Here is a 56,471-nt window from a genome sequence, read left to right on the forward strand (position 1 = left end):
GCTACTCCATTTCTTCAAACGACATAAAAAGCCGTAATTTAAACGATACGAAGATTTAAACAATAGAAACCTATGCCCTTTGTAAAGGGCGGGCAATAGTTAAACCGGCTTATTTCTTTTTATGCCTGTTTTTTCTTAAACGTTTTTTACGTTTATGGGTGGCCATTTTATGTCTTTTTCTTTTTTTACCGCTTGGCATAATGATAAATTTTTAAATACTATTAATTTTTTAACTCTTTGATATATTGATCAACCTGTGCTGTAAACGTTGGGTCGGGCATCAAAGCCTTACTTTTTTCGTAAGCGTCGATAGCTTCCTGTTTCTGGCCAAGCTGCTTGTAGCACTCGGCTAAGTAAAAGTAAGGCTCAAACTCGGGTTTAACGGCAATCATACCCTTAAACCTGTCGACACCTTTTTGAAACTGCCCCGATTTGATGGCAAACAAACCTAAGTTGAGGTTTGCGTTGCGGTTCTTCGGGTCTTTAGCTACCACTTCGAGCAACAGGCTGATGCCCTGCATAGGGCTCGGCGCGCCGCCGTTTACATAGGCAACACCTAACCCGGTTTTGGCATCAAGCCCTTCGGGGTTAAGCTTTAAAGCGTTTTGAAAAGCGCTTACCGCGTTCGTCACTAAAGCGGGTTGTGCAACGGTATCCTGCGATGAGCGGAAACCGTCGTTGAACCGGTCGCCTGCAGTCAGCCAGTCCTGGTAGGTGTTTTGCTTTTCGGCAATTGCCCGATAGTAAAACGCTGCCGGGGCAGGCTGGTTCACATCGTCCCATTTCTGGGCCAGTTGTTTTTGCAGTTTCAATTTGTCTGCATCGGTACCGGCTTTTTTCAAACTGCCTTCGAGGGCGGTTATTTCTGCAGCCAGGTTGTTACCGATGATGGTTTTGGCTGCGGCCGATACGTAATCGGCATTTACGCTGGTACTAACTGGCCTGCTCCCGGTAACGCCCGCATTGGCGCGCGTTTCCTTGGGCTTTATCAACCCTTTAGGTTGAAGCGAAAACAAATAGCCCATTATAGCAACAACTATAACAATTACGGCTATTTGTTTTTGCTTTGTTGCCATAATTACTTGGCAGCTTTTGTTTTATTGCCGGTGCGAACTTTTTCAACAAAAGTTTTAGCCGGTTTAAAGCTTGGTACAAAATGTTCCGGGATGATGATGGCAGTATTTTTTGAGATGTTACGAGCGGTCTTTTTTGCTCTCTTTTTAACTACAAAACTACCGAAACCTCTAACGTATACGTTTTCGCCACCTACCATCGAAGTTTTTACAACTTTAAAAAACGCTTCAACAGTTTCCTGTACGTCAACTTTCTCGATGCCTGTCTTTGATGAGATTTCAGCTATTATTTCTGCCTTGGTCATATCTGTTTTTCTTTATAAAATTATGTAAACACTTAACTGTTTTGGGGTTGCAAAAGTATTGGTTTAAAATGAAATTGAAAAATAAAAGATGATAAATTTTGCTTTTACATACGAAGTGGTTTGTAAACTATCCTGAAGTAAACCACGTACATTTGCATTTGATGAATTTTAACCAAAGTTTAGCGCAGTGGTACAGGCATAACCGGCGCGACCTGCCCTGGCGCAATACTACCGATCCGTACGTTATCTGGCTGTCTGAGATTATCTTACAACAAACACGTGTTGAACAGGGTAAACCCTACTTTTACCGCTTCGCCGAGGCCTATCCTACTGTAACCCACTTTGCCGCCGCTACCGAAGATGAGGTGCTTAAACTATGGCAGGGGCTGGGTTATTACTCGCGTGGCCGCAACATGCTTACTACGGCCCGGCTGGTACAGCAAAAGTTCGGCGGCGTGTTCCCGGGTAATTATGACGACCTGATTGCGCTTAAAGGTATAGGCGAATATACTGCCGCAGCCATCTCTTCTTTTTCGACCAACCAGGCCAAAGCGGTGGTCGACGGGAATGTGAGCCGGGTGATAGCCCGTTACTTCGGCATTGCCGAACCCATCAACAGCACCAAGGGCAAAAAGCTCTTTCAGCAAATGGCCAACGAACTGCTCGACCCTGCCGAACCCGGCCTGCACAACCAGGCTATGATGGAGTTTGGCGCCATGCTGTGCAGGCCCCGCAACCCGCTTTGCGATGCTTGCCCGGTCAGAACAGGCTGCTATGCGTTGCAGCATAACCAGGTAAACCAGTTGCCGGTAAAGCTAAAGACGGTAAAGATCAGGAAACGTTATTTTAATTATTGGTTAATTATCGATAACGGTGAAGTACTACTCAACAAGCGCGGTGAGACGGACATCTGGGCGAGCATGTACGACCTGCCCCTTACCGAAACGGCTGAAGACAAAAGTGTTGAAGAACTACTGGCATCGCCCGAAACCCTGGCCACATTAGGCTTTACACCCCAGATAAAGGCTGTTTACCCTACCCAAAAACATATTTTAACACACCAGCACATTTATTACAGGTTTATTTATATCCAAAATAATTTAAAAATTAAATTAAAACCATCATGGTTTTTCTTGAAAGTGGAAAATTTAAATAACTTAGCGCTACCAAAAATAATTTTTCTATTTTTAACTAAATTTTTTGAATTATAAAATAATACAATTGCCCTAATTTAAGTATGTCTGGAATTAACAAAGTGATACTGGTAGGCCATCTGGGTAAAAACCCCGATATCCGGTATCTTGAAGGTGGCGTCTCGGTAGTGAGTTTTCCCCTGGCAACATCCGAAACGTTTAGCAAGGATGGCCGAAAAGTTGAACAAACCGAGTGGCACAACATCGTAATGTGGCGCGGCCTTGCGGATGTGGCTGCCAAATTTTTGCAGAAAGGCAAACTGGTTTACATCGAAGGCAAATTAAGGACGCGGTCGTTCGAGGATAAGGATGGCAACAAAAAGTATACTACCGAGGTCGTAGCCGAAAACTTTACCATGCTTGGCCGCAAAACCGATTTTGAGGAGAACACCCCGCCAGACACAGGTGAGGGTTTCAATCCGGGCGAGGCAGTGTAACTGCCGGAAACAAGGGAGGTTGTACTTAACCGTACAACTTCCATCTATGGTAATGGTTTTAGTATTTAATGTGATTGCGGCCATCGTGATCGTGGTGGTGATCGTCTTCTGCAACTTTACGATGGCGCTCCCGGTATTCGATCGGGCAGCTTGTAAACAGCGCTGACGAAACATCGGCAGGGCTGTCAGCCTATATTCTCTCTTTCATTATTTTGTTTTTGGTTTATGGCAACTACCGCTTACCTACCATAAAGCAAATCCGGCTTTTGTGAGGAACTTGTTACAGGTAATGAAACAAACCATTGGTACCTATGGTTGTTCAATAAGTATACAACTCATACAAACCATGAAAAAACTAATGTTAAGTGCCGCTATGTTATTAGCCGTACTGTCTTTCGGCCCCGCAAAGGCACAATTGAGGATCAGTCTTAACCTTAATATAGGCTCACAGCCCGATTGGGGCCCGGTAGGGTACGACCATGCCGAATACTATTATATGCCCGATATCGGTGTTTATTATGATGTACCGCATGCACAATATGTTTATCCGAACGGCAACACCTGGGTTCGCACTACCGTTTTGCCTCCCCGTTATCACAATTTCGACCTGTACAGCGGCTATAAGGTAGTTATCAACGAACCTGCACCATACCTGCGCGATAATGTTTACCGTACGCGCTATGCACAATACAGGGGCCATCGCGGGCAGCCTGTTATCCGCGATAGCCACGATCCTAAATACAGAAGGGACAATGACCGCGACGACCGTCATGATAACGGCCGCAGGCACGACGACCATCACGATAACGGACGTGGCCACGACGACCACCACGATAACGGTCATCACTAAAAAAACGTTACGGGATATTGAGGCCCTCCCATAACAGGGAGGGCTTTTTTGTGCACTATATATCCGGTCATTGCGTCAAATTTTAAACATAACCGTTGTTTTATTAACCGAATTATTATTTTAGGATGCAGAACCATTTACGGTTCGCGTTTGTATAACCAGTACGTACTTTTTCCATTATTATATTTGTCTCCGATGAAAAATCGCGCTAAGCTCATCTTACTTTATTTGCTATTCTTTTCTCCCGGGCTTTTTGCACAGAATGCCAACCGCGATCATTTTTTTAAGGATAGTATCGATACCTACATCAGCCGGGCATTGACCAACTGGCGCATACCAGGCGCCGCCGTTTGCGTGGTAAAGGATAATAAGATTGTGCTGATGAAAGGCTACGGCGTAAAGGAGCTTGGCCTGAACAACAAGATTGACCAGAACACCTTGTTTATGATAGGCAGCAATACCAAAGCTTTTACCGCTACTGCCCTGTGCATTTTAGAGAGCGAACATAAGCTTTCGCTGGATGATAAGGTAACCAAATATATGCCCGCTTTTAAACTCGAGAGCAATGCCGCTACCGAACTGGTTACCGTGCGCGACCTGCTTTGCCACCGCCTCGGTTTCGGCACTTTTCAGGGCGATTTTACTTACTGGACCAGCAACCTTACCCGCGAACAGGTGATCGAAAAGATGGCGCATGTAAAAGCGCTGTACTCCTTCCGCAGCAAATGGGGTTATACCAACGCCGCATTTTTAACCGCCGGGCAGATCATCACCGCTGCTACCGACCGCTCCTGGGAGTCGACCGTAAAGGACCGTATTTTTGCCCCGCTGGGCATGGGCAGCACGCTGGCGTTGAGCAAAGATCTGCCCGGGGCATATAACAAAGCCGCACCACATACCATTGTCGACGGACGTTTGATCGCCATACCCTTTTGCCAGATAGATAACTTGGCCCCAGCCGGCAGCATCAGCTCGAATGTGAACGACATGAGCAAATGGGTAATGGCGCTGCTCAACAACGGCAAGGTTGGCCCGCGGCAGTTCATCCCCGAATCGGCCGTGCTCGAACCGCGCCAGGCGCAGGATATCGTTTTCGACAACGGTGCCGGCAACAGCGAGTTTTATGGATTAGGATGGTTCCTGAAAGACTATAACGGCCACCGCGAGGTTTTTCATACCGGCGGCGTTAACGGCTACGTATCATCGGTAACGCTCGTGCCCGATCAGAACTTAGGCATCGTCATCCTCACCAATACCGATCAGAACAACGTGATCGAAGCTCTGCGCGATGAGATCGTCGACGTATACATGAAAAAACCTTTCCGCGATTACAGCGATAAATACCTTACCCAATATAAAACCCGCGCGCTTAAAGAGCAGCAGGCCGATAAAAAACTGGCCGACTCGGCCGCTTTACACCTGCAGCCTGCCCTGCCCGTTTCGGCATATACCGGCAAGTACACCAGCGATCTGTATGGTAATATGACGATAGACCAGGGCGGCGAGAACGGCGAACTGCAGATCCGTTTTGAGCACCACCCAAAAATGTACGCCCTGATGCGCCCCATCGGCGGCAACCGCTTTTACGTCACCTTCAGCGACCCGGAGTTCGGCCGTGCCGTGTTCCCATTCACCGTGGCGAACGGCAAAGTAATAAGCGCCCGGGTAAAAGTGGCCGACTTTATTGAGTATACGCCATACGAGTTTAAGAAAGTGCAGTGAGTTTTGATTTCGCAACCCGGGTTTGGGGTTGATAGTCGCTAACTACTGATCTTCTGAATCGCTCAATATTTTTATTAGACCGTCGGGCAGATGAAAAGTACCATCGCTGTCTTTAGGGAAAACCTCGAAATGATCGTTATATGCCCAATAATAATTTGTTGTGATGCTGCCCGTATCTTCGTTGAAGAACGTCAACACCGATGGATCGATATCTTTGATCAGCTCTAAAACATCAGGGGTTTCTATCGGGTGAACGTAAGCTGTCCCCTTTGTTGGGATCGCAATCATGCTGCCATAAAAACCAATACAAAAATCAGCCCTGTTTTTTAAATCAAGTGTCAGCGTAGGAATAATCGCCGCTTAGAAACAAAAAAACATCAAACTTATCTCTAAATTCATATTGTTCTATAGTTATCTCATCACTGGGCGTATTTGAGATGGCAATCTCGAAAAGAGTCTCGGTGCTTTCATTCCACTCAGCAACGTCTGTATGCTTAATATAGGTGAATTTATTATCAAAATCAAAAATCAAAAAGCTTTTAGTGAAAGGAAAATCGACACGATAAATAAAGTCATCTACATTAAGTTCGAGGTTACCAAGGTAGTCCTCGTGTTTTATTATGGCTCTTAAATATTGTGAGGCATATTCAAAATCCTTAAAAAAGTAATCGTAAGCGGGTTTATTTACCTTAAGCTTGTCAAAATGTTCAGTGACGAGTTGTTTCCAAAAAGTTTTATCATTTGATGACAGGGTTCTAACCAAATTGTCCAGATAGTAGCGTTGCTCTTCAGCGTTTATATCAACTACGATTTCACCATCACCTGTCCTCAAAACACGGAAGCCTTTTTCGGAGTGGTATTTAAGTATAATATTTATTATAAGGTTATATTCCTCTTGGGTGATAAAGTCCTGATAGCTGGTCGGTAAATCGTAATTCTTACGCTTTCTCAGAAAATCGAACAGGCCCATTTAGTTTAAGTTTTTGCCATCAATATATGCATTTTTATTCAATGCCGGTGAGTGCCAACTGGTATAGATCGGCTAACACAGCCTCGCTATCGCCCTCCCTTAAACCAGGTCGTCGCCTTCTCAGGGTCAATTTAAATGCTTTAGGCAAAACTTCGCCGCCAAACCGCGAATGTTGCCTGCCGAACCTGCACCCTGCGTAATTGCGTATAAAATGATATATTTATTGCCTGCCAGATCAATATGCTCACAAAACTAACCCGTAACCCGTTTTTAACCTTTTTGCCGTTCCTGCTTTATTATGTATATATTATCTTGCATAACAGGCAGCACGGCATGCATGGCGACGAGCTGCGCTACATAAACTTCGCCGATCACCTGATCCATGGCTTTTACTCACCCCCGTGGCCTTTTGTTAACCTGTGGAACGGCCCGGGTTACCCGCTCATATTAACACCATTTGCCTGGTGGCATATTTCGCCTTTGTACCAGGCGCTGATGAACGCGCCTTTCCTGTACCTGGCGGTGGTGTTTTTATACCGCTCGCTGTGCCTGGTTTGCAAACCTGCAATTGCGCTCACACTGTGCGTGTTACTGGCCATTTACCCTAATGCACTGGCTATGCTGGCCCTCGTCTATACCGAAACTTTTACCACGCTGCTGGTATCCATGTTTATTTATACCACGCTGATGTATTACGTTGCCGGCAAGAAAAATTACGACCTCATTGCCGGCTTGATATTCGGTTACCTGGTGCTTACCAAAATTATTTTTGGTTATGTCATCATCATTTGCACCATAGTGCTCGCCTTTGCTTTTGTTTGGAAAAAACGGGCGGTGTATGCCAAAAGCATTAAAATATTCGGGATTGCTTTTGTAATTACCCTGCCTTATTTGTTTTATACCTGGCACATAACCGGCAGGTTGTTTTACTGGGGCAATTCGGGCGGGATGAGTTTGTACTGGATGAGCACGCCCTACGACGATGAATACGGCGACTGGAAAGTGCCCGACCTCTCGAACACTCAATACCCGCGATCATATAAATCGGCCGAAGCCGATTCGCTTTTAAAAGTGCACCACGCAAAAGATATGGCTTTTATTAAAAAGCAGACCAACTACATCGCGCAGGACGACCGGTATAAAGAGCTCGCCATTCAAAACATCAAACAGCACCCGGTAAAGTTTATCAAAAACTGTATCAATAACATCTCGCGGATGCTGTTCAACTTTCCATATTCCTATTCTTTCCAGGATGCGGGCATAGGGCGCAGTATCGTTATCGGCTCTTCCATTGTATGGGCGGGCATCATCGCCATCATCATCAGCCTGCTCAACTGGCGCAGCATTGCTTTTGGCATTAAGTTTTTATTGTTTGCCACGGCAATTTACCTGTTGCTGAGCACCGTGCTGAGCGCCTACCCGCGGCAGCTGGATGTAGTGGTGCCGGTGCTGTTTGTGTGGTTTGGCTACCTGGCGCAGCGGCTTAACCGGGTAAATATAAAATTTAAGGGCAGCAGCGGGCTAAGCGAAAACCAACCGGCCTAACCATATTTGCCGATATCTGTATCTTTGCACCCGACAATGAAAAAGAACATCTTAATTGTGGACGACCTGCACCCGGCGTTTATGGAGCTGGCCGAAGCACAGGGGTTCGCCTGCAACTATCATCCCGATTATACGTTAGCCGATACACTGGCTGTGATCAATAACTACCAGGGCCTGGCCGTGCGGTCGAAATTCCAGGTCGATAAAGCCTTTTTGGATACGGCGGTAAACCTGCGCTTTATCTGCCGAGCCGGCGCCGGGATGGATAATATCGACGAAGCTTACGCCCTGCAAAAGGGCATACAGCTCATCAACGCGCCCGAGGGCAATATGGATGCCGTAGGCGAACACGCCGTGGGTATGCTGTTAAGTTTGATGAATAACCTGGACCGTGCCGACAGGCAGGTGCGCAGCGGCGTTTGGGATCGCGAGGGCAACCGGGGCTACGAACTGAAAGGCCGCACCGTTGGCATTATCGGTTATGGCTTTATGGGGCAAAGCTTTGCGCGCAAGCTGGCCGGTTTTGGCGTTACGGTTATTGCCTACGATAAATATAAAACAGGTTTTAGCGACAAGTACGCCAGCGAAGTAGCCATGGAAGAGATGGTGAAGCGCTGCGATATTTTAAGCCTGCATGTGCCTTTAACCAACGAAACCAACGGCCTGGTCGACGATGAATACCTGTTCCACTTCCGCAAGCCGATATTTCTGATCAATACTTCGCGTGGTAAGGTGGTAAAAACACAGGCGGTTTTAAATGCGATAAAACAGGGCAAAATATTGGGCGCTTGTTTGGATGTGCTGGAGGTGGAAAAATTCCCTGCATTGGGAGAACAGGCCTGGTTTGAGGAGTTAAAACAAAACGGCAAAGTAATGCTAAGCCCCCATGTGGCCGGCTGGACCTTTGAATCGTACCGTAAAATAAGCGAGGTGATGGCCGGGAAATTAAAAGATTTGGAAATGTAAACTTAAATCCTTTATCTTCGTTTTACATTGAACAAGACTATGTAGGCCTTGAGGCCCGTATAGTCTTGTTTGTTTTTAATAACCAGTTGATGTCCTTCTCAAAAACGGGAGGGCAATTTTTTTTAAAAGCTTTAAAGAATAAATTTTATAATAATCAGTGCGTTATGGCAGAGGTTGCATATTACACCAAAGAAGGATTACAAAAACTAAAAGACGAACTTCAATATTTAAAAACTGAGGGGCGCGCGCAGATAGCAAAAGCTATTGCCGAGGCCCGCGACAAGGGCGATTTATCTGAAAACGCCGAATACGATGCCGCAAAAGATGCGCAAGGCCACCACGAAGCAAAAATAGCCAAGTTGGAAGAGGCCTTATCAGGCGCGCGTTTGCTGGATGATTCGAAACTGGATACATCGAAGGTTTTGGCTCTTTCGTTTGTGAAGATCAAAAACTTAAAGAACGGCGCTACCATGAGCTACCAATTGGTATCCGAAAGCGAAGCTGACATGAAAGCCGGTAAGATATCGGTAACATCGCCTATCGCTAAAGGCCTCCTGGGCAAAAAAGTAGGCGAAAAAACCGAGATCACCGTTCCGGCCGGGAAAATTGAATTTGAGATATTAGAGATCAGCAGATAGTTACTAACCAAATTGTCATTTCGAGCGATAGGGAGAAACCCTTTAACAGGTGCTTACCGGCATGTCGAAGAAGATCCCTCACTATCGTTCGAGATGACATCTAAAAATAAGTTGTCATCCAATGGCGTCAATCTTCTCAAAAATAGTGGCGGGTGAAATACCGGCCTATAAGGTTGCCGAAACCACCGGGTTTCTGGCTTTTCTGGATATTAACCCGTTGGCCGAGGGCCATGTGCTGGTGATACCGAAAAAGGAAGTTGATGAGCTTTTTGACCTGGATGATGAAACCTATACCGGTTTACAGATATTCGCCAAGATAGTCGCCACCGGCATGAAAAAAGTATTGCCCTGCAAGCGTATCGGCGTTACCGTGATCGGCCTCGAAGTGCCGCATGCGCATATACACCTTATCCCTATTAACGGGGTAAACGATATGAACTTTACCAAACCCAAGCTAAAATTTACCCCGGAAGAGTTTTCGGCTACGGCCGAAAAAATAAAAGCTGCGCTGCGTACCACCGAAGGCTGAAAGCGGTCAGTGCCGGTTGATGGCTGGCCTGTAGGGGTGGTTCCTCAGGTCGACGGTCAGCGAATCGGTATCAATTACCGTAGGCGCCTGCCCGGCTTTTTTACTGTCGTTCATTTTAACCCTAACGTTACCGTTTGCCGATATCAGGCTATCGGTTAAACTATAGGTAATATTCCTGGCCTTAATATCGTATTTGTCTGTCACCAGCTCGCCATCGTAAAGGTGTAAATCTTTACTGTTAGGGTCCATCCTTACACTTTCGAATTTTAATCGTGCGGTTTTAAACTCGTTGTATAAATTATCTTTCGTTTCGTTCATCCCGTCATTCATATACGACATGGCAAGTTTGCTGATATGGCCCTTTGGCGATTTTGCCACTGTGTCGTTAACACCTGTTTTTACGCCTTTGCCTTTAATGGCTGTATCGCTTATTGCTCTAATGACAGCGGATTTTAGGTTGTTCATAAAACCAGCTTTAGCATGAGCTGGCAAAGTGCCTGGATTCAGGCTTGCTTTTTCGCTTATTTTTGTCCGGATAGCATTTTGATAAGCAATTATCGCATCAACAAACCGTCCGGCAATGGTATGCTGGTTTTGTGGATCGGCAATGTACTTTAAGTCGTTTGTATTGGTAAGGTAACCCAGTTCAAGCAAAACAGCCGGGGCCTTATTGTCGCGCAATACGGTTATACCCTGCCGGTAAACCTGGCTGCTCATGGTAATGCCATTTAACTTCTGCATTTCGCGAATCAAAGCCGCGGCCAGTTTTTGTGTTTCGGGTTTTGTATTTAGCCTGTCGGTGATTACCTCCATACCGGTTGCAGGCGTTGCCGGCTTTCCGCTTACGCTGTTTACATGTATCGATACAAAAGCATCGCCCTGCAGGCTTGCCCGAGCGGCTAAAGGCACATCAGTGTTGTCGGTACGGGTTAGCAGGGTTTTAATGCCGCGCTGTTCGGCGATGGTTTTAATTTGTTTCACCATAGCGAGGGCTATATCGCTCTCTAAAACCTTACCTACCCGGGCACCACTGTTGCCGCCGTGCCCGGCATCTAACACTAACACAAAATCTTTACCCTCGTAGGTGTCATCCGCGAAAGCGTAAACATGCTCCACTGCTAAAAAGTAAACCAGCATTGCCATTAATGGTACGGCCAACAGGTACCCCAATTTTTTAGCTGCCGCGGATTGTTTGCCGAAAAGCATTTGTATGCGTGTTTTTAAACCATAAGCGCTAAACTGGTTGCTGATGCCCACCCGTGCCGGGTTTGATAGCTTGAGCAGCAAACTTGCATAGCTTTTCGAATTATATTGCAATGCCAGGTGCCTGTCGACCTCAAACTCGTGCGATTGGTGCAACGCTTTAGAAAACAGGTACACAAACGGGTTAAACCATAATATCGCTTTTAGTAGTTCGGTAAATAAATTATCGGCCGAATGCATTAGCCGGGCGTGTACCAGTTCGTGCGTAATTACCTGCTTCAGCTCGCTGCTGTCAAGGCCGTTGCTGTCCAAAAATATATAGTTAAAAAAGGAGGAGTTGTTTGGCGAATGCCCGCTTACCAGGCTATACCCGTTTTCGCGCTTGCCGTATTTTATGCCTTTGTAAAGTATCTTACCCAATGCGATCAAAAGTTTTAATAACAACAAACCCGCAATTGTACAATAGGCTGTGTTGGCTATCAAAAACCAGTCGGCAGGTTGTTGCTGACGGGTGACGGCAACCGGGGCGATGCTGCCTTGTGCCGTGTTAGCTTCGGTAGTATTTACCACCGCCGGCTTAACCCGGGCAGGTGCGGGTAAAGTGGTTTTGATATCGATGTGCGCCAATGGTATCAACAGGCTGATCGCTAAGGCCGATAACAAATACCACCTGTTTAAAGTGAAAAAAGTAAGCTTTCGGAATAACAGGTGATACACAACGTAAAAAGCCGCTGTGCAGCCGGTTACTTTGATCAGGTAGGTGAAAAGTTCCATAATTATTGCTTGTTGATCAGGTTTTTAATGCTGTTGATATCGGCCTCGCTCAGGTTTTCTTCTTTTACCATAAACGAGAGCAGGCTTTGCGCCGAGCCGTCGAAATACTCGTTGAAGAATTTACCGAACGAGTGCCTGCGATAATCGGCTTTGTTGATGAGCGGAAAGTATTCGTAGGTTTTGCCATAGGCTTTATATCCTACATAACCTTTCTTTTCGAGCAGGCGCACTACCGACGAAATGGTATTGTATGGCGGCTTAGGTTCATCAGGCAGCTTATCGATAATATCTTTAACAAATGCCGATTGCAGATCCCACAATATCTGCATAATGCGTTCTTCGGTTTTGGTTAATTCTTCCATAATCCAAACTTAAAACTTATTTTTCAGTTTTAAAACTGCTTTTACAGTTATTTAACTTATTTTTCAGTTTTAAATTATAACCAGCTCATTATCAATTAGTTTATTTTTAATTGATTGCCCTTTATTTGATTACAGGCTATTAACAAAAAACTATCTTCGTCCAGAGAGGTATCGGGCAATTGTCAGGCTATCTTCATTATCACCGGTCGGCAGTAACATTATTCATTCAAATTCCATCATAAACAAACTTTTTAGCGTTACTTAGCTTATTAAGTTTAAGCAGGTTACCCTTTTACAGGATAAGTTAATTTTTATTTAAGTTTGTATTTTATTTGAGGGCAATGGAAATTATTGATTTCATTATTATAGCGGGGTTGATATTGTATGTGGTGCCGCTGCTGTTCCGCATAGTTACACGCATGTTACTGCAAAGGCTGGTAAGCAAGGCACAACAGCAAGGTCAGCAACACTTCAGGCAGCAAAGCAACAGCCGCCCTGCCGACGGCCGTGTACGGGTTGATTATGCCCCGAAAGTAAAAAGCCAGATACCCGATTCGGAAGGCGACTTTATCGATTACGAAGAAATAAAATAGCCATGCTGCCCGAAGAAGTATATAAACGCAGGCACTACGGTACGCCGCAATCCTTCTTCCTCATGATTACCAATTATGTGGTGCTGGTATTGGCTATGCAGTTTTTTGCCCAATGCACCCAAATAAGCCCCTACTTCTGGGTAACGACGGGCCTACTCGCCGCCTATAATTTTTACAAGATCCGCCGCGAACGCGAAGAGTACGATAGGCCAAAAGTCATTGCCTACATAGTGAGTTTAGCAGGCCTGGTGCTGCTGTTTTTTGCCTTGCGCAGCGGCGCGCAGCATTGTTAAACCGCCGCCATTAATTAAATCTTTCTTTTCCCGCCTAAATTTCTATTTTTGAAGATCATATTTCAAAATTGAATGAACAATTGGTTTAAACAGAATGGCATTCACTTAGCCATCGGAGCGCTTTTTTTTGTACTGGCGTTCTTTTATTTTACGCCCGCTTTCCAGGGCAAGGTACTTAACCAGGGCGACGTATTGCACGCCACCGCCATGGCTAAAGAGGTTAACGACTATAAGGCTAAAGACACAACCATACTTTGGACGAACCAGTTATTTGGCGGTATGCCAACCTATCAAATCTGGGTACCTTACAGCAATAACGTTACCACTTATGTGATCAAAGCCCTGAAAGCAATTTTCCCGGTACCTATCGATACCGTGTTGCTGTTGTTGTTCGGCTCGTACCTGTTGTTCTGTGTTTTAAAAATCAGGCCATGGCTAGCCGCCGCAGGCGCCATAGCTTTTGCATTCTCGTCTTATAATGTTATTTATTTAGGGGCAGGGCATGCCAACCAGGAATTTGCTATTGCTTTTTTTGCGCCGATACTGGCAGGCATCATACTCACACTACGCGGCCGGTATTGGGTGGGCGGTTCGTTAACGGCCTTGTTCCTGGCTATGGAGCTTAGGGCCAACCACATCCAAATGACCTATTACCTGTTGTTGGGTATCATTATACTGGTAGGCGTTGAGCTTTACCATGCCATTAAAAATAAAACCACCAAAAGCTTTTTTACAGCTATCGCTTACCTGGCTGTGGCCACTGTACTGGCTATCGCGGTAAACGCCTCGATGCTGTGGAGTACGTATGAGTATGGTAAGGAAAGTAACCGCGGCAAGTCAAATCTGACTAATCATGCTACCGCCAATCCCGAACCCGATAATGGCTTAAACCGGGATTATGCCTATGCCTGGAGCGAGGGCGTAAGCGAAAGTTTAACTTTTTTGGTGCCCAACCTTTACGGCGGAGGCTACAGCACTACCCTTGATCAGGATTCGAAAGCGGTAAAAGCGCTGACCGATAAAGGTGTTGATGCTAACCAGGCCATGGGTTTTGTACAGCAATCGCTGTCTGTTTACTGGGGCGAAAAACAATTTACCGGCGGCCCGTGGTATTTTGGGGCGGCCATCTGCTTTTTATTTATAGCTGGTTTATTGATTGTTAAAGACCGGCTGAAGTGGTGGCTTGCAGGCACGGTATTACTGGTCATGCTGCTTTCGTTCGGCAAAAACTGGCCATATGTATCCGATATTTTCTTTAACTATTTCCCGCTGTACAACAAGTTCCGTACGGTCGAGTCTATACTTACTGTAGCCACTTTGTGCTTCCCGCTGCTGGCGTTCATGGCCGTGCGCGAGATCATCGATACAACCGACAGGGCGGCTATCCTGAAAAAGGTATATATTGCTTTTTATATTACCGGTGGCCTGTGTTTGATTTTGGCTGCCATGCCCGATCTGTTCCTGTCATTCAGAGCAAGCAACCACCAAAGTATTGTAGATGGCTTAACACAGGCTTTTAAGGGCGACGGTGCAATGGCCAGTGCAGTAATGAACGGTTTGGTGCAGGACAGGATTTCGCTGGCCCGTGCCGATGCTTTACGGTCGTTAATATTCGTGGTGTTAACCTTTGGTATTGTTTGGGCGTTTATTAAACAAAAACTGAATATTACCGTGTTATCCATTGGTTTACTGGCCTTGGTACTTGCCGACCTGTGGATGGTTGATAAACGCTATGTAAAAGAGGATAGCTTTGTAGCCAAAGAAGATATGCAGCAGCCACAGCCGCGCGAAGTGGACAAGCTGATCTTGCGTGACCCGGACCCGGACTACCGGGTGTTCGATATGACCTCCGGATCTCCGTTTACCGACTCGAACCCATCGTTCTTCTACAAATCGATAGGCGGTTATCATGCCGCTAAATTGAAACGTTTTGACGAGGTGCAGGAAAAACAATTCAGCGGAAGCATTAACCAGGATGTGCTGGATATGCTGAACACCAAATACATTATTACTGCCGACCCGAAAACACAGGCCCAAACTATGCATGCCAACCCAACCGCATGCGGCAACGCCTGGTTTGTAAAAAGTGTGAAATTTGCCGATAACGCCGATGCCGAAATGCAGGCTATCAGCAGCTTTAACCCTAAACAGGAAGCCATCGTCGACAAACAATATAAAAGCATGATCGAGGATAAGCAAACCGCCATAGATACCATGGGCAGCATTAAACTGGTAAGCTATAACCCCGACCATATGATCTATCAAAGCGGCTCGGTAACACCACAGATAGCTGTATTCTCGGAAGTGTATTACAAGGAAGGCTGGAAAATGCTGATTGATGGCGTTGAAAAACCATACTTCCGCGCCGATTATTTATTGCGCGCTGCGCAGATACCGGTAGGTAACCACAAGATCGAATTTATCTTCCACCCGGCATCGTACTATACCGGCGAGAAAATTTCGCTGGCAGGTTCGGTGTTGCTGGTACTCGCATTGGGCGGTGCTTTCTTTGCAGAGAATAAGAAGAAAAGTGTGAAACCTGCAGCGAAAGCATAAAGATTTCACCTCTGATATAAAAAAGCCTTTGCTGTTTAACGGCAAAGGCTTTTTTGTTAGCGTTGGAGTAACTTTATAAATGCTTTTAGCTCTCTTAGTTTAAATAGGGGCGTTTCCCTGCGGGCCGGGCTTTCCCTGCCCGTCCGGCAGGCGGGCGCTCATACTACACAGGCATTAGCCACTGGCCGGTATCCCTGCCTGCCGGCAGGCAGGCGCTGCCATCCCTAACGCTTCATTCGGATAAAATGAATGACTTTTATTTCTTCGCCAACCACCTCTCAAACCAATCCAGCGCCATTTGCACGTGGTACTCGGGAGTGGTGTGCCCCAGCTTTGGTGCAACATCTATTTTTAGTTTATCGGCGTTGGCTGTGCCATAGGCAGCTTGCGCTGATGCGAAAGCGATTTGAGCGCCGGGCAATGGATTATTGCCATCATTCTCGGTACTTAGGATGAGTAATGGCCTGGGCGCAAAAAGGCGGATCATCGAGGGGCAATCAAACTCGCCGGTAATGCCGGGCAATAACTTATCCCAAACGGCTTTAATGTTATGCTGGTTGATGGCGGTATCGCCCAGATCTTTAGCGGCTTGTTCATGTGCTCCTTTGACGGTGCCAACCCGGCCCTGCCACCTGTCGTGCTCTAACGACCATTTGAAACTCTGTACGGCGATATCGGGCACGGCAACTTTAATCCGCGGATCGGCCGAGGCCGCCATCCAGGTTTCGATACCGCCCATGGATATACCGCCCATGCCTAAACGGCTGGTATCAACATCAGGCCGGGTGCACAGGTAATCGGTTACCTGCCACAGGTCATAACTGGTATCCCACAAAAAGGGATGCGTTTGATGGGCCTTATCGGTATTCTCCCAGGCCCGGGTTACAGCTTCTACATATTCTTTAGAGCCATGCGCACCGCCGACGATGCGCTCGCCGTGGAAGCGCGCATCGATGGCTACACCAATCATGCCGCGCCTGGTTAACCGGTAAAGTATGCTTTTGATACGCGCCTCATCTTTTTTACCGCCGGTACCATGTAGAAAGATAACGGCAGGCAGTTTGCCTTTTGTATTAGCGGGTTTATAGATCAGCATCGGTACTTTTTCATCCGCCTCGCTGTAGATATAACCATGCTCAATAATTACCGAGTCGGTCTTAGTGACCTGGAATGAAGGCTTGGGATCGGCATGCGGCCGCTCAAGTATCTTGCGGAAATCGGCCGCGACCTGTGCCGGCGGCGGATAGCTTTCGGTTTGGGCAAGGGCACTTAGGCATACTAACAAGGCGCTTACCGCGCAAAGCAAATGGTTTTTATTGAACATTGATATAGGTTTATTAGTGTGTAAAAGCAGTACTTTTATCAATACAAATATTGGTTATTCAATTGATTATTAAGGCATGCTGATTGAAATTGCAAATACCGGGGATATAGATGAGCTAACGATGGTTGAAATAAGGTCGAAACAAGAATCTATACCCGAATGTATAGGTGCAGTCGATGTCGACCCTGCGATAAGACGTTTTCGCTGGCAAACGTATTTCGCAGCCGGGTCGCCCGCTACCTCAAAACCCGAGCGTATAGTCTTAAAAGCGGTTGAAGATGGCCGGATAATTGGTTTTATAGCCGGACATTTGACTACCCGGTTCGGTAAGGACGCAGAAATTCAAAATTTTTATATTTTAAAAGATCACCAAAGAAAAGGTATTGGTTATGCTTTGCTTAATAAACTGGTCGAATGGCTGGTGCAAAACAAAGTCAATAGTCTATGTGTCGGCGTTGCACTGAACAACCCATACCAGGCCTTTTATTTAAAATATTTTGGACAATATTTAAATGAGCATTGGATATTTTGGGATAATATCCAAGTTATTTCAGCCCGACGCAATACCCCCCGTTAAATGCCGGGTTTACACCGTACGGCTACAGCGGCGTTACCCTTATATTTGCTTAAACCAATTTAAACATGAAAGCTATGCAAAAGATAACCCCGTTTTTATGGTTCGACAATAATATTGAAGAAGCCATTGAACTGTATACTTCGGTATTTAAAAATTCCAAAGTGCACAACATTAACCATATGCCGGGTATGGACAAAGCGTTTTCGGCAACCTTCGAACTGGAGGGACAGGAATTTATGGCGCTGAACGGCGGCCCGATGTTTAAATTTACCGAGGCCGTATCTTTTTATGTAAATTGCCAGGATCAGCAGGAAATAGACTACTACTGGGAAAAACTGACTGCAAATGGCGGCAGCGAATCGCGTTGCGGCTGGCTGAAGGATAAGTTTGGCCTTTCGTGGCAGATCATACCTGCCAACCTGGGCGAACTGCTGCACAATCCCGATCCCGCCAAAGCGCAAAAGGCAATGAATGCCATGATGCAGATGGGCAAACTGGATATCGCCACTCTTGAAGCGGCAGGGAAATAACAGCTGCTGCCGAAGTTTGAAAGTTGAATAATAACTATAGCCCTTACGAAGCAAAATAATCAATATTTGATATGGACGTACAAGAACAGATCAAAGCGTTTATTGTTAGCCAACCCGAGCCAAAGCGCAGCGAATTGCAGGAATTGCACCAGCATATACTACAGGTATTGCCAAACTGTAAATTATGGTTCCTGGACGGTAAAGACGATAGCGGTAAAGCTGTTACTAATCCTGATATCGGGTACGGGTTTCAAACCATGAAATATGCCGGCGGAAAAACCAGGGAGTTCTATCAAATTGGCATCAGCCCAAACACAAGTGGCATCTCGGTCTATATCATTGGTCTGAAAGATAAGAAATACTTAGCCCGGGCATACGGCGAAAAAATAGGCAAGGCAAGCGTAACTGGGTATTGCATTAAATTCAAAACACTAAAAGATATCCATATTGATATCCTGGAAGCAGCGATACGGTACGGGGTTGAGGCTACGAGCGGATCATAATAAGCGGCCAACCGCTGTAAATTTTTCGAAGACGCCTTCGGTATGCGGGGCATCTTTCAGTTCGTCGGTCAAATCCTGTCCGGCCCAGTGTTCGTAGTGTTTACCGTTGCGCCATAAGCGGCTTTCGGTAACGTCATAAATTACCCCAAGATAAGCCACCCATATCTGCGGCTTATCCTGCCCGTTGCGCAGGGCCAGCTGGCTTTTGGTGTATACCGGTAATTCATTCACCGCTCGCCACCCCCTTCTTACTAAAATATTCAAAAAAACCTACGTTCATTAGCAGTAAGGCCATCAGGTAAAAATGATCCTCGAAAGGGATGGCCCATACCCTGTTGCCCAGGGTTTGGGTTTTGCTGTATAATACCACCGGTATTGAGGTAAGTGCGCCATTAACCATATAGAACGGTACGAGCGCTACTACGTACATGATGTAAAAACGGTTGAGCCAGCGCCGGCGCAAAACGTATTCGAACAAAATGATCAGCACCAGCAGCAGGCTGAAAGTAACCAGGGGGTATAACCTGCCATAATCGAAGATGATGATAAGTATGGATAATATCCCCAGCGCTCCCGAGATGACCTCGCATACCATATCGCTCAGCATGTATTTGAGGTAATGATTAAGGCAGGCATAAATAAATATGCAGGCAAAAGGCACGGTTAAAAAGAACAGCACTTCTTCGACCGGGAGTTGAAAAACAGTGATGCCCAAAATGTATTTCGGGTTAAAACTCCACACGCCTTTAAGCGTAAACAGTACATCCCACACTAAAAAAAACAAACCGGTGATGGCCATACCCGGCCAGATGAACTTCCAGCTTTTATAAAAGGCCACCCGCTTATCAAACGATAACGCCACCGGGAATACGATGGTTAAAAGGTTGATGAGCAGGTAAGTGTACTTCATGAGATAGCAGCTAAGTGTTTATGCAAGGTTTCAATTTCGGCCGGGCTGCACTGCTTCGAATCTATCAAAAACTTGATCAGCTGAATAGTAAGCGGCTTGTTGGCCGTGCCGTAATTCTGTGCATTAAGCTGCCTGATCATCTCGTCCTTATCAGCCGTCAGATTTTTATTGTACCCTAAAAAGCCGGGAGCATTATGCTCGATAGAGAAGCGCAAAAAGCGGATCTCGATGTTATGCGGGTCGGCATCGACGGCTTGTTTTAAAACTTTTTCGGCAGCACCTAAATATTTGAGCTTGCTGTAGGGGTTCCAGCTGTGTTTGGCCTTTAACCCATCTAAAATACCCAGGTAGGCCACATATACCGGGGGCTTGTTGGGCATTTTATCCAGGGTGTTGTATAACGAATCGGTGGTTTTGCCGCTGTTAAGTGCAAGCACCATTTTTTGGCGCAGCTGTTTGAGTTCGGCGGGCGAATCAGCCTGGGCGTAAGCATCTGCGGCAAACGCGGTAATTAAGAATAAACATAAAAGCCTCTTCATATCCTATTCAGTTTTTGCTGTACCAGGGCTTTTATATAAAGCGCCATTTTTTGCCCATCCGGTATGCGGATACGTTTTTGCAGGACGATGCTGGCTGGTGTCAGCCTGATCTTTTTAAATAACTCAAGATAATAAACGTAAGCTATATAAACACCAAGTTTGGCTCCATCCGGCAACTGCCTGATGCCGCTAAGAGCATCGTCGAGATCGGTTTGGATATCGGCCTCGATGATCTTTTTATCGCTTTCGCCAAAGCGGCCCAGATCGACGCCCGGGAAATATACCCGGCCACGCTCCCCGAAATCCGCTTTAATATCGCGCAAAAAGTTGATCTTTTGAAAAGCCGAACCCAGGCTGCGTGCTTTAGGTATCAGCGCGCTGTACAGGGTTTTATCATCCTCGCAAAAAATGCGCAGGCACATCAATCCGATCACCTCTGCCGAACCGTAAATATATTGCTGATAACCTTCTTCATTATAAATGGTTTTATCCAGGTCCATCTCCATTGAGAGCAGGAAAGCCTCTATCAGGCCGGGCTCTAACCGGTAACGATGAACGGTGAGCTGGAAAGCCTGCAGTACCGGGTTAAGGCTGATGCGTTGTTGAATTGCACTGAAAGTAGCCTCTCGGAAGCCGGCAATTAAAGTTGCTTTATCCTGGTCGTGAAAGGTATCCACAATTTCATCGGCATAGCGTACAAAGCCGTAAATGGCATAAATGGCATCGCGAAAGCGTTTATCAAAAGCTTTGATACCCAAACTGAACGAGGTGCTGTAATTATTGGTTATCAGCTTACTGCACTCGAAACAGGTTTTGTTGAACAGGTCAATTTGATTGGGCATGCTGTGTACAAATTTAGCCATAAATTGTGCATATTTTTTGCCTTAGGTGCGATGACCGCGTAAAAGTGATATAACATAAATATGTCATAGTTTATTATTGCGGATGAACGGGTTTAAATTATACCTAACTTGCTTTATCAAAACGATTTATCATGAAAAAATTATTGGTATTACTCACCGTTTTTAGTTTCGCGTTTGTGGCTGGGGCCCTTGCGCAAACTGCAATGCCATCGTCCGAAAGTGTTTTAAAACAGGCCTATGCGCAGGCCACTAAAGAAAATAAAAAGGTAATGCTTATTTTCCACGCTTCGTGGTGCGGCTGGTGTAAAAAAATGGAAGCCAGCTTGAACGACCCGGCCTGCAAGAAGTTTTTCGACGATAATTATGTGATAACCACGCTTGATGTGATGGAGCAACCAGCCAAGGCGAGCCTCGAAAACCCCGGATCGTTAGATGTGCTCAAAAAATTTAAAGGCGAAAAATCAGGTTTGCCGTTTTGGACGATACTCGACGCAAACGGTACTTTACTGGCCGATAGCCAGATGCGCCCGGCAGGAGCATCATTAGATACACCTGGCGAAAGCGTGGGCTGCCCTGCCAGCGAAAAAGAGGTTGCTTATTTTAGCGGCATACTGAAAAAGACATCGAACCTGAACGACGATCAACTGGCCGTTATTGCCAAACGCTTTGCGCAAAACAAACCGGTGCCCACACCACGTACCGCGGCAACAACGCCATCACCAAATTGATTTATTGCAGGCACATACACTAACAAATTGCTACTTTAGGCTCGTTGTAGCCTATGGATAAGCCCAAACATATTATCGTTATCGGCGCCGGTTTTGCCGGGTTATCGGCAGCTTCGGTTTTGGCCAAAGCAGGTAATAAAGTAACTGTTTTAGAAAAGAACGACCAGCCCGGCGGCCGTGCGCGCGTCTGGAAAAAAGATGGTTTTACTTTTGATATGGGGCCAAGCTGGTACTGGATGCCCGATGTTTTTGAGAACTATTTTGCGCTGTTCGGCAAAAAGATTTCCGATTATTATGAGTTGAAAAGGCTCGACCCGGGCTACCATATTTATTTTGGAGAGGACGACCAGATGGATATCCCGGCAGATATGCAGGTGCTGGAAGTTTTGTTTGAGGAGATAGAGCCGGGCAGCAGCATGGCTCTGCGCGAATTTTTAAAACAGGCCGGGTACAAGTACAAAGTTGCCATGGGCGACTATGTTTTCAGGCCGTCGCACTCCATTACCGAATTTATTGATCTGAAGCTGATCATCCAGAGTTTGCGGATACAGATGCTGGGCAATATGAGCAAACATGTGCGCCGGCATTTTAAAAACCCGAAGCTGGTAAAATTGCTGGAGTTCCCGGTATTGTTTTTGGGCGCAACGCCGCAAAATACCCCGGCCATGTACAGCCTGATGAACTACGCCGACCTGGTATTGGGCACCTGGTACCCCATGGGTGGCATGCACGAAATTGTAAAAGCCATGGTTGCTGTTGCGGAGGAACTGGGCGTGGAGATCAGGCTAAATACCGAAGTAACAAAGATCAATATCTACAACAAACGCGCGCGAAGTGTGGAGACAACGCAAGGCATGATCGAAGCCGATTTCATTATCGCCGGAGCTGATTATGCACATGTAGACCAGCAGTTGGTTGAGAAGAAGCATCGCAATTACGATGAGCAATACTGGGATACACGGACTATGTCGCCTTCAAGTTTGCTGTTTTATATCGGCACCAATAAAAAAGTAGCAGATATACAGCATCATAACCTGTTTTTTGACGAAGACTTTGAGCAGCATGCGGCCGATATTTACGCCGACCCGAAATGGCCGGGTAAACCGCTGTTTTATGTTTGCTGCCCATCAAAAACTGATACCACGGTAGCGCCTGCAGGTTGCGAAAACCTGTTCTTTTTAATGCCCATTGCTCCGGGCCTGACCGATGATGAACAAACCCGCGAAAAGTATTTTGGAGTGATGATGGACCGCTTTGAAAAGGTAACCGGGCAAAACATCCGCGAAAACATTATTGTAAAACGAAGCTATGCATTGAACGATTTTCAATCGGATTATCACTCGTACAAAGGCAATGCCTATGGCCTGGCTAATACCTTAAAACAAACTGCGTTTTTAAAACCGGCCATGCGTGCAAAGCATATCCGGAATATGCTGTATACCGGCCAGCTTACCGTGCCCGGGCCGGGTGTGCCACCGGCTATTATATCGGGGCAGGTGGCGGCTAAGGAGGCTATGAAGTTGCTTTTAATGTGCAAACGATAAGATGTGCAAATTGCGTCAGGAAGCGTCTGCTTGTCGGCAGACAGGGATACCGTTTATGCCCGGTAAAACCAGTATCTGTTATAAAAATTAACTTGATCATGGTTTTAACAATATGTTGACAGAAACAATGAGTATAGTGCCAATCCATCCCTTAAACGACAAATGCCCGCTATGTTCGCGGGCATTTGTCTATATGCAGATATATTGAGTTTAGTTTCAGGGGATCAGTCTTCCTCGGCATATACTGGTCTTTTAATACCGTTATCGTAAGCTTTTAAATTCTTTTTTAGCAGCTTGCGTGCTACGTGGATGCGGGTTTTAACGGTACCGATAGGGATATCCAGTTCGTCGGCAATTTCGTGGTATTTATGCCCTTCAAAATACATCGTAAAGGGTACGTAGTAGTCTTCGGGTAAGCGATCTAAAGCTTTTTTGATATCGTCCATCACAAATTTGGCTTCGCCCTGATTTTTGGTTGAGCTGAATACCAGGTTTGGCGATGATATCTCGTCAGACTTGGTAACAAAGGTGCTCATCTTAACAAAACGACGGTAATTGTTGATGAAAGTATTTTTCATGATGGTATATAACCAGCCTTTAAGGTTAGTGCCTTCTTTAAACTTATTATAATAAGTTATGGCTTTCAACATTGTATCCTGAACAAGGTCGTTAGCATCATCGGCGTCGTGAGTGAAGTGAAGTGCGTATGACCGCAATGAACCAGCCTGACGCAGTACCATGGTGTTAAACTCAATCTTTGTCATGTTGTTAATGTTTTAGTGATCAACTCTAAAACAAACATGATACCGCTTTATTTAATAAGGAAACCAGGCGGTGTTACAATAGAGGCAAAAGCTCTTTTACAGCTTGTTTCTCAACTTATATAAAATTACAATTTGTTGATAATTAGGCTATTTTTAAAAAAGTCAGCTAAAAACCGGACAGTGCAGGAGACACGATGTTCACAAAAACAGAATTTTTATACAGTGTATAGTTTTCTGTATACTTTTTAAAACAGTTGGCTTTTATTACAGAATATTTACTTCGCGCTGCAGGGTAACGCCGAATTTGGCCTGTACACTATCAATAATAGCTGCCGACAGGTCGAAGATCTCCTGCCCTGTTGCGCCGCCATGATTAACCAGCACCAGGGCCTGGTTTTTCCAGGTGCCGGTATGGCCTATTATCTTACCTTTCCAGCCGCATTGCTCGATGAGCCAGCCGGCCGCCAGTTTAACCAGGCCATCTCCGGCAGGGTAATGTACCACTTCGGGAAAGTTTGTCTTTACGGTTTCAAACTCTTCGCTGCTGATGACCGGGTTTTTAAAAAAGCTGCCCGCGTTGCCTATGGTCGACGGGTCGGGGAGTTTGGATACGCGGATATGCGATACCACATCGGATATATCTTTGATCGTTGGCGCGGTAATACCACGGTTAGTAAGTTCCTGTGCGATAGCGCCGTAACGGGTATTGATATCGGGAATGAGCGACAGTTTGAATTTTACTCTGACAATAATGTACTGACCGGGCAGCTGTTTAAATATGCTTTCGCGATAAGCAAAATGGCAATCGGCTTTGCTGAAGGTTTTAAAGGTACCGGTAGCGATCTCGAATGCCTCGCACGAATCGAATACATCTTTGAGTTCCACACCGTACGCGCCGATGTTTTGGATGGGCGATGCGCCGACCGAACCTGGTATGAGGCTCAGGTTTTCGACACCGGCAAATTGCCATTTAACGCAGTACTGTACAAATTCGTTCCAAACTTCGCCTGCGCCGGCTTCTACAAAAACTTCGTTGTGATTGATGCGGTGTTCGATGCCGCGGATATTCATCCGGATAACCAGTCCGTCGAAATCCCGGGTAAGTAGCAGATTGCTGCCGCCACCCAGTACCAGGCGCCCGGTGGTTTTCCATTGCGGGTCCATAAAAAGCTCAACCAGGTCGCCGGCATGATCGATCTCTACAAAATAACGGGCATTGGCGTCGATACCAAAGGTGTTAAAGTTTTTAAGCGATACGTTTTGGTGGATCTGCAGCATAGTATCTAAAATATAAATTTATAACAAAGCTTTTCAATTCCCTCCTCGGGGAGGGGTGCGATGGGCTGTGATGTGGCAGGGAGGGGTTTATTTGTGGCTATGACGTAGAAACCCCTCCCTACACCCTCCCAAGGGAGGGAATCGCACATGCCAATGCTTTTATCGTGATTTAATCTTTTTAATTCTTGTCCTTTTTTACTGATAATATATTGACCAAATAAAAATGATCGAGCGTTTTGTAGCGCTGTTTCTCTAAAATAAACGGTAAAGTTAAGTTCTCCTGCGGATAGTCGTCAAAAGCCTTGATCACCGTATAGTTAACCTTCTGATAATCCATTTGTTTAACCAGATTATCGTCGATCAGGACGACCGCGTTTGGGTCGACAGGTTTTGCCAGTAACCTGCTTAGCGATGTTACCTCGATGGGCCTTGGTATATAAAACGGAAAAGCGTTAGGGATAGCGCAGATCACGATGATTGGCTTATCGGCCAGGTGCTCGTTAACATAGGCTGACGCCTGTACTTCGGGCTTGTAACGGAGCAGAACCGGATAAACCACCGATATAAAATAAGCATTTAGCCAAACGGCCACGCAACAGGTAAATAAAAACAGGCTGTAATATACCGATCGCCCGTTTTTATAAATGTACCAGGTTAATAAACCCAAGGCGAGCGTAATGGCCGAAAACGTTAAAAACCGCCCGGGCGAGAAAATAAAGTTGAGCCCGATAAAGGCTATGATCAATAAACCTGTAACAATATACTGCGTGATCTTGAAAAATTTACCCTTGTTTGTGCTGATGACGTTTTGTACGTAAACCGCTGTGATAATGGAAAATAACGGGAACAGGATATTGGTATAAAAAGGCAGCTGGAATGCAGAAATAGAGAAGATGAACAGCATTACCCCGGCGCCGGAGATGCATACATACTCGGGCATCCGGATGCGGCTGACCATTTTTTTGATGGTAAAGAACACCGACGCATAAAACAGGAAGCACCAGGGCGCATAGGCCCAGAGCAGCGTGTGTAAAAAGAAGAAATAGCTGCCATCATCGCGCTTAATATAACCAGTGCTGTTAAAGCGGCCGAACTGGCTATCCCACAAAAACCATTTGATACCCGATACGCCCTTGCGATGAAATACCGTTTTTTCGGGGTGCAGGTCGAACTGGGTATATAAAGTGTATATCTCGGGCAAAACAAATATCGCGGTAAGCGCCACGGCAAACAGCCATCGCCATTGAAACAGGCCTTTAAAATCGCCTTTAAAAATATAATCGCCGATGATGGCAAAACCGATGGGGATGAGCAGGTAGATACCCTTGGTCATCACCGCGCAGCCGGCAAACAGCGAGCCTAAAAGCAGATCGCGTAAGCCAAACTTTTCCTTCAACCCATAAAAATGATAAACACTGCCCATCAGCAGGCCCATAATATAAGGCTCGGCACGCACATCGGTGTTCGACATGATGGTGTGCTGGGCGGTGAGCAGGATGAGCACGGCGATCAGCGCGGTTTCGACACCGTAAAACTTTTTGGCCAGTTTATAGGTGTAGATAACCGACATAAAATAGAAACAGAGCGCGGGCAGCTTATAAGCCACGGTATTAATGCCAAATATTTTAAAGCTGACAGCAATAACCCAGAACGGGAAATGCGGCTTATCCAGCCAGTCGACTCCCTGGAACATCAGGTTGGCGTAATTATGGCTCTCCACCATATTACGGGCAATCAACCCGTACAGGCCCGGATCATCAGTAAAAAATTTAGTGGTAATGCCCGCAATGTTGATCAGGATGCCTAAGATGAAAACCAGCAAGAATGGCCGGTTTTTAGCTGATAACAGGTATTGATACGCTGAGCTGTAAGCGAATAAAGAATGATTGATTGAAGGCTGATCGTTCACTGCCTCAAAGATAACGGGATTGCATTGATTACTGAAAAATGATTATACGGATTATTGAAAGCGGTTAAATGTACGGCAGATATTATGACGACGATTTAAAAAGGCTTTTAAAAGCGTTTTTAATCTTCTTAAAAATATCTTGCTTACGGGGTTTGGGCTGCCCGTCATGCGTAATGCCGTGTTCAAAATTATATTCCAGAACTAACCCATATTGCCGCGTTGCTTCGTCGTCGGCTTGTTTAAGGCCCTCGATAAAGGGGCGTGCCGAGCTGTTAAGCTGTGCATTTTGCGAAACGGTATAATAACGGCTCGGCTTTAAATACTTGCCATTATTATTGATCGGAAACTGGCCGTTCTCGCTAAACAGATCGATGTGGTAAATTTTAGGGTTAAGGGCCCGCAGGCGTTTGGTGCCTTCGCGCTCGTTACGCCAGGGGTGTTCTTTATATTTGAGCTGCTCGGCCAGGAATGACTTTTTCCAGACAGATACCTGGTGCGACATCAGGAACTTGCTTTCTTCATTATTCAATACCGAAACCGAAAGCCCATCGATATAATTGCCTGTTGATGTGGTTTGGTATACATCGTTGCTGGAAAGCTTAAACAGGTTAATGTCTTTATCCAATGCCAAAGAAATAACCTTATTAATGGTTTCTGCCGATACAGGCCGGCTTAACCACATATCTTCCTGGAAATAGATAACGAACTCCTCGGGTATCTGGTTCAGGCCGTTCAACAGCCTGTCGCTCCACTCGCCCTTACCGGTTTTAATGTTGGTAAAAAGGTCAGACGGATAATCAGTTTCTTCGGTAAGGAAATAATATTTGATGCCGATCTCATCAAAAGGCCAGTTGCGTTTAAAGAAATACTCAAAACCCCGGTACAACAGCTGGTACCTGTCGCAAGCGTGAACGATCAGGGCAATATTATTCATTAGGTTACAAATGTAACTGATTGGTGATTTTGGTCAAGGAGAAATAGTTTATATATGTAAAGTCCCGGACAAACCAGGCCGGCTGCTTACTCAAAATGAAAAATCTTGTTTAAATTATCTCGCGTACTTTTTCACCATGCCCTCAACAATTGCAGCTGTTTCATCCGGAAAATCTACTTTCACACGTTCGCTGCCCGCTACCCATTTTTTGAGTTCGGGTACAAAGTTATCGTCTATTTCTTTGATTACCGGCACACCTAACTTTGAAGCGGCAAGAGCGTTGCATTGCTGTTCGTACTGGTCGGTCATGGGTATCATCAGCACCTTTTTTTGCAGGAACAGCGCCTCAGCCGGACCCTCAAAGCCACCACCGGTAAGCAGCCCCTCGCAATTGGCCATACTGGTATTAAAGCCCTCGTTGTTTACCCGGCTTACCGTTACATTGCCCTCGGTATAAGTGCTGGTTGCACGTTTCGAAAACACCTGCCAGGGCACATCGATCTGCTTCAGGTATCTCACCAGCGTTTTATCATCGTAAGCAGGCAGGTAAACGCTGTAATGGCCTTTATTCTGCGGTTCGAGTGCGCGTATCTCGCTGCGGATAACCGGGGTATGGATAAAATCGTCGTACCTGTCGAAGTGGAAGCCAATATGGTAGTCGGTTGGCGAATAGTATTTTAACAGCAGTTCGGCAAAATTCCATTTGTCGGGGCGCGGGGTTTTAGGCGAAATAAATGAACACTGGTGGCTCAACGATACCGATTGTACCTTTTGAAGTTTACAGGCCCAGGCCGTGACCGGTTCAAAATCGTTAACGATCAGATCGTATTGCTTTAATGGGATATGGCGCATATCGCGCCACAGCTGCCGCAGGTCCATCAATTTGTAGGTGGCCCATTTATCGATACCACCCTTTTTACCGAAAACAAAGCTGGCACCATGCAGGCGATATTTTAAAGCCTGAGGAAGTGATACTTCGGCTTCGGTACCACTGATAAGTAAATCGAGCTCGCCATATTGCTGCAATAGCGGAACAATTTCGCGCGCGCGGCTGATGTGTCCGTTACCTGTACCTTGTATAGCGAAAAGTATCTTCATTTGCTGATGCCGGTGGTAAATATAGATAGTTTAACCGCAAATGCGGCTCCGGCTGTATTATATTAATGTAAAATGTGACGGTAATTAATGCGCTTCCTGTTTAAAGCGCTCCAGCAGGTCGATCACATTCATCTTGGCATCAAGGTCTTCCGAATCGGTTTTGTCGTCATCTTCAACCTCAATAATATAATGCGCAGGCTCGTATTTATAAATACCCCATTGCCCGTTATTGTATTCGAGCGCGGTGAGGCTCTCCACCCAATCGCCCGAGTTAAGGTATAGCACCGAACCGGTTTTATCGGTATTGGGTATCTCGCGTATCTCAGAGTGATGGATATGGCCGCAGATTACGTAGTCGTATTTTTTATCCACGGCCAGGTCGGCAGCAGTTTGTTCAAACTGATTGATAAAAGCCACAGCATCTTTAAATTTAGCCTTTACCTTTTGCGAAAAGCTCATTTTTTGCCTGCCGATGGCGGTCAGGAACCAGTTGACCATACTGTTGATGATGATGAGCGTATCGTACCCAACCGCGCCCAGCTTAGCCAGCCATTTGGAGTGCTGCATGGTTACGTCGAACACGTCGCCATGAAATATCCAGGCTTTTTTGCCATCGATGTTAAGTACCACCTTATTTAAAAGCTGGAAACTGCCCAGGTTAAAATCGGCAAACTTGCGCAGCATTTCATCGTGGTTGCCGGTAAGGTAGTAAACAGGGATGCCGTCGGTCACAAACTTCAGGATACGGCGCAGTACCTTGGTATGTGCTTCGGGGAAGTAGGATTTACTAAACTGCCAGATATCGATGATATCGCCGTTAAGGATCAATATCTTGGGTTTGATGCTTTTCAGATAGCGTAAAAGCTCCTTAGCCTGGCAGCCGTATGTGCCCAGGTGCACATCAGAAACCACTACAATATCAACCTCGCGCTTTGCCATTACAATAAGTATTTGGGGTACATTTTAAGGGTGAGGCTTGCGTTACGGCGGGGAGAGCGCCGGTTAGAGCTTGAGTTAGCGCCGGGAGGTTACTCGTCGTCGTCTTCCTCATCAACTCTTAGATCGAAAGGGCTGATGTAAAATATACCCACCAGGATGAGTAAAAAGCCCACTTCGAATAAATGTATTAACTCCTGATTCATTGCCTCGAATATTAGGTGCAAATATCTGAATGCCAGATTATCTGAATATTAAGACAACGTTAAATGACAAATGTTTAGTGCCTGCCGAATTTTTTTTCGATACGCTCCAGTTGCCGCAGGTGATGGCGGGTATGGATGCTGATAAAACGCAGCCACTGCCGGGCATTAAGTAAACCCAGGCGCGGATGTTTTACTTTGATGAACGAGGACGATTTGCTGATGGCTCCGGCTAACTGTTCGACGCGTTTTTTAACTTTAACGATGTTGTTGCGCGCCTCTTCCTTATCGATATTGGTAACCATAGCGGCAAATTTGGCCGGGGCCTTGATCTTTACCGGCGGGAAGCGCCCTGTTAAAAACACCAGGCTTGCCAGCAGGCCCAGGCGTTTGTTGTCTATCTGGCCGGTACCGTTGATACACCTTTCGATCGCGACGAGCGAACCCATGTTAGCCTGCATAATGTGGCAGTATACTTCGCCGCAGCTCCAGCCGCCGCCTGGCGGCGTTTGGTTGAACAGATCGTCGGGCAGTTCGTCCAGCTTACGACGGTACTCGGCCAAACTTTCTTCCAATGCCTTTTTATCCGAAGCGATGCTCATAGCAACAAAGTTAACTCATTTAAATTGCTTATCTGCAAGGCAATATGCTCTGGCTTAGGTAACCCGGCCGGGTTAAAATAAATGGCATCCATCCCAAAGTTCAGGGCGCCCATCACATCCGCTTCCAGGCTGTCGCCTATCATGATACTTGTCTCCTTCTCAGCTCCGGCGGCATCCAAAGCGTGCTGAAAAATTGCCGGGTCGGGTTTGTTCGCGCCTACATCTTCCGAGCAAATTACCTGGTCGAAATATTTGCCGATATCCGTACCGTTTATTTTTTGCCCCTGCGATTCTTTAAACCCGTTGGTTATCAAATGAAGCGTGTATTTACCGTGCAGGTATTGCAGGGTTTCGTGCGCGCCTTCGAACAAATTGGTTTTGGTTGGGCATATACGCACGTAGTCGTCCTCAAACCGTACCGGTATCAGCTCCGGGCTCAGGCCCATCTCTAAAAAGGTTTTTTTAAAACGCATTTCGCGCAGGGTGACCTTGGTTATTTTACCCAGATGATAATCGGCCCAAAGCTGGTGGTTGTTCTTAGTATAGGTTTCGATAAACGCTTCGGCGGAGGGCAAACCTAATTCGCTCAATTTATAAACCGCATAAAGTTCCTGAAGGGTTTCTTCGGCGTTTTTATCAAAATCCCAGATGGTATGGTCGAGGTCGAAGAATAGGTGACGGTAGATTTTCATTTCGGATTTTTCGCTATTGTTTGTTTTTAGCGGCGCTCAAGAGGGCTGCGCCGTTTCGGATGTTCGATTTTGGATTTATCATGATGTGCAAAGCTAATTGGATTTCGGATGCTGATGCTCGATTTTTGGATTTTTCTTCAGCCCCTAAGGGGGCAGCAATACAAAACCGCGTTAGGGATAGCAGCGCCCGCCTGCCGGACGGGCAGGGATACCGGCCTTGTGGCTAATGCCTCGTGCAGTATGAGCGCCCGCCTGCCGCACGGGCAGGGATAGCCCGCCCGCAGGGAACGCCCTCTTTTATTAAAAAGCCCCGAAAAAGCTACTTAACCTCCAAAAAAATTCGTTCACTCAACAGTTCAAATTAAAATAAACGTTTTAATAATCCAAATACCCCTGCTCCTTCTGTCTTACCTTATCCATTTTCACCCACTCCCCATATCACCCTTTTGTAAAAAACTGCTGACCTTAAACTATTTACGCATTTGGAGCGTATAGTACATATCGACGTTAGTTTTTACTAATGTTTATATAAGGTTTGATTTTAGGGGGAACCACGGGTTGGCTCCCCTTTTTTATGTTTGCTAATTTTTGTAGTTTTGTTTTGGTCGGGATTGCACCGATTACCATTTGATTTCACCGATGGTTTTTATCGATGTTATCCTCCGCGATATCGCAATACGCATATCGCAATACGCACTTCTCTACTATGGAATTTAAACTAACCTCGAACTATCAACCCACCGGCGATCAGCCCGAAGCCATCCGCCAGTTGGTTGAAGGTGTAAACAACGGCGATAATTACCAAACCCTGCTGGGCGTTACCGGCTCGGGCAAAACTTTCACGGTAGCCAACGTGATACAGCAAACGCAAAGGCCCACGCTCATTTTGAGCCACAATAAAACACTGGCCGCGCAATTATACGGCGAGTTTAAGCAGTTCTTCCCCGAAAACGCGGTGAACTACTTTGTAAGCTATTACGATTATTACCAGCCCGAGGCGTTTATCCCATCGTCGAACACGTATATCGAAAAGGACCTGCAGATCAACGACGAGATCGAGAAACTGCGTATCCGTACCACTTCGGCGCTCATGTCGGGCCGCAGGGATGTGATCGTGGTATCGTCCATTTCGTGTATATACGGTATGGGAAACCCGGAAGATTTTGCCAATTCGGTGTTCCGTTTTGCGGTAGGCACGCGCATTAGCCGTAATGCTTTTTTACACCGCCTGGTGGAAATTTTATACGCCCGCACCACTGCCGATTTTACCCGCGGCAGTTTCAGGGTTAAAGGCGATGTGGTGGATGTGTACCCTGCCAATATGGATGTGGGTTACCGCATATCGTTCTTTGGCGATGATATTGAGGAGCTGAGCACTTTCGATCTGAAATCGGGTAAGACCATCGAGAAAATGAAAGATATGGTGATCTACCCGGCCAACCTGTATGTTGCCCCGCGCGAGCGTTTCCAACAGTCGGTCTGGGCCATACAGGAAGAACTGGAAGTGCGCAAAAAGCAGTTTATTGATGATGGCCGCTTTTTGGAAGCCAAACGCCTGGAAGAGCGGGTGAACTACGACCTGGAAATGATACGCGAACTGGGTTATTGCTCGGGCATCGAGAATTACTCGCGGTTTTTCGATGGGCGCAAGCCCGGCGCAAGGCCGTTCTGCCTTTTGGATTACTTCCCGGACGATTACCTGATGGTGATTGACGAGAGCCACGTTACCGTACCGCAGATACGCGCCATGTATGGCGGCGACCGTTCGCGTAAGATATCGCTGGTTGACTATGGCTTCCGTTTGCCGGCGGCTTTGGATAACCGGCCTTTAAACTTCCAGGAGTTTGAGCGCCTGGCGCCGCAGACTTTATACGTGAGCGCTACGCCCGGCGATTTTGAATTGGAGAAAAGCGGCGGCGTAGTGGTGGAGCAGGTGATACGCCCGACGGGCCTCCTGGACCCAAGCATCGAGATACGCCCGGTAATTAACCAGGTGGATGACCTACTGGATGAGGTAGATAAGACCATTAAGTTAGGCGACCGCGTTTTGGTGACCACCCTCACCAAACGCATGGCCGAAGAGCTGGCTAAATATATGGACAGGTTGGGCATCAAATGCCGCTACATCCACTCGGAAGTGAAAACTTTGGAGCGCGTAGAGATTTTGCGCGGGCTGCGCCTGGGCGAGTTTGATGTGCTGATCGGCATTAACCTGCTGCGCGAGGGGCTCGATTTGCCCGAAGTAAGTTTAGTGGCGATTTTGGATGCGGATAAGGAAGGTTTCCTGCGCTCTGAGCGATCACTGATACAAACCATCGGGCGCGCCGCCCGTAACGACCGCGGCCGGGTGATTATGTACGCCGATAAGATAACCGACTCGATGCAGGTAACCATCGAAGAGACCGACCGTCGTCGCGATAAACAGATAGCTTATAATCAGGCGCACGGCATCGTACCTAAAACTGTTGGTAAAAGCAAGGAAGGTATCATCGAGCAAACATCGGTGGTAGACTTTAAAGGCGGCGTGCAGCGCGCTTATGTTGAAGAAAATACCACAGCAAGCCTGGCTGCCGACCCGATAGTGCAGTATATGACCAAGGCCGAGCTGAAAAAATCGATAGAGAACACCAAAAAAGATATGCTGGCAGCCGCCAAAGACATGGATTTTTTACTGGCCGCACGCCTGCGCGACGAGATGTTTGCGCTTGAGAAAATGATGGAAGAGAAGTTTTCTTAGTAGTCCGGAAAGTCGGGAAGTCAGAAAAGCCGAAAGACAGAGATCAGGAAGTACATGCAAATATCTTGCGGACTTTCCGGACTAAAAACCTTTCGGACCAGAATACGTAACAAACTTGTTATAAACAAGATAGCTGGATTAAAGCAGGATGTTTGTTACCTTTAGGTTGAAACAATAACTGACCCCTTCTTATCATGAAACGTAAAATCCCATGCGGCTTCGCGGTGCTCTTCAGCACGTTGTGGCTGCTTAACGCAACTGCTCAAACTACCGCCCCCACTGCACAAATCTTACCTAAGGCCCCGGCAGATGTAAATATCGACGGGCAACTGGGCGAATGGAACGAAACATCATTCATCTATAACAACGAAAGCAAGATCAAATACATCGTTAGCAGTGATGATAACTACCTGTACCTGACAGCTAATCTCGACCAGCGTGCCATCAGGCAAAAAGTATTGGGCGCAGGTGTTACATTATCGATAAATACCGAGGGCAAAAAGAAAAAATCATTCAGCCTTACTTATCCTGTGCCGGTTACCGACGATAACCTGAATTATATGGAAAAGCAGCATGCACGGCAAACCCATGCCAAAGCCAGTGGCTTTAAAGGGGTTGACGATGACATGGTACTGCCCGACCCGCATGGCTTTAAAGCAGCCTTTGCCTTTAAAGACGAAGGCGGAATGGGCTATGAGGTGGCCATACCACTAAAAGCCCTCAATATGAAGCCCGGAACAAGTAGCCTGAATATCAATATCACGATAAACGCGTTGGATAAACCGTCGATGGGTGGTGATGCACCTGCGACTTCGCCGGCTGGCGGAGGCGGGCGGGGCGGATCGCGCGGCGGGGGCGGACGGGGCGGATCGCGGCCGCCATCAGGAGCTCCCGGCGATGCACGTGACGATACGCCCGCGGATTTATACACCGCTACCGAGTTTTGGCTAACTTACACTTTGCCAGGTAAATAACAGCCTGACGGCCAGTTTGTAACAAAACTGTTGCGCGCCTGATATTCATCCAAATTTCATTTTGAGCGGGTATTGTTGCCATACATCTGTATCGCAATGAAAATTAACTTTACCTGTTCCCTGCTCCTATCCGGTTTAATCATATCGGCCATCAGTTGTTTTGCCCAAAAAGACAGTAAACAATATATGCAAAAAGCTCCTGCCGATGTGAATATCGACGGCAAATTAACCGAATGGGGCGATTCGCTGGCTTTATACGATATCAAAACCAAACTGAATTATACCATAGCCAATAACGACACCGACCTGTATGTAATAGCCTATGTAACCGACCCGAAGTTACGGCGCAAGATCATGGCGGCGGGTATTACGGTTTCGGTAAATCCGGAAGGCAAAAAACATAAAACCTACAGCCTGACCTATCCTGTTCCGGATGGTTCGGCGATATTTAAACCCCATACAGGCGACGAGGATGGCGAGGATATCAGGAAACCTACCCTGTTGCAGTCAACCAGTATCAGGGTAACCGGCTTTAAAAATGTGGAGAGCGATGTGATCACCACCGCTAACACTTATGGTTTTAAAGCCGCCGTTAAATTTGACGATAAGCATAACCTGGTTTACGAGACGGCCATCCCCATCAAAATGCTGAACATTAAGCCCGGCAAAAACGAGGAGTTAGAGATCAATATCCAGGTTAACGGTGTTGAGCGCCCTGTCAAAGGCGGGGGCGTGGAAAGCGGCGGTATGAGTGGCGGAGGCCGCGGCATGGGCGGAGGCGGAATGGGTGCTGGCGGCATGGGCGGAGGCCGCGGAGGCAGGCACGGCGGTGGCAACATGGCCGGAGGCCTGGGCCGTCCGGATGCTTCGGGCATGAGCGAAGCGAGCGATTTTTGGGTTAAACTGGCCCTGAATACCCATTGATTTCTTTGCAGAAATGATTTAAAATTAGTATATTGTGATGATATGGGTAACCGGCATATTGGTATTTTTCGGCCTGGAGCATGTATTATCGATATGCGGGCCGCTTACCGGTGAAAGTTCAGAAAAATCGTAAGTGGATACCGCCCGTTGCAGTGAAATACCCATAAATACCCATGTGCCTGCGTTAGGGATGGAAGTGGATACCGGCCGTGCGTGGGCTAAGGGCAGGCCGTGGTTAATGCCTGAAGGCGTATGAACGGATAGACCGGCCCGCAGGGAACGCCCTTTAAGTCAAAATGAAAAATTAAAAAGTCAAAAAAACGACTTGCGTAGTTGCTCTGCCTGTGGGGTGCTGAAACAAGTTCAGCATGACTTCATTTAAAATACCCATGTGTTTTTGAGCCGAAAAACAAAATGTTATTTAAGACACCCATAAATACCCATGTCCTAAAGACAAACTTTCAAACATTACAACATTGAAACTTTTCAACCTTATCAAAATACCCACAAATACCCCCAAAAAAAACTTCCATTCATTTCTTCGGAGATCGGGGAACAGAAACCCTTTCGGCATTATCCTTTACAAAAGCTGCCCAGCCGGTTTTGGCTTTTTTACCGCCGCCGATACTCGATGTGCCTTTTACACTGATCTTTTGAAAAGCATGGCAAACGGCCACGGCCAACCCGTCGGTAGCATCTAAAAACTGCGGGGTTTCGGTAAATTTGAGCAGGGTTTGCAGCATGGCGGCTACCTGCTCTTTGGTAGCGCTGCCATTACCTGTAATGGATTGCTTTACCTTACGGGGCGCGTACTCGGCAATCGGTAAATTGCGAGATAACGCAGCTGCCATGGCCACTCCCTGTGCACGGCCAAGCTTGAGCATTACCTGGATATTTTTACCATAAAAAGGGGCTTCGAGCGCCATGCAATCGGGATGGTATTCATCGATGAGGCTGATGGTTTTTTCGAAGATGCGTTGCAGTTTGAGCGCATGGTCGTCAAGGTGATCCAGCTTCACAACGCCCAGGCTGAGCAGCTCCACTTTTGACCCGGTTTCTCTGATCAAACCGTAGCCCATCACCGCCGTACCCGGGTCGATACCCAATATTACACGTTCTTTCACATTTTGCGCTTGCATCAAACAAGTATAAGCAAAGCTTAACGTTATGTTAAAACAAATTAATAAATAAGCGCGTTATAGAGTGCTTGTGTAACGCATTTTGTAACATTGCAAAAACATTTACTTACTTATCACTTTTGACCAGGACGGCTAAAAAAATTACTTCGTACAGCATCAAGGCACTCATCATTGCCGTTGCCTACTGGTTTATTTATAGAAGCGTGAGCAATAAAGGCGAACTGGGCCAGTTCAGGGTATTGATCTCAAAGCTCGATCATAACCATGTAGTATATACGCTCGGCGCCGTTGTGGTTTTGATGCTGGTTAACTGGGTGCTCGAAGCCATGAAATGGAAATACCTCACCCGCGAGCTGCAGCCCACCACGCTCTGGCGATCGGTCGAGGCGATATTCTGCGGGCTCACCTGGGCCATATTTACCCCCAACCGCTTAGGCGAGTACGGTGGCCGCGTTTTGTTTTTACCTCCGCATAAACGGGTTTACGGCGTATTTGTGATGGGAGTGGGTCAGTTTGGGCAGGGTACTATAACCAACACCCTGGGAGTTACTGCGCTACTTTGGTTTTTATATAACTACCTACACCTCAATCCATGGATGCTGGCACTGATTACGATACTCGGCGCGGCATGGATGCTTTTTCAGCTCATCTGTTATTTCAACATCAAATGGCTGGCCGGCTGGCTTGGCCATATTTCGTTCCTTAAAAAATACAGCCGGTTTTTCCAGATCGTGGGGCGATACAAAAAAGATCATCTTATCAAGGTGATGCTGTTTTGCCTGGCGCGCTTCTCGGTGTTTTCATTCCAGTATTACCTGGTCATTCACTTGCTGCTGCCCGCGCTGCCAGCCTTCCCGGTAATGATGATGGTGTTCAATAATTTTTTTGTGCAATCGGCATTACCCACGCTGGATATTATCGACGTTGGGCTACGCGGCATGACCGCTTCTACATTTTTTGGCTATATTACCGGCGAAAAACTGGCAGTCATAGCGGCGGTATCGTCGATATGGTTGACCAACCTGATCATCCCGGCTATTTTAGGTTCTGTTTTTGTATTAAAAATCAACTTCTTTGATAGAAATTCATAGTATTCTTTCGCTCTTGTGTACCGGTGTTTACCTCGGTGTCTTATGCTACCTCATCATCGGGTGGGCACGCTTAAAAACACCTCCTCCGTCATCGGCGAAAGCCTGCAAAACCAAAGTGACCGTTTTAATTGCCGCACGGAATGAAGAAGAAAAGATAGCCCTCACCATCGATGATATTTTAGCGCAGGACTACCCCGCCGAACTGTTCGAACTCATCATTGCCGACGATCATTCGACCGACCGGACATCTGAGATAATCGGCAGCTACGCCGGCAGGGGCGTACGGCTATTACAGCTGTGGGATGAAAAAGCCCTAAACTCCTATAAAAAGCGTGCTATTGCCGAAGCGATTAAACTCTCGACCGGCGATTTTTTGGTTTGCACCGATGCCGACTGCCGTATGGGCCCGCAATGGCTGTCATCCATTGTGAGTTATTATGAGAGTAACGACCTGGTGATGGTATCATCGCCGGTGGCCTATTTTGATGAGAAGAATTTATTTGAGCGCCTGCAAACTTTAGAATTTTCGTACCTCATCGGCATGGGGGCCGCCTTTATCGGTAACGGGCGCGCATCAACCTGTAACGGCGCCAACTTTGCCTATCGCAAGGATACTTTTTACGAAGTAGGCGGCTTTAAGGGGATAGACGACCTTGCCTCGGGCGATGACGAGTTGCTGCTGCAAAAAGTAGCGGAGAAACATCCCGGTAAAATCGGTTTCCTTAAAAAGCGCGAAGCCATTGTTTATACCCATGCCAAACACACCCTGCAGGAGTTTTTACAGCAAAGGCGGCGCTGGGCATCAAAATCGGTAAAATATAAAGATAAAAAGGTAGTGGCCGTAGCTATCGGTATCTGGCTGTTTAACCTCTCGATGCTGGTAAATGCGTTGCTGGGATTTATCAATACAGATCTCTGGAAGCTTTTGTTGTTGCAGTTTGCACTAAAAACCATCTTCGAAATCATATTCCTGACCCCTATCGACGTATTTTTGAAACGGGCCAACCTGGTGTTGCTGCTGGTGTTCTTATCGCCTGTGCATATTATCTACTTTGTATATGTCGGCATTATGGGCAACACCAAAAAGTACCACTGGAAGGGGCGCAACGTACAGTAACTAAAAAGGCCCTGTCCCGATAGCTATCGGGACAGGGCCTTGCTCACGATAATGATAATATATTTTAGTTATATACCACTGTTACGTTAACAGCGTTCATACCTTTTTTACCACGTTCTACTTCATACTGAACCGCGTCGTTTTCACGGATCTGATCTTTTAAGCCTGAAGAGTGAACAAACACTTCTTCACTGCCATCGGTTGGGACGATAAATCCAAACCCTTTAGTTTCGTTAAAAAACTTTACTTTACCTTGTTGCATTATATTTTTATTAAATTTAAGCAAAAGTGCAAATAAAATTTGGCTAAACAGCCTAAAATTTAATATTTATTTTAAAAACAGGCTTCAGGTATGTTTAATGGCAGTATTTACTCAACATACTGTCGGCTTTGTTGCTGCCGATGTTGCGCACAAACAGCCAGTCTTCGCAGGCGCTTTCTTTATCGCCTTCTTTTAATTTGCGGTTGGCCTGCTTTACCATCCTGTCGGCAAAATCATCGTCAAAACCCAGTTGTTCCTTGAGCGCGATGATCTCATTTTCCTTGGTCGTATCGGCTTTGCCCAGGTACTTATTGCTATAGTAATTGGTCACTGCATCAACCAAAGCCTGGCGGGCCTTGTAAGCCTCGATGGCTGCGCCCATATCGGTATTACCGTTTTCGCGGCAGCGGGTTTGGTCGGCGCTAAAATTGATAGGGATCACCAGGTTGGCGTTGGGGTCGTTATCTTCGGGGACTATCCATTTACCCGAGGTAAGTTTAAGCACGCGGATAGCCTCGTCATCAAGGTCGATACCCATGCCTTTGTAGATCTTAACGTTATGGATTCTACCCTGTGCGTCGATGTTAAAACTAACCTGTATGGTACCCGATATGCAATTTTGTCGCGAATATTCGGGGTATACCAGGTTCTCTTTTAAAAAATAAGCCAAAGCGTTTTCGCCGCCCTTAAGATGCGGCTGCGCCATGGCCCATCCAAAGCCGGCAAGCAATAAAATGGTAGTTATTATAAAGCGGTTCTTCATCCTTTTTATAATAAAACGCCTTTTTGTTTATTTGATTATCACCTGCTCCGGAAAACGGAGTATCAGGTTCGGGTCGGCAATATTCTGCCGGTAGCTTTCTTCTTCGGATGCGCGGCAGGCGCCCGGATAATCCCCTTTCCAACCCTGCATATCAAACATCAACTGAAAATGCAGGTGCGGCGCCCAACCACCGTTTTCTTCTGAGGAGCCGAATTCGCCCAGCGTTTCGTCTTTTTCAATAGCCATGCCTTCGGATAGGCCCAGGAGTGAATCTGTGCTTAAATGCCCGTACAGCGAATATAGTTTCAGACCATCGAGGTCATGTTCTAAAATAATGGTCGGGCCATAATTGCCCGCTCCGCTGTTATCGGCAAAGCTATGTACAATGCCCTGCATTGGCGCTTTTACCATCGTACCGGCATCGCCCCATACATCCACCCCCAGGTGTACGTTGCGTGGTTCACCATCAGTGTTGAACAGCGGCTTATTGTTGTACAGCGTACGATGCTCAAAATAGCCGCCTATACCGTATTTACATTTTTTCTCTTTCAAAGTCTTGAACAACCATTCGGAGAATAAAAAGGTATCGCCAATAATTTCGGGCGATAATTGCTTGCTGCCGGCAGTAAAATCGAGCGGCAACAGCTGGTGGCGTTTCGGATCGACGTAAACTACCTTGCTTATTTCGGCACCATGCCGGGCGATATACTGTTTAAGTTGCCGGTGCTTATCCATGCTGCTTATTCTTCGCTTTCTTTCTGGCGTTCTTCTTTGCTGATCTTGTCGAAGATCTTATCCATGCGCTCAACGTACTCGCTGGTATCGTCTATAAAAAACTCCAGTTGAGGGATGATCCTCACCTGGTCTTTAATACGTGCGCCCAGCTTATACCTGATCTCGGATGCGTGCAGCTTAATGGTTTGCAATGCGCTTTGCGTATTAGCGCTGTTAAAAAAACTCAGGAATATGCGGGCAAGCGCCAGGTCGGGCGTAACCCTAACCTTGGTAATGGTTACCAGGGTGTTTGGCAAAAAGCTCATCCCTTCGCGCTGAAATATGGCTGCAAGGTCTTCCTGTATCACTCCTGCAAATTTTTGTTGACGTTTTGATTCCATAAGTTAAATTTTTGACTCGGCAGTTAGATGATCACAGATTTTTCTGGATGGTAAAGGGCAATCACATCAACATCTGCTGTTTCACAATAATAAAGATTAAACTGCACATTTGGTTTTTAAACGGAAGAAAAAAACACGGATTGTTTATAACTGAACCAATAAATAATTATTACCTTGTTAAAGCGTTATACATCCAATTACAATTTTGTTGCATAAATTTATTCTTTGATAATTTAGGGTTATTTTTACCCGCAATCATCTGCCGCGTATAGTGAAAAGGTTTATCTTGTTACTGTTATTTATTGCTACCAATGCTACTGCCATTGCACAAAACGGATTCGACTATCATCAGTTTAGCATTGGTGCAGGCCTGGGAAGTACCATTGCTTATGGCAACACCGATACCAAGGTTACCAAAGCAGCTTTTAATTTTAATGTTAACTATAACGCCACGCCCTTTTTTACCTATACTTTAGAGACACAGTTTGGCCAGTTGGCCGGCGGGTCGCCTTATGATTATTATCAGCGCCAGTTTACCAATACTTATTTTGCGATGATGGCTCATGCCGACCTGCAATTGGGCGAATTAATCGATTATGAGTACAATGATGTTTCGAATGCGCTTAAGAACATTTATGTGGGCACCGGGGTAGGCTTCATGACAAATTCCATCACCTATATACAACTTACAATTCCGCCCGGGTTGAGTGGCAATGGCTCAAATGTTTACCCTTTTTTGCCTTCGAGCGTCAACGTTGTGGTACCGCTAAGGTTGGGTTACGAATTTAAGTTGTATAACTATTACGATATGCCCCGTTACCGGGTTGATTTTGGTTACAGTTTTAACACGGCATTTGGCAAGGGATTGGATGGCTATACCTCGCTGTCGTCCATCAAATTTTACAACTATCTTTCGGTAACTTTTAAGGTGGGCCTGGGTACCGTTACTAATTACCGTAAACCTGTACCGTACTATGGCTATTGAAGCATCACTTTATTCAATACCGCCTGCCAGTCGGGATAAGTTTTATCAGTCGCTTTTACTTTTTGGATGACGGTTAGGTATTGCGGATCGAAATAACCGGCCAGGCCCAAAGTTTTCAACCCGTTAGCCGGTTTAAATAAGGTGCCGGCTTTGTATTCGGCCTGCCCGTTCATGGCGCGTTTTTTATCAAAAGCCACTGTTGAGTTCACAAATTCGCCGTGTGTCTTCTCGCCGGTGATATAGGGCAAAAACCACTCCACCGATTTTTTGATGGACGATTGCTTATCCGACACGTAAGTATAATAGTCAACGCCGGTAGCGCGTTTTAATACGATGGCCAGTTTGAGCAACGGTTCGAGGTCGTAAGCATGATAGTGCAAAGCATCACGCAGTTTAAAATCAACTCCCGATCCATCAGCATACAGGTTTACTTCAATCTGTTTCTTTAAACCGTCGACAGTGAATTTTTGCAGCTCCGGGTCGTTTATCGCATAAGCAATTTCGCCCATAACTTTCAGGCGGTGCGAATTCCAGTTATTATAACCTGTTTCTTTATTGGGCTTCCAGGTTTTGATTTCGGCTGCGGCAACCTGCTTAAACCAATCGGTAATAACGGTATTATTTGCAGCATTGATATTGCCTTTCAGCATATCATAAGCTTCGATAGCGCCATCCAGGTTGGTATCGTCGATCGGGTCGCCTTTTGATTTATTGAGCTTTGCCCAGGCCAGCAGGTATTGCACAGCATTTTTCAGGTATTCCTTATCGCCATAAAGTTTATACACCAATGCCGAGGTATAGATCTTCTGTATGTCCTTCAAAGCAAAAGCCGTAGCTGTTTTTTTAGGGTCGCCTTCCAGTTTGCCTTCGCTCAGGATAGTATCTATCGGGTTAGGGCTCACATTCAGTGAAGCATCGGCAATGGCCTCATAATTTTTATACATAGCCCTTACCCCGGCATCGGCTTCTATCAGTTGCTTTAATTTACCGACCTCGGTATTATTCAAGCCAACATATTGCGCCTTAACCAAAAAGGAGGACGACAACAAAACTGCGGTGATAAAGATCTTCTTCATTATAAAAGGGTTGCGGTTTGTTTTAGAGGCGACAAGCGGGCAAAGGTTTAACCCCTGCTAATATAATAAATTATCGTAGGGGTACCTTTGGGTATGGATGGCTTTGGTGCGATCGTACAGCAACGCCCTGAACTCGTCAACATTCTCCTTATTCAGCGCCGAAATGAATATGGCCGGACTGTTATTTTTGGCCATCCAGCTTTGTTTAAAGTCCTGAAGGGTCATTTTCAGTTCAGGCTCTTCCGGATCGATAGCCACCGGTTTATAGGCGTCGATCTTGTTGAAAACGGTGATCACCGGCTTATTTATCGCGCCAAGCTCTTTCAGCGTTTCGTTAACCGTACGTATCTGATCTTCAAAATTAGGGTGCGAAACATCTACTACGTGGATCAAAATATCCGCCTCGCGAACTTCGTCGAGTGTCGATTTAAAACACTCTACCAAATGATGGGGGAGTTTACGGATAAAACCGACCGTATCCGATAACAAGAAGGGCAGGTTCTCGATCACAACCTTACGCACCGTAGTATCCAGCGTAGCAAACAGCTTGTTTTCGGCAAACACATCCGATTTGGAGAGCATGTTCATGATCGTCGACTTGCCCACGTTGGTATAACCCACCAGTGCTACGCGGATGAGCTGGCCGCGGTTTTTACGCTGTGTCTCGTTCTGCCTGTCAATCAGTTTCAGTTTTTCCTTTAACAGGGATATTTTGGTGAGGATGATCCGACGGTCGGTTTCGATCTGCGATTCACCCGGTCCGCGCATACCGATACCACCTTTCTGGCGCTCCAGGTGAGTCCACATACGGGTCAATCGCGGCAGCAGGTATTGTAACTGCGCCAACTCCACCTGTGTACGCGCCTGCGCGGTTTGCGCGCGGGCGGCAAATATGTCCAGGATGAGGTTGTTGCGGTCGAGGATCTTTACTTTCAGCTCGTTCTCGATGTTGCGCAGCTGCGATGGCGACAGGCCGTCGTCAAAGATCACCATATCGATCTCCTCCGAGTCGATATATGCTTTAATTTCTTCGAGCTTACCCGTTCCCACGAAAGTGGCACGCTCGGGCCGCTGCATTTTTTGGGTGAACATAGCCTCGGTTTTGGCACCGGCGGTCATGGCTAAAAACTCCAGTTCGTCAAGGTACTCCTTGCTCTGTTCGGCAGTTTGATCGGGAGTGATCACACCCACTAAAACTGCCCGCTCCTGCTTCACAGCAGTATCATAAAATTTTTGTTTCATTAAATATTCTTCGGATTACAAAGATACACAATCTTTATAAGAGGTTCTTTGTTCGATTGTTTAACGGGTCCACTAAAATTTTTGCCTGCTCATTTCCTGGCCATCCTTATATATTTTTATGCCAAATAACGTTCCATCTTCGTTATAAATCTTCACCTCACCATCTGGTTGCCCGCCTTTATAGTTTGCATCCACTTTAATTTTGCCAGTTTCAAAATATACCACCTGTCTACCTTCCCTTGCGCCATTCACATAATGCTGCACACCTTCAATTGTTCCATCTTCGCGAAAGTTCCTGACCTCACCATTGGCTTTTCCGTCGGCTATATTTTCAATACTTTTTATTTTGCCACTTTCAAAGTAGTGCCTTGATATTCCATTAAAGTTATGATTGGCTATAGTATTAACCCCTTCCAAATTCCCGTTCTCAAACCAATGTTTCCAGTTTAATAATATCACCCCATCGTAGTAGTCGCTATCTCTAACATTACCGTCTTCGTAATAATGAGTTTCCCAACCTACTCCATTATTATAATTTTTGGCCAGCTGATCCTTCCGTTTTTATAATATGTTCTCCATTTATCGCCTATCTGGTGATTCTTTGCGATTCCTTCAGCTTTTTTTCCCCCATTCTGATAAAAATAAACTTTAGGGCCATCCGTTAAAATATAATAATTAGTTGTGTCTTGCTGTAACAAAACGTATTCAAGAAGATGGCCATTCTTATCATAGTTAAAAATCGTATCAACGTTTTTACCCTCGACTAACTTACCCGTTTCGAATATCTTACCATTACGATAGAATAAGGTATATCGGCCGCTTTTTACCGTTCGATGATCGCCTATTGGTATCCACCGGCCTTTCCCGGTTTTTGCATCAACCCACCAACAGTTTTCATCGTTCCGTTTGCTTTGATCATCTATGCCGTCTTTACAGCCTATAAAGGTAAAAGCTGCTAAAATGATAATGCAATATCGTTTCATAATCTGTGTATGGTATGGGTTATACAAGTTAGCAACTCTTGGCGTTTATATGTTTATTGAGGTAACAATTGTTTTTGGAATATTTTGTAATTTTATATCATGACTTTGATAGAACTTAAAAAATCCATCCATCAAAAAGTTGACGATTTAAATGATCGTGAACTTTTGGAGTTAGTAGATGCATTAATTCATCGTAAAGATGAAGTTTTTGTTGTGCCGGAGCATATGGAAGCCGGGATTAGGCAAGGTATCATCGATATACAAAAAGGCGATGTTTTTACGATGGATGATTTTGAAGCTAAGTATGAGAAATGGCTAAAAGGATAGTCTTTTCAAAAAAAGCGTACGCCGATATTGATAGAATAGTTGAATTTAATAATCGCAGAAATCGATCAGATACTTATTCTAAGAAGTTTATACGGAATCTTCATTCCAGCCTAAAAACCCTTAGCAAACATCCACTACTCGGAATACGTACCAATCTACCCGATCAGCTTTTATTTGTTTGGGATACTTTTTACATTTTTTATACCAATACAGAAACTACGATCGAAATAACTTCAATATATCATCAAAAAGAAGACATTAATTTTTAAGTTACAACCCCTTCACAAACTCCGCCATCGCTTTCCCCGGATCAGCTTCCTTCATAAAATTCTCGCCGATCAAAAACCCGTTAAAGCCGGCCGCTTTTAATTGTTTAATGGTATCCACATTGCTGATCGCGCTTTCGGAGATCTTTAAAAACTCTTTAGGAATATGCTCAAATAATTTGAACGAGGTTTCAACAGATACAGTAAAATCGGCCAGGTTGCGGTTATTTACGCCGATAGCTGTGAGGTTAGGGTCGATGCTGCGCTGCAGTTCTTCCAGGTTATGCACTTCCAATAGCACATTCAAACCTAAACTTTTGGCTAAAGCCGCCATGCCCTTTATTTCCTGAGGGGTCAGTATCGCGGCAATCAGTAAAATGATATCGGCACCCAGTGCTTTAGCTTCCACGATCTGGTATTCATCGATCATAAAGTCCTTGCGGAGGATAGGCACCTGGTTAACGGCCCGCGCCTGGCACAGGTCGCCTTTGTTGCCCATAAAAAAATCGGTATCGGTCAGCACTGATAATGCCGAAGCACCAGCCGCAGCATAGGCCGCAGTAACCTCGGTAACTTTAACCTGATCGTTAATAATGCCTTTTGATGGCGATTTGCGCTTAAATTCGGCAATGATACCCGTCCGTTCCGGTGCCAGCAAAAACTCGCGGAACGAATAGGTTTCGCGCTTAAAGAAAGGCGAGCTTTCTAATTGCGCTACCGTCATTTGCTGCTTATCGGCCTCAACTTCTCTCTTTTTATTGATGACTATTTTATCGAGTATGTTCATGCCCCTTAACCCCCTAAAGGGGGAATTTATTGTCCTAAAATTGTTCTAAACATTTATTCTTATCAGCCCTTTGTCCCCCTTTAGGGTTAGCGGCCTTATATCTTCACAAAACTTTTGGCCACTGTATCCCTTGCTCCCCCTTTAGGGGGTTGGGGGGCCAGCCAGTTTTGCATCATTTCTTTACCATATTCAGTCAGCACACTTTCCGGGTGGAATTGTACACCTCGCACATCATACGTTTTATGCCGCAGCGCCATGATCGAACCGTCCTGCTCATCGATAGCGGTAACTTCCAGGTCGGCCGGCAAGCCTTCATTCGCTACCACCCACGAGTGGTAGCGGCCCACATCGAAAATCGATGGCAAGCCATTAAAAAGCACTTCTTTTACATCAGTTACTTTAATGGGCGTAGCAATGCCGTGCATAGGCCTGCTCAGGTTATACAAAGTACCGCCAAATACTTCGGCTATAGCCTGCTGGCCCAGGCACACGCCAAATATACTTTTTATCGGCGCGTATCTTTCAATCACCGGCAATAGCAATCCAGCCTCTGATGGTATACCCGGCCCGGGCGACAGGATGATCTTGTCGAACCGGTCCACATCTTCCAGCGCGAACTGGTCGTTCCTCCAAACCTCGCAGCTTAAACCCAGTTCGTTAACCAGGTGCACCAGGTTGTAGGTAAAACTATCGTAATTATCTATAATTAATATATTGCTTTCCATCTTGTTCGGTTTAATTAATTAACGCCTCGGTTTTTTGTGTTGGCTCGTTCAGGGTTTCGGCCATTTCTAACGCCTTGCGCAGGGCGGCTATTTTACTATTTACTTCATTCAGTTCGTTTACCGCGATGGAATCGGCAACAATACCCGCACCAGCCTGGTAATGCAATACGTTGTTTTTACTCAAAAACGAGCGGATCATGATAGCATGGTTAAAATCGCCGTTAAAACCTAAAAAGCCGATGGCACCGCTGTAAAAACTGCGTTTGGTTTTTTCGTTTTCATCGATGATCTCCATGGCCCGGTATTTTGGCGCACCGCTCAGCGTTCCGGCAGGGAAGGTGTCGGCTACGATCTTGAATGAAGATTCGCCATCTTTCAACCTGCCTTTTACATGCGAGACCAGGTGTATGAGGTGCGAGTAGTATTGTACTTCTTTAAATGCCTCTACCTTTACGTTTTCGCAATGGCGGCTCAGGTCGTTACGGGCCAGGTCGACCAGCATCACATGCTCTGCCGATTCTTTCGGGTCGTTCTCCAGCCTGCGTGCCTGCTCCACATCTTTCTCATCATCGCCGGTACGCTTAATGGTACCTGCTATCGGGAATATACTTGCCTCACGGTTTTTGATGGTGATCTGCGCCTCGGGCGACGAGCCGAAAATCCGGAAGTTACCGTAATCGAAATAGAACAGATATGGCGACGGGTTGATAGAGCGCAGCGCACGGTACACGTTAAACTCATCGCCCAGGAAAGGTTTTGAAAAAGCCCTCGAAGGCACGATCTGGAACACGTCGCCGCGATAGATGTGTTTCTTCATCTTTTCCACCATATCCATAAATTCCTGGTCGGTCAGGTTCGAGCTTTCGGGCCCGTTACTTTCAAACTGGTACTCGGGGAAGTTTTTGTTTTTGATCAGGTATTCCACTTTCTGCAAACCTTCATCATCGCAGCCATCGCCGTAGCAATTCTGGAAGATGTACAGCTCGTTTTTAAAATGATCTATCGCGATGATGTATTTATAGATATGGTATTGCATCACCGGTATCTTGCGGATATCGTTGTCATCAATTTTTAGCTTGATGGTCTCAAAAAACTCAACGGCCTCGTGGGTAAAATAACCAAACAAGCCGTTGCTGATCATCTTTAAAGGCGGTTGCTCCACCTCAAACGCTTTCAGGAACGATTCGATCTCGTTGGTTAGTTCAAAACTGCCGGCGGCGCTGGTTTGTATGCTGCCATCCGGATAGTTCTTTTTCAGTTCTCCATCGTTCAATACCAAACCCGCAATCGGTTCGCAGCAAACGTAGCTCATGCTGTTTTCGCGGCTGTGGTAATCGGAGCTTTCGAGCAAAAGCGAATTCGGAAAAACATCGCGCAACCGCAGATAGATGCTCACCGGCGTAGTGGTATCGGCAAGCAGCTTTTTGTAGGTTGTGGTTAATTTGTATGTCTTCATGTTGTGTTGTCGTTCAAAGTATCGTTAAATAAAAAAACCCGGCGAATTGGTATCGGCCGGGTTTCAATAGGTTTATAATTGTTAGTGATTCAACAGATCAATAAATCATCCGGCTGCCATTATTATATGGTGCCACCAAGTCAGGTTATGGGCGTTTTTGATCATTGTGGACGCAAATTTAGAAAGTTTTTCGAATTAGCAAACTTTTACATGAAATAATTTTCTTTTTAATTTATGCCGAAATCCCGAAAAACGGCCTGTGGCTTTGTACTATAGCAGCCACGATCACAACCACGGCCAGCACATAAAACAGTAATATGGCCCGGTGCTTGGCTTCGGGCAGCGTGGCTTTCTTCGAACGGATATGCCCGAAGGTGATCAGCGCTATCGCAAATAGCATCATCGACCAGTGCTCAACCGTCCAGTAACGGGCTTCCGTATCCTGCATGGTAGCCTTGCTGAAATCCTTTACATAAGGGCTCAAAAAGTACAGTATAAAACCGATCAGCAATTGGGTGTGTGCCGATATCATGGCGAACAGGTTGATCTTGCGGTTGCCTTCGGTGTAAGGCTTTTTACCGGTGTAGCCAACAAGCGCCTGTATAATGGCAACCAATATCAGTATCAGAACCACGTACCTGAAACCCGAGTGCAGGTACTTGAATATGCTGTAAGCGTTCATATCGATAAAGTTTTGCTGCGAATATACAAGAAATATCAATGCATGTGTTTTTTGCGCTTTTTTGTAACAAATACATTGATGCTTAGGCATCCGGGCAAAAATGACTGATCAGTTTTATATATTAGTGACTCAATACATTAACTGACAATCTTATTAACAATGAAAAGAACTCTACTCTTTTGTTTGGCTCTGCTATTGTTCCATTTAGCGCAAGCCCAGGAGACCTTTCCGGTTAACGGCGCGTGGGACGTACGACCGGGGCTCTACGCGTTTACCAATGCAACCATTGTTGTAAATGCCGATCAAACCATTACTAACGGAACGCTTTTAGTTAAAGACAGGCTTATCGAAGCCGTAGGCGCGGGTATCGCTATCCCCAAAGGATATATTACCGTCGACCTGAAAGGCAAGTACATTTATCCGAGCCTCATTGATGCCTATACAACCTACGGCATGCCCGAAGCGCCGCGCGCGCAATTTGGCGCCGGAGGTGCTGGCGGTGGCGGCTTTGGCCTCCGATCAACAGTAATGGTATCCACTAAATCTGGCCCTTATGGCTGGAACGAGGCTATCAAACCTGAAATGGCCGCCAAAGCAGTTTTTCATGTTGATGCTACCAAAGCGGCCGACCTGAAAAAAATTGGTTTCGGTACCGTACAATCGCTAATTCACGATGGCATTGCCCGCGGTACATCAATGGTGGTGGTTTTGGGCGACGAGCGGGATAACGAAGTTGTATTGAACGATGTTGCCGCAGCGCACTATTCGTTCAGCAAAGGCACCGCCGCAACTAATTATCCATCGTCGTTAATGGGTAGTATAGCGCTATTGCGCCAGACTTATTATGATGCTGCCTGGTATAAAAATCAAAAAGAAGAGTATAATATATCTTTAGACGAGTTCAATAAAACCCAAAGCTTACCGCAGATCTTCGAGGTAACCGACCCGCTGAATGTGATGCGGGCCAGCAAAATCGCCAAAGAGTTCGGCAAGCAATACATCTTTAAAACCGATGGCAAAGAGTATCAGCGATTGAATGAAATGAAAGCCACCGGCAGCAGTTTCATCATCCCGCTTACCTTCCCGTCGGCTTACGACGTTGAGGACCCCGCCGATGCCCGTAACATTACTTACGAACAGATGAAAGAGTGGGAACTCGACCCGACCAACCCTGCCACACTCGAAAAAGCGGGCGTTCGATTTGCCATTACCACTTACGGGTTAGATAATAACACTACTTTCTGGGCCAACCTCCAAAAAGCGATGGATTTTGGTTTGACCGAAAAACAAGCCTTAAATGCATTAACCACTATCCCTGCCGAAATGCTGGGCGTTAGCGATAAGGTAGGTACCCTTACTACCGGCAAGCTGGCCAACTTCCTGATCACTTCTGCCGACCTTTTCAAAAAAGACAACGTAATTTATGAAAACTGGGTTGAGGGCCGCAAATACGTGGTAGGCAAAATGGAAGTTACCGACCTGCGCGGCGCTTATAACCTAACAGGCGCAGGCTTATCAAATATTACTTTAAACCTGAGCGGCGCTACCCCGGCAACTGTCAGCCTTTCGGCGATGCATACCGGCGTAGATAGTACACGTACACAAGGCACCTTTACCCGTACCGGCGATGGGGTAAGCTTTTATTTCGACCTGAAAGGTAACCCGACAGGCAATATCCGCCTCGCCGGTACCATCACTTCGGTATCCCCTGTTACCATGAAAGGTTTTGCTACATTGCCCGATGGCACTTCTACACCCTGGGTAGCTACTTATACCGGCCCTGCACAAGCCGGCGGCCCGGGCGGCTTCGGCGGTCGTGGCGGAAACAATGCCAATGCAGCTAAAACCCCAACCAATGTTGGCCCGGTAATTTATCCTTTTGTAGCTTATGGCAATGCCGAAATACCGAAGGTTGAAACAGCTTTGTTTAAAAACGCAACGGTCTGGACAAACGAAAAAGAAGGTATCCTGAAAAATACCGACGTACTGATCGAGAACGGCAAGATCAAAGCTGTGGGCAAAAACCTCAGCGCACCGGCCGGTGCCCGCATCATCGATGCTACCGGCAAACACATTTCGCCGGGTATTGTGGATGAGCACTCGCACATCGCCATTACCGGCGGCGTTAACGAAGGCACACACTCGGTTACAGCCGAAGTTCGCACCGCCGACGTGATCAACTCCGAAGACATCAACCTTTACCGCCAGTTAGCCGGTGGCGTTACCATCTCACACATCCTGCACGGCTCGGCCAACCCCATCGGCGGCCAGCTGCAGGTTATCAAACACCGCTGGGGTTTAGCTCCTGAAGAACTGAAAATGGAAGGCGCCGATGGTTTCATCAAATTCGCCCTGGGCGAAAACGTTAAAGGCAGCAATAACTTCGGCATCAACACCAACCCGCGTTTCCCGCAAACCCGTATGGGCGTTGAGCAGGTTTATGTCGATGCGTTCCAGCGTGCTAAGGAATACAAAGCCGCACGTGCGGTAAAAGGCAGTACCGTACGCCGCGACCTGCAACTGGATGCACTGGTTGAGATCCTGGATAACAAACGCTTCATCACCTGCCACTCGTACGTGCAAAGCGAGATCAACATGCTGATGCACGTAGCCGATTCGATGGGCTTCCACATCAATACCTTTACCCACATCTTAGAGGGTTATAAAGTTGCTGATAAAATGAAATCGCGCAATATAGCCGGCTCAACCTTCAGCGACTGGTGGGCCTACAAAAACGAGGTAGCCGAAGCTATCCCGTACAACGGCAAGCTGATGCACGAGGTTGGTTTGGTAACCGGCTTCAACTCGGATGACGAGGAAATGGCCCGCCGTTTGAATCAGGAAGCCGGCAAATCGGTTACCTATGGCAAGATGAGCGAAGAAGAGGCCCTGAAACTGGTTACGCTTAACCCGGCTAAAATGCTGCATATCGATAACAAGGTCGGCAGTATCAAAGTTGGTAAAGATGCCGATATCGTATTATGGTCGGCCGATCCGCTTTCTATCTACGCAATTTGCGAGAAAACCTATGTAGATGGCGTACCTTACTGGGAACTGGATAAAGATGCCGCCAAGCAAAAAGCCCTCAAGGCCGACGAGGCCCGCCTGATCCAGAAAATGATCGAAGCTAAAGGCAGCGGCGCTACAACACAACGTGCCGGATTCGGCGGCCGCCGCCGCCCGCAATACGAGTGCGAAACAACTGAAGATGAACAGGCTGATTTTGTATCGGGTTTAGGTAATTCACAAGGTGGTTCAAAATAATCCCATTAAGAGAAAAACAATCATGAAGAAGATATTTTTAAGTTTAGGAGGATTATTGCTGGGCACTATCCTTACCTATGGGCAGGCAACTATATCGCCGGCCAAACCGCAATCTGGTCCTATCGTCATCACCGGCGCTACCATACACGTAGGCAACGGCCAGGTGATCGACAACGGCTATATCGCTTTTGATAAAGGCAAGATCACCGCTGTGGGATCAGGCGCAGCGCCGGCAATAAGCGGCGCTAAAACCATCGACGCCACCGGCAAACAAATCTATCCGGGTTTTATCTGCCCTATCACTACTTTAGGTTTGATCGAGATCGAAGAGGGTGCCAAAGGCACTGTAGACGACCAGGAAACCGGCGATATGAACCCCAACGTACGTTCGCTCATCGCTTTCAATACCGATTCGAAAGTTATACCTACGGTGCGTTCAAACGGGATTTTACTGGCGCAGCCAACTCCTGACGGCGGTACCATTTCGGGCCAGTCGTCGGTAATGATGCTCGACGGCTGGAACTGGGAAGACGCCGTGTACAAAGCCGATATCGGCGTACACCTGACCTGGCCGGCCGTGGCAGGCGGCAGGCGCCGTGGCGGTGGTGGCGGCGGTATTCGTGGCGCTGCAGCAGTAGCCGGTGGCGAAACGCCCGCCGAACGTGCACAAAAAGCCCTGGATAACCTCGACTCATACTTCGCACAAGCCAAAGCTTACGCCGAAGCCAAGGCGCCCGTTAAAAACCTGCGCTTCGCAGCTATGGCCGGTTTATTTAATGGCACGAAAAAGCTGTTCATCAATGTCGACGGCAGTAAAGAGATCTTACAGGCTATCGCTTTCGCCAAAAAATACGGTATACAACCGGTACTCGTCGGCGGTAAGGAAGCTTACCTCGTTGCCGATGTATTGAAAGAGAACAACGTACCTGTAATCCTGAAAGAAACCCAGGCTTTGCCTCCAAAAGACGATGACGATGTATATTTACCTTACAAAATGCCAAAGATCCTGCAGGATGATGGCGTGCTGTACGGCTTAACCGGTATCGGTTTCTGGCGCCAGCGTAACCTGCCCTTCGAGGCCGGCCAGGCCGTAGGTTACGGTTTAACTAAAGAACAGGCCGTATCGATGATCACCCTCAACAATGCCAAAATATTAGGCATCGATAAAACTACAGGCAGTTTAGAAACCGGCAAAGATGCCAACCTGTTCATTTCGAATGGCGATGCATTGGATATGATCAGCCTCGATGTCACCCGCGCCTTTATCCAGGGCCGCGATATCAACCTCGATAACCTGCACAAACAACTGTACCGCAAATTCAGCGACAAATACGGAGTAAAAGCCGATTAAGGTTTTGAATCAAATTGCGTAAATCATCAAGCGACGGGTTTTGAACCCCGTCGCTTTTTTTGTTTACCCAGAGCAGACATGAGTAAATATGGGTTGTTAAGTATTGATTTTCCAATGCAAAAAAACAATCATTCATTCAATAACTCAATCCCTGCCAGCCGGCAGGCGGGCTTCAAACATTAAACCCAGGGGGGGGGGAATTGTAAGAGATTTCCAGGCGTTTTCTATTCAATTTACGCCGTTGTCGGTGCCGTCTCAATAACTTCTCAAAACTAAACACATGGGTATTTATGGGTATCTGTGTCACGTCCTGACTCATGCTTTTTGATTCTATTTCAGGGCGTTCCCTGTGGGCCGCGCTTTCCGCTCATACTACACCGGCCTTAGCCACTGGGCCGGTATCCCTGCCCGTCCGGCAGGCGGGCGCTGCAATCTAACGCAGCTTCCCGTTAGCACATAGGTATTCTTCGGTATTTTCAAATAACTCCTTGTCTTGATTCCTGACTCTGGCATCCTGACTCTTTATCAGGGGGAAATTGTAAGAAATTTTTCGGCAGATCAGGAACCTGATCAAGCCCAATAAACCAAGAGGCTTTGCGCCTTAGCCCTAAATTTACGCATTTTTAGGCGCATATACAAGCAATACTCAACCTATATAAAACAAAAAAAGCCCCGGCAGGCAACCGCCGGGACTTTCACTTATCAACTATTTATTAAACAATGTGTTTCAAAGAATGTCCTATACCCCTATTTGTTGGTATAGTAATTTAAACCCGGCGCGTTAAAGTATATTTCCGGGTATTTGGTTTGAGGGTCGGTAACCGGAAGGGACGGCCTTGCACTGGCTTTAAGGGTAATGCTGGTATTTGGTACCGCATAATCAGCTGCCAGGCCTTTTAATACCAGCGTATAATAACGTCCTGGTGTTAACGGCGGTGCTGTAGTGGCACCCAGCTTGGTGGTTGTGCCAGTCAAATACGCCTGGAAGGTATAAGTAGTAGTGCCCAACGCATTAACCGGAACGGCCACAAACTGACCGATTGTGCCATACGACACATTAGTTATAACAGTTGCTGTAGTAGCACTACCACCAGTTGGCGTATAGGTACCCGCAATATCAACCGCGCCGCCGTTGGGTATCATGTGCGCAAGCCTTACATAAGCCATACCCGCTGCCGGAGTTGGGAATACATCCTTTACCACAAACGAAGTTACAGGCGTGGCTACCGAACCCGGCAGGCCCGAAGTGATGATAGAATAGG

Annotated in this window: 59 protein-coding genes and 1 pseudogene (1 of these 60 running past the window's edge); 27 read left to right on the top strand and 33 right to left on the bottom strand. The window is 46.4% G+C overall.

The window, feature by feature from the left end:
• Window positions 1-221: 221 nt before the first annotated feature.
• Together BEL04_RS20380 and BEL04_RS20385 are read right to left on the bottom strand one after the other, a co-directional pair.
• Window positions 222-1,076 (bottom strand): M48 family metallopeptidase, encoded by an 855-nt coding sequence (locus BEL04_RS20380; RefSeq protein ID WP_066006968.1) that lies wholly within the window; start codon window positions 1,074-1,076, stop codon window positions 222-224.
• A 2-nt stretch (window positions 1,077-1,078) separates the two neighbouring features.
• Window positions 1,079-1,378: an HU family DNA-binding protein gene (locus BEL04_RS20385; RefSeq protein ID WP_066006970.1), complete on the bottom strand. Its 300-nt coding sequence runs from the start codon at window positions 1,376-1,378 to the stop codon at window positions 1,079-1,081.
• A gap of 161 nt (window positions 1,379-1,539) precedes the next feature.
• On the opposite strand from BEL04_RS20385, the gene mutY reads away from it, so the two are divergent.
• From mutY to BEL04_RS20405, 4 genes are all read left to right on the top strand, one after another.
• Window positions 1,540-2,589, top strand: coding sequence for an A/G-specific adenine glycosylase (gene mutY, locus BEL04_RS20390; protein WP_066006972.1), 1,050 nt, complete (start codon window positions 1,540-1,542; stop codon window positions 2,587-2,589).
• 26 nt (window positions 2,590-2,615) lie between these two features.
• Window positions 2,616-3,008 (top strand): single-stranded DNA-binding protein, encoded by a 393-nt coding sequence (locus BEL04_RS20395; RefSeq protein WP_066006974.1) that lies wholly within the window; start codon window positions 2,616-2,618, stop codon window positions 3,006-3,008.
• A gap of 346 nt (window positions 3,009-3,354) precedes the next feature.
• On the top strand, window positions 3,355-3,858 hold the full coding sequence (locus BEL04_RS20400) for a hypothetical protein (protein WP_066007319.1): 504 nt from the start codon (window positions 3,355-3,357) through the stop codon (window positions 3,856-3,858).
• A 195-nt stretch (window positions 3,859-4,053) separates the two neighbouring features.
• The gene (locus BEL04_RS20405) at window positions 4,054-5,580 is read left to right on the top strand and encodes a serine hydrolase (protein WP_066006976.1); all 1,527 of its coding nucleotides are present in this window, start codon (window positions 4,054-4,056) and stop codon (window positions 5,578-5,580) included.
• Window positions 5,581-5,622: 42 nt separating this feature from the next.
• Here the strand turns inward: BEL04_RS20405 and BEL04_RS20410 are convergent, their stop codons facing one another.
• Entirely contained in the window at window positions 5,623-5,868 is a 246-nt protein-coding gene (locus tag BEL04_RS20410) for a hypothetical protein (protein ID WP_066006977.1), read from the bottom strand.
• Between the two features lie 43 nt (window positions 5,869-5,911).
• On the bottom strand, window positions 5,912-6,550 hold the full coding sequence (locus BEL04_RS20415; RefSeq protein ID WP_066006983.1) for a hypothetical protein: 639 nt from the start codon (window positions 6,548-6,550) through the stop codon (window positions 5,912-5,914).
• A 240-nt stretch (window positions 6,551-6,790) separates the two neighbouring features.
• Between BEL04_RS20415 and BEL04_RS20420 the strand changes: the two genes are divergently transcribed.
• From BEL04_RS20420 to BEL04_RS20435, 4 genes are all read left to right on the top strand, one after another.
• Window positions 6,791-8,095, top strand: a complete 1,305-nt coding sequence (locus BEL04_RS20420) for a glycosyltransferase family 39 protein (RefSeq protein WP_066006984.1) — start codon at window positions 6,791-6,793, stop codon at window positions 8,093-8,095.
• Between the two features lie 36 nt (window positions 8,096-8,131).
• Window positions 8,132-9,061, top strand: coding sequence for a 2-hydroxyacid dehydrogenase (locus BEL04_RS20425; protein WP_066006985.1), 930 nt, complete (start codon window positions 8,132-8,134; stop codon window positions 9,059-9,061).
• Between the two features lie 164 nt (window positions 9,062-9,225).
• Entirely contained in the window at window positions 9,226-9,699 is a 474-nt protein-coding gene (gene greA, locus BEL04_RS20430) for a transcription elongation factor GreA (protein ID WP_066007320.1), read from the top strand.
• A gap of 121 nt (window positions 9,700-9,820) precedes the next feature.
• The gene (locus BEL04_RS20435) at window positions 9,821-10,228 is read left to right on the top strand and encodes an HIT family protein (protein WP_066006987.1); all 408 of its coding nucleotides are present in this window, start codon (window positions 9,821-9,823) and stop codon (window positions 10,226-10,228) included.
• A 6-nt stretch (window positions 10,229-10,234) separates the two neighbouring features.
• Here BEL04_RS20435 and BEL04_RS20440 read toward each other — a convergent pair whose 3' ends face one another.
• A complete protein-coding gene (locus BEL04_RS20440; protein ID WP_066006989.1) occupies window positions 10,235-12,205 on the bottom strand; it encodes an N-acetylmuramoyl-L-alanine amidase in 1,971 nt (656 codons plus the stop codon).
• Between the two features lie 2 nt (window positions 12,206-12,207).
• Window positions 12,208-12,567, bottom strand: coding sequence for a BlaI/MecI/CopY family transcriptional regulator (locus tag BEL04_RS20445; RefSeq protein WP_066006990.1), 360 nt, complete (start codon window positions 12,565-12,567; stop codon window positions 12,208-12,210).
• 329 nt (window positions 12,568-12,896) lie between these two features.
• On the opposite strand from BEL04_RS20445, the pseudogene BEL04_RS20450 reads away from it, so the two are divergent.
• From BEL04_RS20450 to BEL04_RS20460, 3 genes and pseudogenes are all read left to right on the top strand, one after another.
• Window positions 12,897-13,160, top strand: a pseudogene (locus tag BEL04_RS20450) (hypothetical protein); the annotation flags it as partial.
• A 2-nt stretch (window positions 13,161-13,162) separates the two neighbouring features.
• Window positions 13,163-13,453 (top strand): hypothetical protein, encoded by a 291-nt coding sequence (locus BEL04_RS20455; RefSeq protein WP_066006992.1) that lies wholly within the window; start codon window positions 13,163-13,165, stop codon window positions 13,451-13,453.
• A 72-nt stretch (window positions 13,454-13,525) separates the two neighbouring features.
• Complete coding sequence (locus BEL04_RS20460) at window positions 13,526-16,009, top strand: hypothetical protein (protein WP_066006994.1); 2,484 nt, start codon at window positions 13,526-13,528, stop codon at window positions 16,007-16,009.
• Between the two features lie 256 nt (window positions 16,010-16,265).
• Here BEL04_RS20460 and BEL04_RS20465 read toward each other — a convergent pair whose 3' ends face one another.
• Window positions 16,266-17,333 carry an alpha/beta hydrolase gene (locus BEL04_RS20465; RefSeq protein WP_066006996.1) on the bottom strand — a complete coding sequence of 356 codons (1,068 nt, stop codon included), beginning with the start codon at window positions 17,331-17,333 and terminating at the stop codon, window positions 16,266-16,268.
• Window positions 17,334-17,409: 76 nt separating this feature from the next.
• Between BEL04_RS20465 and BEL04_RS20470 the strand changes: the two genes are divergently transcribed.
• The 3 genes from BEL04_RS20470 to BEL04_RS20480 all read left to right on the top strand — a co-directional run bounded on the left by BEL04_RS20470 (window position 17,410) and on the right by BEL04_RS20480 (window position 18,943).
• Window positions 17,410-17,910, top strand: coding sequence for a GNAT family N-acetyltransferase (locus BEL04_RS20470; RefSeq protein ID WP_066006998.1), 501 nt, complete (start codon window positions 17,410-17,412; stop codon window positions 17,908-17,910).
• Window positions 17,911-17,984: 74 nt separating this feature from the next.
• Entirely contained in the window at window positions 17,985-18,440 is a 456-nt protein-coding gene (locus tag BEL04_RS20475) for a VOC family protein (RefSeq protein WP_066007322.1), read from the top strand.
• A gap of 71 nt (window positions 18,441-18,511) precedes the next feature.
• A complete protein-coding gene (locus BEL04_RS20480; RefSeq protein ID WP_066007000.1) occupies window positions 18,512-18,943 on the top strand; it encodes a DUF1801 domain-containing protein in 432 nt (143 codons plus the stop codon).
• Here BEL04_RS20480 and BEL04_RS20485 read toward each other — a convergent pair.
• From BEL04_RS20485 to BEL04_RS20500, 4 genes are read right to left on the bottom strand one after another with little or no spacing between them, the layout of a single operon-like run.
• Window positions 18,938-19,174, bottom strand: coding sequence for a cytochrome b5 domain-containing protein (locus BEL04_RS20485; protein WP_066007002.1), 237 nt, complete (start codon window positions 19,172-19,174; stop codon window positions 18,938-18,940). The two genes, BEL04_RS20480 and BEL04_RS20485, sit on opposite strands and share 6 nt — an antisense overlap.
• Window positions 19,167-19,853 carry a lycopene cyclase domain-containing protein gene (locus BEL04_RS20490; RefSeq protein ID WP_066007004.1) on the bottom strand — a complete coding sequence of 229 codons (687 nt, stop codon included), beginning with the start codon at window positions 19,851-19,853 and terminating at the stop codon, window positions 19,167-19,169. The genes BEL04_RS20485 and BEL04_RS20490 overlap by 8 nt, the downstream gene beginning before the upstream one ends.
• Window positions 19,850-20,392, bottom strand: a complete 543-nt coding sequence (locus BEL04_RS20495; protein ID WP_066007005.1) for a hypothetical protein — start codon at window positions 20,390-20,392, stop codon at window positions 19,850-19,852. Before BEL04_RS20495 ends, BEL04_RS20490 begins: the two co-directional genes overlap by 4 nt.
• Window positions 20,389-21,234 (bottom strand): phytoene/squalene synthase family protein, encoded by an 846-nt coding sequence (locus tag BEL04_RS20500; protein WP_066007006.1) that lies wholly within the window; start codon window positions 21,232-21,234, stop codon window positions 20,389-20,391. The genes BEL04_RS20495 and BEL04_RS20500 overlap by 4 nt, the downstream gene beginning before the upstream one ends.
• Before the next feature lie 152 nt (window positions 21,235-21,386).
• Between BEL04_RS20500 and BEL04_RS20505 the strand changes: the two genes are divergently transcribed.
• Window positions 21,387-21,983, top strand: a complete 597-nt coding sequence (locus tag BEL04_RS20505) for a thioredoxin family protein (protein ID WP_066007008.1) — start codon at window positions 21,387-21,389, stop codon at window positions 21,981-21,983.
• Window positions 21,984-22,036: 53 nt separating this feature from the next.
• Entirely contained in the window at window positions 22,037-23,527 is a 1,491-nt protein-coding gene (locus BEL04_RS20510; protein WP_066007011.1) for an NAD(P)/FAD-dependent oxidoreductase, read from the top strand.
• A 224-nt stretch (window positions 23,528-23,751) separates the two neighbouring features.
• Here the strand turns inward: BEL04_RS20510 and BEL04_RS20515 are convergent, their stop codons facing one another.
• From BEL04_RS20515 to BEL04_RS20550, 8 genes are all read right to left on the bottom strand, one after another.
• Window positions 23,752-24,291: an RNA polymerase sigma factor gene (locus BEL04_RS20515; RefSeq protein ID WP_066007013.1), complete on the bottom strand. Its 540-nt coding sequence runs from the start codon at window positions 24,289-24,291 to the stop codon at window positions 23,752-23,754.
• Between the two features lie 264 nt (window positions 24,292-24,555).
• Window positions 24,556-25,569: a UDP-N-acetylmuramate dehydrogenase gene (murB, locus tag BEL04_RS20520; RefSeq protein WP_066007015.1), complete on the bottom strand. Its 1,014-nt coding sequence runs from the start codon at window positions 25,567-25,569 to the stop codon at window positions 24,556-24,558.
• Between the two features lie 178 nt (window positions 25,570-25,747).
• Window positions 25,748-27,478 carry a glycosyltransferase family 39 protein gene (locus BEL04_RS20525; RefSeq protein ID WP_066007017.1) on the bottom strand — a complete coding sequence of 577 codons (1,731 nt, stop codon included), beginning with the start codon at window positions 27,476-27,478 and terminating at the stop codon, window positions 25,748-25,750.
• Window positions 27,479-27,560: 82 nt separating this feature from the next.
• Window positions 27,561-28,412 (bottom strand): hypothetical protein, encoded by an 852-nt coding sequence (locus BEL04_RS20530; RefSeq protein WP_066007018.1) that lies wholly within the window; start codon window positions 28,410-28,412, stop codon window positions 27,561-27,563.
• Between the two features lie 114 nt (window positions 28,413-28,526).
• The gene (locus BEL04_RS20535) at window positions 28,527-29,510 is read right to left on the bottom strand and encodes a glycosyltransferase family protein (RefSeq protein ID WP_066007019.1); all 984 of its coding nucleotides are present in this window, start codon (window positions 29,508-29,510) and stop codon (window positions 28,527-28,529) included.
• Between the two features lie 84 nt (window positions 29,511-29,594).
• A complete protein-coding gene (locus tag BEL04_RS20540; protein ID WP_066007020.1) occupies window positions 29,595-30,449 on the bottom strand; it encodes a UDP-2,3-diacylglucosamine diphosphatase in 855 nt (284 codons plus the stop codon).
• A 277-nt stretch (window positions 30,450-30,726) separates the two neighbouring features.
• Complete coding sequence (locus tag BEL04_RS20545; protein ID WP_066007021.1) at window positions 30,727-31,251, bottom strand: DinB family protein; 525 nt, start codon at window positions 31,249-31,251, stop codon at window positions 30,727-30,729.
• Window positions 31,248-31,943: a YjjG family noncanonical pyrimidine nucleotidase gene (locus tag BEL04_RS20550; protein WP_139113125.1), complete on the bottom strand. Its 696-nt coding sequence runs from the start codon at window positions 31,941-31,943 to the stop codon at window positions 31,248-31,250. Before BEL04_RS20550 ends, BEL04_RS20545 begins: the two co-directional genes overlap by 4 nt.
• Before the next feature lie 114 nt (window positions 31,944-32,057).
• On the opposite strand from BEL04_RS20550, the gene BEL04_RS24460 reads away from it, so the two are divergent.
• The 4 genes from BEL04_RS24460 to BEL04_RS20565 all read left to right on the top strand — a co-directional run bounded on the left by BEL04_RS24460 (window position 32,058) and on the right by BEL04_RS20565 (window position 36,578).
• Window positions 32,058-32,216 (top strand): hypothetical protein, encoded by a 159-nt coding sequence (locus BEL04_RS24460; RefSeq protein WP_175404124.1) that lies wholly within the window; start codon window positions 32,058-32,060, stop codon window positions 32,214-32,216.
• Window positions 32,217-32,649: 433 nt separating this feature from the next.
• A complete protein-coding gene (gene uvrB / locus BEL04_RS20555) occupies window positions 32,650-34,680 on the top strand; it encodes an excinuclease ABC subunit UvrB (RefSeq protein ID WP_066007023.1) in 2,031 nt (676 codons plus the stop codon).
• A 194-nt stretch (window positions 34,681-34,874) separates the two neighbouring features.
• Window positions 34,875-35,654, top strand: coding sequence for a hypothetical protein (locus BEL04_RS20560; RefSeq protein WP_066007025.1), 780 nt, complete (start codon window positions 34,875-34,877; stop codon window positions 35,652-35,654).
• A 96-nt stretch (window positions 35,655-35,750) separates the two neighbouring features.
• On the top strand, window positions 35,751-36,578 hold the full coding sequence (locus BEL04_RS20565; RefSeq protein WP_066007027.1) for a hypothetical protein: 828 nt from the start codon (window positions 35,751-35,753) through the stop codon (window positions 36,576-36,578).
• A gap of 533 nt (window positions 36,579-37,111) precedes the next feature.
• Here the strand turns inward: BEL04_RS20565 and ruvC are convergent.
• Window positions 37,112-37,717: a crossover junction endodeoxyribonuclease RuvC gene (gene ruvC / locus BEL04_RS20570; RefSeq protein WP_066007029.1), complete on the bottom strand. Its 606-nt coding sequence runs from the start codon at window positions 37,715-37,717 to the stop codon at window positions 37,112-37,114.
• 119 nt (window positions 37,718-37,836) lie between these two features.
• Between ruvC and BEL04_RS20575 the strand changes: the two genes are divergently transcribed.
• Together BEL04_RS20575 and BEL04_RS20580 are read left to right on the top strand one after the other, a co-directional pair.
• Complete coding sequence (locus BEL04_RS20575; RefSeq protein WP_066007031.1) at window positions 37,837-38,808, top strand: hypothetical protein; 972 nt, start codon at window positions 37,837-37,839, stop codon at window positions 38,806-38,808.
• Complete coding sequence (locus tag BEL04_RS20580) at window positions 38,792-39,925, top strand: glycosyltransferase (RefSeq protein ID WP_066007033.1); 1,134 nt, start codon at window positions 38,792-38,794, stop codon at window positions 39,923-39,925. The genes BEL04_RS20575 and BEL04_RS20580 overlap by 17 nt, the downstream gene beginning before the upstream one ends.
• Before the next feature lie 64 nt (window positions 39,926-39,989).
• On the opposite strand, the gene BEL04_RS20585 is transcribed toward BEL04_RS20580, so the two are convergent.
• The 4 genes from BEL04_RS20585 to rbfA all read right to left on the bottom strand — a co-directional run bounded on the left by BEL04_RS20585 (window position 39,990) and on the right by rbfA (window position 42,065).
• Window positions 39,990-40,187 carry a cold-shock protein gene (locus BEL04_RS20585; RefSeq protein ID WP_066007326.1) on the bottom strand — a complete coding sequence of 66 codons (198 nt, stop codon included), beginning with the start codon at window positions 40,185-40,187 and terminating at the stop codon, window positions 39,990-39,992.
• A 94-nt stretch (window positions 40,188-40,281) separates the two neighbouring features.
• Entirely contained in the window at window positions 40,282-40,950 is a 669-nt protein-coding gene (locus BEL04_RS20590) for a TonB family protein (protein ID WP_083228015.1), read from the bottom strand.
• Between the two features lie 27 nt (window positions 40,951-40,977).
• The gene (locus BEL04_RS20595; RefSeq protein WP_066007035.1) at window positions 40,978-41,685 is read right to left on the bottom strand and encodes a peptidoglycan DD-metalloendopeptidase family protein; all 708 of its coding nucleotides are present in this window, start codon (window positions 41,683-41,685) and stop codon (window positions 40,978-40,980) included.
• Window positions 41,686-41,690: 5 nt separating this feature from the next.
• The gene (gene rbfA, locus BEL04_RS20600) at window positions 41,691-42,065 is read right to left on the bottom strand and encodes a 30S ribosome-binding factor RbfA (RefSeq protein WP_066007038.1); all 375 of its coding nucleotides are present in this window, start codon (window positions 42,063-42,065) and stop codon (window positions 41,691-41,693) included.
• A gap of 271 nt (window positions 42,066-42,336) precedes the next feature.
• On the opposite strand from rbfA, the gene BEL04_RS20610 reads away from it, so the two are divergent.
• Window positions 42,337-43,050 (top strand): hypothetical protein, encoded by a 714-nt coding sequence (locus BEL04_RS20610; protein ID WP_066007043.1) that lies wholly within the window; start codon window positions 42,337-42,339, stop codon window positions 43,048-43,050.
• Here the strand turns inward: BEL04_RS20610 and BEL04_RS20615 are convergent.
• The 4 genes from BEL04_RS20615 to BEL04_RS20630 form a co-directional block, all read right to left on the bottom strand.
• Complete coding sequence (locus BEL04_RS20615) at window positions 43,044-44,126, bottom strand: alginate lyase family protein (RefSeq protein WP_066007044.1); 1,083 nt, start codon at window positions 44,124-44,126, stop codon at window positions 43,044-43,046. The two genes, BEL04_RS20610 and BEL04_RS20615, sit on opposite strands and share 7 nt — an antisense overlap.
• A gap of 57 nt (window positions 44,127-44,183) precedes the next feature.
• Entirely contained in the window at window positions 44,184-45,368 is a 1,185-nt protein-coding gene (gene hflX, locus BEL04_RS20620) for a GTPase HflX (protein WP_066007045.1), read from the bottom strand.
• 72 nt (window positions 45,369-45,440) lie between these two features.
• A complete protein-coding gene (locus BEL04_RS20625; RefSeq protein WP_139113126.1) occupies window positions 45,441-45,827 on the bottom strand; it encodes a toxin-antitoxin system YwqK family antitoxin in 387 nt (128 codons plus the stop codon).
• Between the two features lie 59 nt (window positions 45,828-45,886).
• Window positions 45,887-46,351 carry a hypothetical protein gene (locus BEL04_RS20630; RefSeq protein ID WP_066007049.1) on the bottom strand — a complete coding sequence of 155 codons (465 nt, stop codon included), beginning with the start codon at window positions 46,349-46,351 and terminating at the stop codon, window positions 45,887-45,889.
• A 99-nt stretch (window positions 46,352-46,450) separates the two neighbouring features.
• Here BEL04_RS20630 and BEL04_RS24100 point away from each other — a divergent pair, with 99 nt between their 5' ends.
• On the top strand, window positions 46,451-46,678 hold the full coding sequence (locus BEL04_RS24100) for a hypothetical protein (RefSeq protein ID WP_066007052.1): 228 nt from the start codon (window positions 46,451-46,453) through the stop codon (window positions 46,676-46,678).
• Window positions 46,663-46,947 carry a type II toxin-antitoxin system RelE/ParE family toxin gene (locus BEL04_RS24785; RefSeq protein WP_083228016.1) on the top strand — a complete coding sequence of 95 codons (285 nt, stop codon included), beginning with the start codon at window positions 46,663-46,665 and terminating at the stop codon, window positions 46,945-46,947. Before BEL04_RS24100 ends, BEL04_RS24785 begins: the two co-directional genes overlap by 16 nt.
• 1 nt (window position 46,948) lies before the next feature.
• On the opposite strand, the gene trpC is transcribed toward BEL04_RS24785, so the two are convergent.
• The 4 genes from trpC to BEL04_RS20655 all read right to left on the bottom strand — a co-directional run bounded on the left by trpC (window position 46,949) and on the right by BEL04_RS20655 (window position 50,594).
• Entirely contained in the window at window positions 46,949-47,731 is a 783-nt protein-coding gene (gene trpC, locus BEL04_RS20640; protein ID WP_066007053.1) for an indole-3-glycerol phosphate synthase TrpC, read from the bottom strand.
• A gap of 95 nt (window positions 47,732-47,826) precedes the next feature.
• Window positions 47,827-48,456, bottom strand: a complete 630-nt coding sequence (locus tag BEL04_RS20645; RefSeq protein WP_066007054.1) for an aminodeoxychorismate/anthranilate synthase component II — start codon at window positions 48,454-48,456, stop codon at window positions 47,827-47,829.
• A 10-nt stretch (window positions 48,457-48,466) separates the two neighbouring features.
• The gene (locus BEL04_RS20650; protein ID WP_066007055.1) at window positions 48,467-49,912 is read right to left on the bottom strand and encodes an anthranilate synthase component I family protein; all 1,446 of its coding nucleotides are present in this window, start codon (window positions 49,910-49,912) and stop codon (window positions 48,467-48,469) included.
• 232 nt (window positions 49,913-50,144) lie between these two features.
• Window positions 50,145-50,594 carry a cytochrome B gene (locus tag BEL04_RS20655; protein WP_066007328.1) on the bottom strand — a complete coding sequence of 150 codons (450 nt, stop codon included), beginning with the start codon at window positions 50,592-50,594 and terminating at the stop codon, window positions 50,145-50,147.
• Window positions 50,595-50,753: 159 nt separating this feature from the next.
• Between BEL04_RS20655 and BEL04_RS20660 the strand changes: the two genes are divergently transcribed.
• Both BEL04_RS20660 and BEL04_RS20665 read left to right on the top strand, forming a co-directional pair.
• Window positions 50,754-53,858, top strand: a complete 3,105-nt coding sequence (locus tag BEL04_RS20660; RefSeq protein ID WP_066007057.1) for an amidohydrolase family protein — start codon at window positions 50,754-50,756, stop codon at window positions 53,856-53,858.
• 22 nt (window positions 53,859-53,880) lie between these two features.
• Entirely contained in the window at window positions 53,881-55,209 is a 1,329-nt protein-coding gene (locus BEL04_RS20665) for an amidohydrolase family protein (RefSeq protein WP_066007330.1), read from the top strand.
• A 747-nt stretch (window positions 55,210-55,956) separates the two neighbouring features.
• Here BEL04_RS20665 and BEL04_RS20670 read toward each other — a convergent pair.
• On the bottom strand, window positions 55,957-56,471 hold the 3' portion of the coding sequence (locus BEL04_RS20670; RefSeq protein ID WP_066007059.1) for a DUF4397 domain-containing protein. 400 nt of this gene lie beyond the right edge of the window; only the last 515 of its 915 coding nucleotides appear in the window; its start codon lies off the right edge, out of view — the gene reads right to left on this strand; its stop codon occupies window positions 55,957-55,959.

The organism is Mucilaginibacter sp. PPCGB 2223 (genome assembly GCF_001705515.1).
GTDB lineage: Bacteria > Bacteroidota > Bacteroidia > Sphingobacteriales > Sphingobacteriaceae > Mucilaginibacter.

Bases quoted from the DNA above. Each gene is read 5' to 3' on its own strand.
- BEL04_RS24785 (WP_083228016.1), top strand. From the start codon at position 46,663: ATGGCTAAAAGGATAGTCTTTTCAAAAAAAGCGTACGCCGATATTGAT.
- BEL04_RS20410 (WP_066006977.1), bottom strand. From the start codon at position 5,868: ATGATTGCGATCCCAACAAAGGGGACAGCTTACGTTCACCCGATAGAA.
- BEL04_RS20540 (WP_066007020.1), bottom strand. From the start codon at position 30,449: ATGGCAAAGCGCGAGGTTGATATTGTAGTGGTTTCTGATGTGCACCTG.
- rbfA (WP_066007038.1), bottom strand. From the start codon at position 42,065: ATGGAATCAAAACGTCAACAAAAATTTGCAGGAGTGATACAGGAAGAC.
- BEL04_RS20400 (WP_066007319.1), top strand. From the start codon at position 3,355: ATGAAAAAACTAATGTTAAGTGCCGCTATGTTATTAGCCGTACTGTCT.
- BEL04_RS20385 (WP_066006970.1), bottom strand. From the start codon at position 1,378: ATGACCAAGGCAGAAATAATAGCTGAAATCTCATCAAAGACAGGCATC.
- uvrB (WP_066007023.1), top strand. From the start codon at position 32,650: ATGGAATTTAAACTAACCTCGAACTATCAACCCACCGGCGATCAGCCC.
- BEL04_RS20585 (WP_066007326.1), bottom strand. From the start codon at position 40,187: ATGCAACAAGGTAAAGTAAAGTTTTTTAACGAAACTAAAGGGTTTGGA.
- BEL04_RS20660 (WP_066007057.1), top strand. From the start codon at position 50,754: ATGAAAAGAACTCTACTCTTTTGTTTGGCTCTGCTATTGTTCCATTTA.
- BEL04_RS20405 (WP_066006976.1), top strand. From the start codon at position 4,054: ATGAAAAATCGCGCTAAGCTCATCTTACTTTATTTGCTATTCTTTTCT.
- BEL04_RS20515 (WP_066007013.1), bottom strand. From the start codon at position 24,291: ATGACAAAGATTGAGTTTAACACCATGGTACTGCGTCAGGCTGGTTCA.
- BEL04_RS20440 (WP_066006989.1), bottom strand. From the start codon at position 12,205: ATGGAACTTTTCACCTACCTGATCAAAGTAACCGGCTGCACAGCGGCT.
- BEL04_RS20380 (WP_066006968.1), bottom strand. From the start codon at position 1,076: ATGGCAACAAAGCAAAAACAAATAGCCGTAATTGTTATAGTTGTTGCT.
- BEL04_RS20455 (WP_066006992.1), top strand. From the start codon at position 13,163: ATGCTGCCCGAAGAAGTATATAAACGCAGGCACTACGGTACGCCGCAA.
- BEL04_RS20460 (WP_066006994.1), top strand. From the start codon at position 13,526: ATGAACAATTGGTTTAAACAGAATGGCATTCACTTAGCCATCGGAGCG.
- BEL04_RS20475 (WP_066007322.1), top strand. From the start codon at position 17,985: ATGCAAAAGATAACCCCGTTTTTATGGTTCGACAATAATATTGAAGAA.
- ruvC (WP_066007029.1), bottom strand. From the start codon at position 37,717: ATGCAAGCGCAAAATGTGAAAGAACGTGTAATATTGGGTATCGACCCG.
- BEL04_RS20505 (WP_066007008.1), top strand. From the start codon at position 21,387: ATGAAAAAATTATTGGTATTACTCACCGTTTTTAGTTTCGCGTTTGTG.
- BEL04_RS20415 (WP_066006983.1), bottom strand. From the start codon at position 6,550: ATGGGCCTGTTCGATTTTCTGAGAAAGCGTAAGAATTACGATTTACCG.
- BEL04_RS20470 (WP_066006998.1), top strand. From the start codon at position 17,410: ATGCTGATTGAAATTGCAAATACCGGGGATATAGATGAGCTAACGATG.
- BEL04_RS20565 (WP_066007027.1), top strand. From the start codon at position 35,751: ATGAAAATTAACTTTACCTGTTCCCTGCTCCTATCCGGTTTAATCATA.
- BEL04_RS20445 (WP_066006990.1), bottom strand. From the start codon at position 12,567: ATGGAAGAATTAACCAAAACCGAAGAACGCATTATGCAGATATTGTGG.
- BEL04_RS20435 (WP_066006987.1), top strand. From the start codon at position 9,821: ATGGCGTCAATCTTCTCAAAAATAGTGGCGGGTGAAATACCGGCCTAT.
- BEL04_RS20645 (WP_066007054.1), bottom strand. From the start codon at position 48,456: ATGGAAAGCAATATATTAATTATAGATAATTACGATAGTTTTACCTAC.
- greA (WP_066007320.1), top strand. From the start codon at position 9,226: ATGGCAGAGGTTGCATATTACACCAAAGAAGGATTACAAAAACTAAAA.
- BEL04_RS20395 (WP_066006974.1), top strand. From the start codon at position 2,616: ATGTCTGGAATTAACAAAGTGATACTGGTAGGCCATCTGGGTAAAAAC.
- BEL04_RS20630 (WP_066007049.1), bottom strand. From the start codon at position 46,351: ATGAAACGATATTGCATTATCATTTTAGCAGCTTTTACCTTTATAGGC.
- BEL04_RS20465 (WP_066006996.1), bottom strand. From the start codon at position 17,333: ATGTTCAATAAAAACCATTTGCTTTGCGCGGTAAGCGCCTTGTTAGTA.
- BEL04_RS20655 (WP_066007328.1), bottom strand. From the start codon at position 50,594: ATGAACGCTTACAGCATATTCAAGTACCTGCACTCGGGTTTCAGGTAC.
- BEL04_RS20490 (WP_066007004.1), bottom strand. From the start codon at position 19,853: ATGAAGTACACTTACCTGCTCATCAACCTTTTAACCATCGTATTCCCG.
- BEL04_RS20650 (WP_066007055.1), bottom strand. From the start codon at position 49,912: ATGAAGACATACAAATTAACCACAACCTACAAAAAGCTGCTTGCCGAT.
- BEL04_RS20500 (WP_066007006.1), bottom strand. From the start codon at position 21,234: ATGCCCAATCAAATTGACCTGTTCAACAAAACCTGTTTCGAGTGCAGT.
- BEL04_RS20545 (WP_066007021.1), bottom strand. From the start codon at position 31,251: ATGAGCATCGCTTCGGATAAAAAGGCATTGGAAGAAAGTTTGGCCGAG.
- BEL04_RS20560 (WP_066007025.1), top strand. From the start codon at position 34,875: ATGAAACGTAAAATCCCATGCGGCTTCGCGGTGCTCTTCAGCACGTTG.
- BEL04_RS20595 (WP_066007035.1), bottom strand. From the start codon at position 41,685: ATGGATAAGCACCGGCAACTTAAACAGTATATCGCCCGGCATGGTGCC.
- BEL04_RS20510 (WP_066007011.1), top strand. From the start codon at position 22,037: ATGGATAAGCCCAAACATATTATCGTTATCGGCGCCGGTTTTGCCGGG.
- BEL04_RS20480 (WP_066007000.1), top strand. From the start codon at position 18,512: ATGGACGTACAAGAACAGATCAAAGCGTTTATTGTTAGCCAACCCGAG.
- BEL04_RS20590 (WP_083228015.1), bottom strand. From the start codon at position 40,950: ATGAAGAACCGCTTTATAATAACTACCATTTTATTGCTTGCCGGCTTT.
- BEL04_RS20495 (WP_066007005.1), bottom strand. From the start codon at position 20,392: ATGAAGAGGCTTTTATGTTTATTCTTAATTACCGCGTTTGCCGCAGAT.
- murB (WP_066007015.1), bottom strand. From the start codon at position 25,569: ATGCTGCAGATCCACCAAAACGTATCGCTTAAAAACTTTAACACCTTT.
- trpC (WP_066007053.1), bottom strand. From the start codon at position 47,731: ATGAACATACTCGATAAAATAGTCATCAATAAAAAGAGAGAAGTTGAG.
- BEL04_RS20420 (WP_066006984.1), top strand. From the start codon at position 6,791: ATGCTCACAAAACTAACCCGTAACCCGTTTTTAACCTTTTTGCCGTTC.
- BEL04_RS24100 (WP_066007052.1), top strand. From the start codon at position 46,451: ATGACTTTGATAGAACTTAAAAAATCCATCCATCAAAAAGTTGACGAT.
- BEL04_RS20425 (WP_066006985.1), top strand. From the start codon at position 8,132: ATGAAAAAGAACATCTTAATTGTGGACGACCTGCACCCGGCGTTTATG.
- BEL04_RS20535 (WP_066007019.1), bottom strand. From the start codon at position 29,510: ATGAAGATACTTTTCGCTATACAAGGTACAGGTAACGGACACATCAGC.
- BEL04_RS20530 (WP_066007018.1), bottom strand. From the start codon at position 28,412: ATGAATAATATTGCCCTGATCGTTCACGCTTGCGACAGGTACCAGCTG.
- hflX (WP_066007045.1), bottom strand. From the start codon at position 45,368: ATGAAACAAAAATTTTATGATACTGCTGTGAAGCAGGAGCGGGCAGTT.
- BEL04_RS20550 (WP_139113125.1), bottom strand. From the start codon at position 31,943: ATGAAAATCTACCGTCACCTATTCTTCGACCTCGACCATACCATCTGG.
- BEL04_RS20615 (WP_066007044.1), bottom strand. From the start codon at position 44,126: ATGAAGAAGATCTTTATCACCGCAGTTTTGTTGTCGTCCTCCTTTTTG.
- BEL04_RS24460 (WP_175404124.1), top strand. From the start codon at position 32,058: ATGCTCGATTTTTGGATTTTTCTTCAGCCCCTAAGGGGGCAGCAATAC.
- BEL04_RS20665 (WP_066007330.1), top strand. From the start codon at position 53,881: ATGAAGAAGATATTTTTAAGTTTAGGAGGATTATTGCTGGGCACTATC.
- mutY (WP_066006972.1), top strand. From the start codon at position 1,540: ATGAATTTTAACCAAAGTTTAGCGCAGTGGTACAGGCATAACCGGCGC.